This window comes from Sphingobium phenoxybenzoativorans (genome assembly GCF_001757355.1).
Taxonomy (GTDB): Bacteria; Pseudomonadota; Alphaproteobacteria; order Sphingomonadales; family Sphingomonadaceae; genus Sphingobium; species Sphingobium phenoxybenzoativorans.
On record NZ_MINO01000019.1, the window covers coordinates 1 to 53,882 of the forward strand.

Consider the following 53,882-nt stretch of genomic DNA (forward strand, 5'->3'; position numbering starts at 1 on the left):
GGCGACAAATGGAAGCAAGGCTCCAGCGTCACATAGGCGGTCGCGCCCCGCGCCCGGTCCAGCGCCTGTTCCAGCGCCTGCGCCTCCGCATGGGGCCGCCCGCCCGCCTGCGTCCAGCCCCGCCCGACCACGATCGAGTCGCGGACGATGAGGCAGCCGACGCTGGGATTGGGCGTGCTGACGCCCCGGCCGCGCAGCGACAGCGCGATCGCGGCCGCCATGAAACGCTGATCATCGGCGGCGTTTGCAATGGGGAAGGCGAGGGTGTCCGCTATTGTTTGGCGTCCCCGCCATCAGGCCCGCCCTGGGGGGTCGCGGACGCGGGAGCGGCCTTGCCTTCCGCCGCTTCCGCCTTGGCCAGCCGGTCGTCGAGCTGGGCGTTGATATATTTCAGCGCTTCCTTGCGCCTGGCGGTGTTGCGCGCTTCATCCGCGCGCCAGTCGATGCCGAAAGCGTCGGCCAGACCCTGCATTTCCTTCTGCTTCTTGCGCAGCGCGACTTCGCTGCGCGCTAGATCCATCTTCTGCTGCAGGATGATCGCCGCATCGGTGCGGTTCGCGTCCCAGCTTTCGACATAGATGATCTTGTTCTGGCGCGGCATGATGTTGGTCTGCCCGTCGATCACGAACGCCCAGATGATGATCCAGGTGACGGCCGCGGACAGGCCGAGCAGCGGCCATTTATGCGCGCGGCGCTCAGTGAAGTAGCTCCAGAAGTCGCTGAAGGCCGACTTCGGGGAAACAGGACGGGGGAAAATGGCCATGGCGCGGAATATAGAGGCAATCCAACGGGAATCAAAGCGCGGGCGTGAAAGGCGCGCGGTTGTCATGCCCTCTGTCACGCGCCTGTAGGAATGACGCGGCATGATAGCCCTGCGACCCAATGGAAGCCTGCCCCCCTTGGCTTCCATAATTTCGGCCCGGCGGACGCCCCCACCGCCGGGCCGTTTTTTCGCGTCGCCGCTATCGAACGATCAGGTCATGCGGAAATGCACGGTCATCACCCGTTCCGATTCGACGGGCGTCCCGTCGCGGGTGCCGGGACGGAAGCGCCATTTGCGCAGCGCCTGCTCCCGTGTCGCATCCCAGAATGCGTCGCTGGCCGCCGACAGCTTCTCCACCGACAGCACGCGCCCGTCCGCGCCGATCCTTACGCGGACCGTGACGGACCCCTCCATATCCATACGCTGCATGGAGGGCGGATAGGCCGGCTGGAAATCGCGGGCGAAGCGCGGATCGGGCGACGCCTGCGCGAATACTGGCGCCCTGGGCGGATCGGAGGGCGTTTCAATCTTTGGCTGGATGGGCGGCAGGGGATCGATCGTTCCAGTGATGTCCACGGGGTCGACCGGCAACGCCACCTTGGGGATGATGACCGGGATCACTGACCGGTCGGGTTGCTGTATCGGATGCTCGGTCTTTTCGGGCGGAGGCTGAACCGGATCGGGCGGCGGCGGGTCGGCGGGTACCGGGTATGTAATTATGGACGGCGGGACGAACTGCTCGATCATCTCCCGCGGCATCAGCAGGAAGATTCCCACCGCCACGGCATGAACGGCGATCGTCCCGCCCAGACCGATGGGGGACCTGCGGGACCCGGCATAACCGCCCTGCGGCGCAACCACTGACTGCATTGCATCCTCTCCTCTGACCGCGCCGGTAACCGGCGCCTGATTGGGATGATACAACATAACAATAGATGGGCAAGAGGATTTTCGAGCGCAGGGGTAGAGATAGTTTTGCGGGGTCGTGATTGGACGGGATTAGCCAAAAACGCAGCGTGCTCCTGTGAAAGCAGGAGTCCAGTTCAAACGGCAGGTCTGGACTCCTGCTTTCGCAGGAGCACGCTTAACCATAGGGATTTAAGTATCTGATTTTATTACTATACTGCCCGCATGTCCCAAAATGGGACAGCCCTATGCCGCGGCGGCGCGCAACCGGCTGAGGGCCGCATCCCGCCCGATCAGCGGCAGCAGGGCGGCCATTTCCGGGCCATGGTCGCGGCTGGTGAGGGCGAGGCGTAGGGGATGGAACAGCGCTTTGCCCTTGCGGCCGGTCGCCTCCTTCAGCGCGCCGGTGAGCGCCCGCCAGACGCCTTCATCGAACGGCAGCGCGTCGAGCGCATCGGCGGCCTGGGTCAGAAAGGCGCGGTCGTCGCTGTCGAATTGCGGCGTGTCGATCGCACCCTTCACGATCCCCCACCAGTCCGCCGCCTGGGCGATGATGTCCAGATTGGGCCGGATCGCGTTCCAGCCCGCCTCATCCATGCCCTCCGGCAAGCGGCCGGTCACGGCTGCGTAGGGAAGGGCATGAATGATCTTCTGGTTGAGCGCCGCCAGCTCCGCCTCGTCGAAACGGGCGGGCGCACGGCCGAAGCGGGCGAAATCGAAAGTCGCCACCAGCGGCGCGGCATCGGCGAACGGCTCGACCGGATCGCTGGTGCCAAGACGCGCCAGCAGGGCAATGATCGCGGCAGGCTCTATCCCCTGTTCGCGGAAGGCGGAAACGCCGAGCGAACCGAGCCGCTTGGACAGCTTGCCTTCCGTACCGGTCAGCAGCGCCTCATGCGCAAAGGCGGGCGGCGGCGCGCCCATCGCCGCGAACATCTGCAACTGGACAGCGGTGTTGGAGACATGATCCTCACCGCGCACGACATGGGTTATGCCCATGTCGATGTCGTCGATGGCGGACGGGAGCATATAGAGCCAGGAGCCGTCCTCACGCCGGATCACTGGGTCAGAGAGCAGCTTCGGGTCGAAATGCTGATCGCCCCGGATCAGGTCGGTCCAGGCGATCGGCGCGTCATGATCCAGCTTGAAACGCCAGTGCGGGCGTCGGCCCTCCTCCTCCAGCCGTGCGACATCCTCGGCGGTCAGCGACAGGGCGGCGCGGTCATAGACGGGCGGCAGGCCCCGGCCGAGCAGCACCTTGCGCCGCAGATCCAGTTCCTGCGCGGTTTCATAGGCGGGATAGATGCGCCCGGCGTCGCGCAGGGCGGCAAAGCGCGCCTCGTACAGCGCAAAGCGATCCGACTGGCGGGTTTCCGACGCCGGGTGCAGGCCGAGCCAGGCGAGGTCCGCCCGGATCGAATCGGCATATTCCTCCCGCGAGCGCTCCGCGTCGGTATCGTCGAGGCGCAGCAGGAATTGGCCGCCATTTTTCTGCGCCCACATCCAGTTGTGAAGCGCGGCGCGGATATTGCCGACATGCAGATGCCCGGTGGGCGATGGCGCGAAGCGAGTGATGATGGTCATAAGTTCGCTACTCAAACCGTTCGGGCCGAACCTGTCTAAGCCCTGCCCTTACTCAAAGAAAGGTGCAGCCCTTCGACTGGCTCAGGGCGAACGGATTATATCGGGTCAGGTGGTTCTAAACGCGTTGGTGATCGGATAGCGGCGATCGCGGCCGAAATTGCGGGTGCCGAGCTTCACGCCGGGGGGCGACTGGCGGCGCTTGTATTCGGCAACGTAGAGCAGCCGCTCGATGCGGGCCACGGTGTCGCGGTCGAAGCCGCGCGCGACGAGCTGGTCCACCGACAGCTCCTCCTCGACAAGGCCGTGCAGCATCGGGTCCAGCACCTCATAGGGCGGCAAGCTGTCCTCATCCTTCTGGTCCTCGCGCAGTTCGGCGCTGGGCGGCTTGGTGATGACGCTATCGGGCATCACCGGGCCGGACGGCCCCATGCCAAGGCTCGGTACATTCTCGTTCCGCCAGCGCGACAGGTCGAACACCGTCATTTTGTACGCGTCTTTCAGCACCGAATAGCCGCCCGCCATGTCGCCATAGATGGTGGCGTAGCCGACCGACATCTCGCTCTTGTTGCCGGTGGTCAGGAGCATGTGGCCGAACTTGTTGCTGAGCGCCATCAGCGTGACGCCGCGGATGCGCGACTGGATATTCTCCTCGGTGAGATCGCGGTTGCGGCCGGAAAAGACATCGGCAAGCATCGTGTCGAACGCGCCGACAGCCGGTTCGATCGGCACAGTGTCGAGCCGCACGCCCAGCAGGCGCGCGCATTCCGCCGCATCGTCCAGACTGTCCTGGCTGGTGAAGCGCGAGGGCATCATCACGCACCACACCCGGTCGGCGCCCAGCGCATCGACGGCGACGGCGGCGGACAAGGCGCTGTCAATGCCGCCCGACAGGCCCAGCACCACGCCGGGGAAGCGGTTGCGGTTCACATAGTCGCGCAGGCCAAGCACCATCGCATTATAGATGTCGGCGGGATTGGGGTCGAGTTCATGGATGTCGCCGGGCGCGCAAATCCATGCCCCGCCTTGCTTCTCCCACTGCGTAATGACCAGTGCCTCGTCCCAGTCGGGCAGTTGGTGCAGCACCGTGAGGTCTGCGCCCAGCACGAAGGACGCGCCATCGAACACCAGCTCATCCTGACCGCCGACGCGGTTCAGATAGATGACCGGCAGACCGGTTTCCTGCACCCGCGCGGAACAGACGCCGCGCAGGCGGTGCTCGTCCTTGTTGATCTCATAGGGGCTGCCATTGGGGCTGATCAGGATTTCCGCCCCTTCCGCCTTCAGATGGGCGGTGACGAAGGGGAACCAGATATCCTCGCAGATCGGAATGCCGAGCTTCACGCCGCGAAAATCGATGGGCGCGGGCAAGGGACCGGGCGCGAACAGCCGCTTTTCGTCAAAGGTGCCGTAATTGGGCAGCTCGCGCTTCTGCCGCACCGCCTTCACCTCGCCGCCGTCGAGCAGGGCGACGACGTTGAACAGCACGCCCTGCGACGCGACCACCGTGCCGACCAGCATTGCCGGGCCGCCATCCTCCGTCGCCTTCGCCAGCCGCAGCAGCTCCTCCCCGGCGCGATCGACAAAGGCGGGTTTCAGCACCAGATCCTCTGGCGGATAGCCGATAAGCTGCAGTTCGGGATAGACGATGAGGTCCGCATCCCCCGCTTTCGCGCGCCACTCCAGCATTGCATCGGCATTGCCGGACAGGTCGCCGACGGACTGGCTGATCTGGGCAAGGGCGATGGTGAGCTTTGCGGTCATGGCCGGACCCCGTAGAGCATTTTCCGCAGTACCGCAAAAGCCGCTTTCCACATTCCCAAGCGCCGGTTAAAGGGGCGCCGACCAGCGCGTCACGGAAACGTAACGGGGATATTTTTCCATGAAATTGATGACCGGCAATTCGAACCTGCCGCTGGCCCGCGCCATCGCGGATTATGTCGAGCTTCCGCTTACCAACGCCAGCGTCCGCCGCTTCGCCGACGAGGAGGTGTTCGTCGAGGTGCATGAGAATGTGCGCGGCGAGGACGTGTTCCTGATCCAGTCGACCAGCTACCCGTGCAACGACAATCTCATGGAGCTGCTGATCATGATCGATGCGCTGAAGCGCGCGTCGGCCAAACGGATCACGGCGGTCATCCCCTATTTCGGCTATGCCCGGCAGGACCGGAAGCCCGGCCCGCGCACGCCGATCAGCGCGAAGCTGGTGGCGAACCTGATCACCGTCGCCGGCGCGAACCGCGTGCTGTCCGTCGATCTGCACGCCGGGCAGATTCAGGGCTTCTTCGATATCCCGACCGACAACCTGTTCGGCGCGCCGGTGATGTCTGCGGATATCCAGGCCCGGTTCGGCGACAAGAACATCATGGTCGTGTCACCCGACGTCGGCGGCGTGGTCCGCGCCCGCGCGCTCGCCAAGCGGCTGGATAACGCGCCGCTCGCCATCGTCGACAAGCGCCGCGAGCGCGCCGGCGAATCGGAAGTCATGAACATCATCGGCGATGTGAGCGGCCGCTTCTGCATCCTGATCGACGATATCGTCGATTCGGCGGGCACGCTGTGCAACGCCGCCGCCGCGCTGAAGGAAGCGGGCGCGGAGGGCGTCGCCGCCTATGTGACGCATGGCGTGCTGTCCGGCGGCGCAGTGGCGCGGGTCGATAATTCGCAGCTTACCGAGCTGGTCATCACCGATTCGATCCTGGCGACCGAAGGCGTGCAGGGCAGCAGCCGCATCCGCCAGCTTCCCATCGCGCCGCTGCTGGGCGAGGCGATCAAGCGCATCGCGGACGAAAGCTCGGTCTCCAGCCTGTTCGACTAGAACGCAGTCGCGCCGCGCGACTTGTCAGCCCTGAAAATAGAGCATCGGCAGCGCCAGCAGCATCGCGACGCAGGCCATGATGCGCGGTGTGGCGGTTATCCCCAACGGCTTTTCCGCCCATAGCGGCGGGAAGGCGAGGAAAGCGGCGAACAGCAGGCCGTTGGAGATGCGGTCGTCATACAGGAACGGCAGGTCCTGCCGCAAGGCAAGCCCGGCCAGAAACGCGACGACACTGATGATCCAGCCCAGAATGGCCATGCGAAATCCCCTTCCCCATTAGAACGGAAAAGGTGGGCGGGTATTAAGTGCGATTCAGCTTTGCTAGCTTTTCCAGCCGCCGTTCGTGTCGAGCGAAGTCGAGACACCGCGCGCCTGTGTCTCGACTTCGCTCGACACGAACGGATGGAATTTCAACGGATGGAGTTTCACTGGCAGGCGAGAAATCTCATTCCTCCCAGGCGTCGTAGCTGCCGAAATTCCAGACATTGCCTTCCGTATCGAGTGCATCATAGCCACGCCCCGGATAACCGTCATTGTCATAGGGACCGCGTATGATGCGCGCGCCGGCAGCCTTTGCGGTAGCGGCATGCGCGTCGACATCCGCCACATAGCAGCACACGCATTGGGTGATGCCGCCCGCCTCCGCCGGAGTTTTCCAGCCATAGAGGTCCTTGACCCCGCCGGGCCGGTCGCTGCCCAGCATGATCATGCCGTCGCCCAGCGTCAGTTGGGCATGGTGCACGACCGATGGATCGGCCTCATCAGTATAGATGGCGTGCCGCTCAAAACCGAAGGCGGCGCAGAGAAAGTCGATGGCGGCCGGCGCATCGGCATAACGCAGGCAGGGGATGACGGGGGATTTGCCTTTCATGGCTTCAAGCTCCTGTAATGGTCCGATGCGCCCGGTGTAGCCATCGCAAGCGCCGCCCACTTGTACGGAAATGACCTAGGAATCGACGAACCCGCCGCCGCCGGGAATGATCCGGGCGCGCAGTTCGCCGGGCGTCACCCCGGCAAAGGCGCGCACCTCCCGAGCCAGATGCGGCTCGTCATAGAAGCCCGAATCCTGCGCAATATCGGCAAGCCGCGCATCGGGATCGGCGGCAATCGCGGCGGTGAAATGCTCAAACCGGGCCAGCCGGGCAAAGCGCGCGGGCGCAAGCCCGGTCTCGTCGCGAAAACGCTGCAGAAAATGGCGCGGCGACCATCCGGCCCAGTCCGCCAGCGCCCGGATCGACGTGTCCGGCCGGGCGCGCAGCCGTGCGACGGCGGCGGCGATCCGGCCATCCATGGCCTCGCTCTCGCCAAGCCGGTCCATGACGAAGGCGTCGAGAAGGGCAAAGCGTTGCGCGTCATTCCCCGCCTCCACCAATCGTCCGCCAAGATCGCTGGCCCGCCCGCCGATCAAATCGTCCAGCCGCACGACGCGGTTCGCGACTTCCGATACCGGACAGCCGCACAGGCGGCCAAGCGTCGCCCAGGGCATGAAGATGTGAATGCCCGACTGACTGCCGCCGGACCGCGAGATCGACGTTCCGTCCGCAAAGCCCGCGGCAAACGCCTCCCCCGCGTCAAGGGCGATCGCTGCGCCGTCCGCACCGGTCAATTCCACCGGCGCGCCAAGGTTGAAGATCACCACGACGCCGGTCGAGGCCAGTTCGCGCCGCGCGGTGAAGCCGGTCGTGGTTTCGTCATAGGCGCTGTAGCTGCGCACATGCCGCGCAAGGGCGCTGGCCGCGCGCGCCTCCGCCATCCGCCAGCGGTTCACGCCATCGTCATGCGCGCGGATGGTTATGGGGCGCGGGCTGTCCATGCCTGCGCAGTCTAGCCTCCCCGCGCTTTCCGCGCTAGGCGCAGGACATGACCAGCCGCGACGACCTGACCCTCGCCAACCGCCTTGCCGATGCGGCGGGCGAGGCGATCCGCCCCTTTTTCCGTGCGCGCTACGATCTGGAGTTCAAGGCGGACAAATCGCCGGTGACGGAGGCCGACAAGGCGGCCGAGGCGGCGATCCGCGCGATCCTGGAAAAAGAGCGCCCGGACGACGGCATTATCGGCGAGGAATATGGCGCGACGCGCGAGGATGCGGAGCGGGTGTGGATTCTGGACCCGATCGACGGCACCAAGAGCTTCGTCGCCGGGCGGCCGATCTTCGGCACGCTGATCGCGCTGACGCAGGCGGGTTGGCCGACCATCGGCATCATTGACCAGCCGATCGCGCGGGAACGCTGGGCCGGGATGGCGGGGCGGCCGACGACCTTCAACGGCGCGCCGGTCCGCACCCGCGCCTGCCGCGATCTGGACGAGGCGATCCTGGCCTCCACCGCACCGCAGCTTTTCCCCGGCTGCACCGGCGAGCATTTCTCCCTGCTGGCGGGGCAGTGTCGCGATACGCTTTGGGGCGGGGATTGCTATAATTATGGCCTCGTCGCGTCGGGCCATGTCGATATCGTCGTAGAGGCGGGGCTGAAACTCCACGATCTCGCCGCGCTGGTGCCGGTGGTCGAGGGCGCGGGCGGGCGCATGTGCGACTGGGCCGGCGAACCACTGACGGCGGACAGCGACGGACAGGTGATCGCGGTCGGCGACCCCGCGCGGCTGGACGACATATTGGAAGCGTTGGCGCAGGGGCATGACGGGCATCATCGTTGATGCGGCTAGACTCCGTTACGAGCGCAACCTGCAATCATCTGACATGTGAATGGAGATTTAGTGCTCCTGCGAAAGCAGGAGTCCAGGGTTGCTTGGCGCTTGGAGGCCCTGGGCTCCTGCTTTCGCAGGAGTACGGCACTCCCTAAAGACCACCTGCCTCTCTCAAAATATCCCCAGAAACTTCTTGTCTTGGCTCTTTTGCTCGCCCTTCTCCGCCTTGCCGCTTTCTGACTTGGCGGTGGTGCCTCTGCCCACATCGTCGCGCGGCTTGCCCTTGGTCGTGCGCTGGGCAACGGCGTTCGCGCCTGACAGGACCGGGCCGCAGGCAGTCGCCTTCGCGTCGCCAATGTCGACAAAGGCGAGGATGCCCGCGATCGGCGTGCCGACCAGGCTGAGGCCAGCGCCCGCGCCGCCCCGCGCCAGCAGTTGCGGGCTGACGGGATTGATGCCGGGCTTGGCGAAATAGCCGCCAATGCCGATGGGCGACTGGCCGGAAAACAGGCTGATCGTCTTGCCGTCCGCCCGCACCGCCATATCCAGCGATTCATTCCTGAAGCTGAACCCGCCGCGGCCGACGATGACATTCTTCTTCGTGTCGATCAGGATCGGGTCGGCCGCAGCCACGCCGTCCCGCACGGTGAAGGCGATGAGGCCGCAATTAATCTCCACCGGTTTCTTCAGCTTGTCAGCGAACATCTTGGTGATGAAGGTGCCGATATCGAGTTCGGAAAGCTGGATATTGCGCGCCCACATCGTGCCGGCTGGCAGGACGACAGCGATGCGGCCATCAGCGGTGCCCAGCGATTCGCGGACGGAATCGCCCTCGCCGGTCATCTGGACGCGCGCTTTCATGACGCCAGTTGTGCCCGATTCCTCGACGCCCCAGCGGCCAAGCAGCTTGCCCATCGGCGTGGGGGACAGGCGGATGTCATATTTGGTCCGCACCGGCGCGCCGCGTGCGTTGATCTCGATATCAGACGAGACGAAGCCGCCCGCCATGTCGAAAGTCAGCGGCGACAAGGTGAGCAGACTGTGGTCGAGCGTCAGGCCGAGTCCGATGTTGGAGATGGGAAAATTCTTCGCCCGCACCTGCTTCACGCGATATTTGACGTTGGCGTCGAAGGCGCGGATCGCCTCTATCCGCAGCGGCGCGTCGGGCAGGACGCGCGGGCGGCCCTGCACCGTTTCGATCGCGCCCGCGCCACCCTGCGCCTCCAGCTTTTCCGGGTTGTAGCCGATGAAGGGGCCGACATCGATGATGTCGAGGGTGGTGGTGGCCAGGTCCGCCTTCAGCAGCAGGCGGTTGTCCGGCAGCGAGATCGTCATGCCGCCAGCCAGATCGCTGTCGCCGAACCGCCCCTTGAGATGCGTGAAGCGCCACTCGCCGCCCACTTTCGTCAGGTGGGAAGTGAAGCGGTAGTGGCGCGTGTCAGGGATTGCGACGCCCAGAAAATCGAACAGCAGGCGGATATTGGGGCCGTAAGTGACCAGCGACAGATCCGCCCCCTCAATCTCCGTCGCGCCGGGCAGGGTGCCGTTGACCTGCAGCACCGTCGCACCCGCCTTCGCCTCCACGACCAACTGGTTCTTCCCGCCGGTCACCGTGTCATTGGGCGAGAGCAGCCCGCCGCGCAGGGTGAAGGGCCTGTCGCGCATCGTGCCCGATCCAGTGAAACGGATGTCATGGGCGAACCGCGTGTCCTGCGCTCGCACGGTGTCTAAGGCGATATCCGCGTTCACGGCCAGGCGCGGGTCGCGATAGCGCAGCTTCGTGCCCGCGATGATCGCCCGGCGCACGGTGGGCAAGTCGAGCGGTTCGCCCTTTTTATTGGGGTCGCCCAGCGTCCATGTGTTGGTCTTGCCGTCCCGGCTCCATTCCAGGTCGGCCGCGCCGTTACGTAGCTCCAGCCATTTGATCCGCTTGGTGTCGCCAAAGACGAGGGAGAAGGGCGAGATGCGGGTATCGATCCGGTCGGCGCGGAACAGATAGGGCTGGCTCGCCCATTTCGGATTGGAGATGGTGAAGCGCTCGGCGAGGAATTTGACGGTCACGGGATCGAAATAGAGCTGGAAGTCGCCGCCGACCTTCACGTCCCGTTGCAGGCTGGACGAGACGATCCGTTCGAACGGACCTCTAAGGAAGCGGCCCTTGGTGACGAACAGGATCAGCCAGATCAGGAAAAGGATGCCGGCGATCCACAGGATGATTCGCGCAGGCAGAGGCAGTTTCCGCCACCGCTCCCGCGCCTGCCCCATGCGCGCGTGGAATCCGCCCTGCCCGCCTTCTGGAGCAAGGGGCTTATCCGGCCCCGCAGCAATGGGATCCGCTTCGGACATGGGGTTTCAAACGTCCGGGCGGCCGAATCGCTCCGCCCCTTGCTTTTGGGCAACTTGCCCCGTATAGGCGCGCGTTCCCGTGGGCTTGTGCCCGGCGGGGTTGATGGGACATTCCGGCCAGTAGGGCTGCCGCGCTTGTCCGTAAATCGTCAGCACAAGGAGACGAAAATGCCCAAGCTCAAGACCAAGAGCGGTGTGAAGAAACGCTTCAAGTTCACCGCCACCGGCAAGGTCAAGCATGGTGTCGCCGGCAAGCGCCACCGCCTGATCAGCCACAACGCCAAATATATTCGCCAGAACCGTGGCACCGATGTGCTGTCCGAAGCCGACGTCGCGCACGTCCGCCTCTGGGCGCCCTACGGCCTGAAGTAAGGAGTAGAGGACTATGGCACGCGTAAAACGTGGCACGACCACCAAGGCGAAGCATAAGAGGATTCTGGATCAGGCGAAGGGCTATTATGGCCGTCGCAAGAATACGATCCGCATCGCCCGCCAGGCCGTCGAAAAGGCCGGCCAGTACGCCTATCGCGACCGCAAGGTTAAGAAGCGCAGCTTCCGCGGCCTGTGGATCCAGCGCATCAACGCCGGCGTCCGCGCCGAGGGCCTGACCTATTCGCAGTTCATGCACGGGCTGAAGCTCGCCGGTATCGATCTGGACCGGAAGGTCCTGGCCGACATCGCCATGCACGAAGGCGAAGCGTTTAGCGCCATCATCGCCCAGGCGAAGGCGGCTCTGCCCGCGGCTGCATAAGCAACCAGCGACACGAGACAGCAAGGGCGCCGGGGCAGATGCTTCCGGCGCCCTTTTTGGTTTGTCTGGGGCGAGCGTCAGAAGCCACCTGCTACTCTCGTCATTCCCGCGCAGGTCGAAGGGAGTCACGTGCCTCCCTTCGAAACCCATCTCCGGAGCGGTGATGAAAGAGCGAGCACCAACCGTCTATATTCTTGCGAGCCGCAAAAACGGCACATTGTATACCGGTGTAAGTTCCGACCTGATCAAACGCCTCTACGAGCACCGAAACGGCTTGATCGAAGGCTTCACCACCGACTACGGCGTCAATCGGCTGGTCTGGTTCGAGCCGCATGACACGATGGAGACTGCAATCCAGCGTGAAAAACGGATCAAGAAATGGAACAGGCAATGGAAAATTGATCTGATCGAAGCGGCCAATCCTGACTGGGACGATCTGGCGCTCACTTTCGGGTTTGATCCGTTGCCGAGCCTGAGAACTGATGACGCCGACCCGGCGGATAGACCGGGAGATGGGTTCCCGCCTTCGCGGGAATGACGATGTGTGGGAATTACGGACGAGATGACCGACATAGCTTCACTGAAATCCGGCCTGCTGGCCGACATCGCCGCCGCCGCGACGCTGGATGCGGTGGAAGGGTTGCGCGTGGGCGCGCTCGGCAAGCAGGGGGTGGTGACGGCGCTGCTCAAGACGCTGGGCGGCATGTCGCCCGACGAGCGGCAGACGCAGGGGCCGGCGATCCAGGATCTGCGCGAGGCCGTGACCGCCGCCATCGCCGAGCGGAAGGGCGCGCTGGAGCAGGCGGCGCTGGACGCGCGGCTGGCGGACGAGCGGCTGGACATGACGCTGCCCGCCGACATCGGCCCGCAAGGATCGGTGCATCCGGTGAGCCAGGTGATGGACGAACTGGCGGAAATCTTCGCGGACCTTGGCTTCTCCGTCGCCACCGGGCCGGAGATTGAGGACGACTGGCATAATTTCACCGCGCTCAACATTCCTGAGACGCACCCGGCGCGGGCGATGCACGACACTTTCTATTTCCCGGACGAGACCGCGCGGGACGGGAAGAAGATGCTGCTGCGCACTCACACCTCGCCCGTCCAGATCCGCACGATGTTGGAGCAGAAGCCGCCGATCCGCATCATCGCGCCCGGCCGCGTCTATCGCTCCGACAGCGACGCCACGCACACGCCGATGTTCCACCAGATTGAGGGGCTGGTGATCGATCGCGGCATCACGCTCGGCCACCTCAAATGGACGCTGGAGACGTTCCTGAAGGCGTTTTTCGAGCGCGACGACATCGTCCTGCGCCTGCGCCCCAGCTATTTCCCCTTCACCGAGCCGTCGGTGGAGGTCGATGTCGGCTATACGCTGGTCAATGGGCAGCGGGTGATCGGCGGGTCCGGTAATGACAAGGATGGCGGCTGGCTGGAGGTGCTGGGCAGCGGCATGGTCCACCGCAAGGTGATCGAGGCGTGCGGGCTTGACCCGGACGAATGGCAGGGCTTCGCCTTCGGCACCGGCGTCGACCGGCTCGCCATGCTGAAATATGGGATGAACGACCTGCGCGCCTTCTTCGACGGCGATCTGCGCTGGCTGCGGCATTATGGATTCTCGGCGCTGGATGTGCCCACGCTGAGCGGGGGAGTGGGCGCATGAAATTCACGCTGAGCTGGCTGAAGGAGCATCTGGAGACGGATGCGAGCCTCGATACCGTGCTGGACACGCTGACCCGCATCGGGCTGGAGGTCGAGGGCGTCGACAATCCGGCCGAGAAGCTGGGCGCATTCCGTATCGCCAAGGTGCTGACCGCAGCGCCGCACCCGCAGGCCGACAAGCTGCAGGTGTTGAGCGTCGATGCCGGTGCCAATTTTAACAATGGGGGCCCGCTACAGGTCGTGTGCGGCGCACCCAATGCCCGCGCTGGTCTGGTCGGCGTGTTCGGCATGCCGGGCGCGACCGTGCCATCGAACGGCATGGTGCTGCGCGTCGCAGCGATCCGCGGCGTCGAATCCAACGGCATGATGTGCAGCTTCCGCGAGCTGGAACTGGGCGAGGATCATGACGGGATCATCGAACTGGCGGCCGACGCGCCTGTGGGGCAGATCTATGCCGACTGGGCGGGACTGGACGATCCGGTGATCGACGTCAGCATCACGCCCAACCGGCAGGATTGCATGGGCGTGCGCGGCATCGCCCGCGATCTGGCGGCGGCGGGCCTCGGCACGCTGAAGCCGCTGGCGCAGGTCTATCGCATGGAAAGCCTTACGCCGATTGCGGGCGACGGCCCCGCGCCGGATGTGCGCACCGACGATCCGGAAGGCTGCCCTGCTTTCTATGCGCAGAATGTGTCCGGCGTGACCAATGGCGCTGCGCCGAAATGGATGGCGGACAAGCTGAAGGCGATCGGCCAGAAGCCGATTTCCGTGCTGGTCGACATCACCAATTTCGTGTCGATCGACCTTGGCCGCCCGCTCCATGTTTATGACCGCGCGACGCTAACCGGCCCGCTCGTCGCCCGCCTTGCGAAGGATGGCGAGCAGGTGCTGGCCCTCAACGGCAAGACCTATACGCTCGACGACAGCATGACCGTGATCGCCGACGATGCTGCGGTCCACGACATTGGCGGCATCATGGGCGGCGAGCATTCGGGCGTGTCGGAAACGACGACCGATGTGCTGATCGAATGCGCCTATTTCACGCCGGAGGCGATTGCCCGTACCGGGCAGAAGTTGGCGCTGACCAGCGATGCGCGCCAGCGGTTCGAGCGCGGCGTCGACCCCGCCTTCCTTGACGATGCGCTGGCGATCGCGACGAAGCTGGTGATCGACCATTGCGGCGGCAGCCCAAGCGCCATCACCCGCGCAGGGCAGCCCCCGGTCGCGCCGCGCAGCGTCTCCTACGATCCCGCCTATGCGCTGGCGCTGGCGGGCGTGGATGTTCCGAAGACGACGCAGAAAGCGATACTGGAGAGCCTTGGCTTCCCGGTGACGATCACCGGTGGCGGCACCGAAATGCGCGACGGCATGCCGTTCGACACGCCCGAGGGCTGGAGCGTCGGCGTGCCAAGCTGGCGGCGCGATATCGATGGCCCGGCGGATATCGTCGAGGAGGTGGTGCGCATCCACGGCCTGGACAATGTGCCCTCCACGCCCCTGCCGCGCGCGCCCGGCGTTGCGAAGCCGACGGCGACGCAGGCGCAGCTGGTGGAGCGCAAGGTGCGGCGCACCGCCGCGGCGCGCGGGCTTTCGGAAGCGATCAACTGGTCCTTCATATCCGAGAAGGAGGCGGCGGCCGTGGGCGGGGGCGACTGGACACTCGCTAATCCGATTTCGGAGGATATGAAGGTCATGCGGCCCTCGCTGCTGCCCGGCCTGCTCTCCGCCACCCGGCGCAATGCCGATCGCGGCGCGGCGTCGGTGCGGCTGTTCGAAGTCGGCCGCCGCTATTTCGCGGATGGCGAGCGCGCGACCACGGGCATCGTCATGGCCGGGGAAAAGACCGCACGCGACTGGCGCAGCGGCAAGGCGCAGGCTTTTGCCGCGCATGATGTGAAGGCCGAGGTGCTGACGTTGCTGGCGGCGGCGGGCGCGCCGGTCGGCAACCTCCAGGCCTTTGGCGAGGCGAGCGGGGCCTATCATCCCGGCCAGTCGGGCACGCTGCGGCTCGGCCCCAAGACCATCCTGGCCGAATATGGCGTGCTGCATCCGGCGACGGCGAAGCAGTTCGGCCTGTCCGGTACGGTGGTCGCGGCGGAACTTTTCCTCGACGCCATACCGGGCAAGCGCAAGTCCGGCTTCATGCGCGCGCCCTATGCGCCGCCCGCGTTACAGGCGGTGAAGCGCGACTTCGCTTTCCTGGTGCCGGAGACGCTGGAGGCCGACGCCCTCGTCCGCGCCATTCGCGGGGCTGACAAGAAGGCGATCGTCGACGCGCGTCTGTTCGATGTCTTCTCCGGCCCCGGCGTGGATGCGGGCATGACGTCGCTGGCGGTGGAAGTGACGCTGCAGCCCGGCGAGAAAAGCTTCACCGACGAGGAACTGGGCGCGATCAGCGCGGCGGTGGTGAAGGCGGCGGAGAAGCTGGGCGGGACGTTGCGGGGGTGACACTAACGTGGTGGCCCCACGGTGTGTAAAGCTTGAGTTCGGGGGAACGCATCCATGACCATTGAAAGTGGTAACATCTCGACAAGCTACATGGAGAAGCTTTTTGCTGTCGGGCGCGGAAAGCCAAACATGTCAATCGCTGAACTTCTTTCAATTGTGCCACGTGACGAGACCGTAGAGCCCGGCTATTCACTGTTTATGTTGCGGCCGGATGAGACGTCTGACCAAGCGCCTGTATTTAACGGTAAGCGGCTACCACGCTGGCACAACGACACCGATCATGGGATAAATTTTCACATCCCTACTTCACCAGATGCGAGCGCATCCATACTGCTCCAACTGGCGCTAACGATTAATACCACCCTCAATCGACGGCTTGAGACGTATGCTGGCGTTCCAATCCAAACGAACGCGCTAAATGGCATTACGGACGTCGTGGCCGGGACGGTTACCTTACGAGCGGTCGTCTCAAGTGCTCTTGCACTTTATTTAGCGCCAGTGGCGGTTGACCTGACAGCCGATTACTTAAAAGGCGAGATGCATTCACAAGGTAGAGAAGAAGTTATTGAGATCATGCGGCACTGTGATGAGCTTGCTGCTGGCGAGGGTAGTGGCGCTTTAGTGATTTATGATGATCACAAATTTCGCGAATGCTTGGCCAATAATATTCCAGGCCGTGATTTCGGACTTGGCGACCAAAATACCCGTTGGATGGGCTGGTCGGCTCCACCCGTGAGCGAGGACATGGGCTTTGTCTACGAAGTCGGCGACCAATGGCTTATCCGCTTTGACACCCCAACCAATCCTACAGCCTACGTAGATAAGCATTCCGGGCCGAGCCATAGCCCAGAAATCGACAATACAGCTTCAACAAATTTTCCTCACCGCCCCGCGGAGCCTGTTAATCTCACAGGACACTGGGAACCGGAAAAGCGATTCCTCGTGAGCGGCATTTACGCTCCTCGTCAAATTGACGGACAGATGTTTTATTTTTTTCATCCTACCCTACGAGTGCCTGTCACCGACTAAAGCCTCGCGCTGGTTAAGGATCACCAATTTGATCCCATCAAAAGCCAAGCTGTTTATATCATGCGTTATCCTTACGTCGCCGCCGGTTTGCAGCCTTTCGCCTTCGCCAGCCCGCGCAGGAAGCCGCGCCGGGCGAGGCCGGTGCTGATCGCCGCTTCCATGCGCCGCTGGGCGGGGGCCGCGCCGCTGACTTCGCGCACCAGCCCGCGGAAGGGGATCAGCGAGTTGACGATGGTCTGGCCGGTCGCCTCCAATATCTTGCCGGTGCGGTTCTCGTTATTCTCCGTGCCGGTGCCGAAATCCGGGCCGAGCACGCCGTTCAGTTCCACGATCGCCGCATTGATTCCGGCGCAGCGCGCATTGGCCGGCATCGCATAAGGCGCCTCGACCGCCTTTTGCAGGACTTCGGGCACTTCCTTCTTGTCGACGCCCACATCGCGCGCGGGCTGGCTGGCGATGTCGCCCGCCTTGCGCCAGTTGCTGTCTTTCTTCTGCTCCTGCTTGGGTTCTTCCTTCGCTTCCTGTTTTGCCTCCTGGGCTAGTGCCGCGCCGGACAGCATGACCGACAGGATGATGGCGGACCTGATACGCACGAAACCGTCTCCATTCGTCTCGTCTATTGCGAAGGCGTAACCATCGGATGGGGCGCGAGTTCCTGAAGAAACAGAATGTATTAGACCGTCCATGCTTGCGGCATGGCCATACCTGCCGGTAACAAGGCAGGGCTTTTCCGGCATATGAAGGCGCGGGCATTGACTGAAGGTCTGATCACGATCGCATCCGGCGCGCTGACGGCGGCCATCAACCCGCTGGGCGCGGAACTCTGGTCGCTGCGCGATGCGGACGGCCGGGAGTTGATGACGGATGCCGACGAACGCTGGTGGACCGGCCATGCGCCCTTGCTCTTTCCCTTTGTAGGGCGCTTGCGCGGCGATGTGTTTCGTGTCGATGGCGCGGAATATGGCCAGCCGCAGCATGGCTTTGCGCGGCGGCGGGACTTCGCGCTTGCCGAACAGGCGGCGGACCGGGCGGTCTTTCGCCTCGAATCCGATGCGGAGAGCCTGGCCATCTACCCCTTCGCCTTCCGCCTCGACATGCGCTTTGCGCTTCATGGCGCGAAGCTGGAGATGATGGCGACGGTCGCCAACAGCGGCGGCGCGGATATGCCGTTCAGCTTCGGATATCATCCGGGCTTCGCCTGGCCCCTGCCCTATGGCGCAACCGGAGAGGATCATCGTATCATCTTCGAGAAGGACGAACCCGCGCCGATCCGCAAGGTGGGCAGCGAACCGGGGCTGATCGCGCTGGAAAGCGTGCCTTCCCCCGTTGTCGGCAACGTCCTTGCCCCGACCCACGAGATGTTTGCGGGCGACGCGCTGATCTGGGACGACCTCGCCAGCCGCAGCCTGACATGGGGGGCGCCCGGCACGCCGCATCTGAAGATCGATTTCCCCGACACCCCCTGGCTCGGCATCTGGCAGAAGCCGGGCGCGCATTATCTGTGCGTGGAGCCTTGGGCGGGCATGGCCGATCCCGTGGGCTTCGACGGCGATGTGTGGGAGAAGCCGGGCATCATCCGCCTGCCGCCGGGCGAGAGACGGGATTTCCGCATGGACGTGGAATTGATGCCCTAGCCAGCCCTGTCATTTGCCGCATGCGCGCCTATATTCGGGGCGACCATCGGAGGACAGCATGACCACCCCCGTCAAGATCGACTTTGTTTCCGATATATCCTGCCCCTGGTGCATCATCGGCCTGCGGGGGCTTGAGGAGGCGCTTGCGCGCGTCGGCGGAGAGATGGAGGCGGACATTCGCTTCCGCCCGTTCGAACTTAACCCGGACATGGCGCAGGGCGGCGAAAATCTGGGCGAGCATGTCACGCGGAAGATGGGTTCGACCCGCGAACAGTCGGCGCAGATGCGGCAGACCATCACGGATCGCGCCGCCGCGACCGGCTTTGCGATCAATTTTTCCGACGATTCGCGCGTCTACAACACGTTCGACGCCCACCGGCTGCTCCACTGGGCCGGTGAGGAGGGCGGACAGCATGCGCTCAAACAAGCGCTATTCGCTGCGCATTTCACGCGGGGCGAGGCGATGGACGATCATGACGCGCTGGTCGCTATCGTGGAGCAGGCCGGGCTGGACGGCGCAAAGGCGCGGGAGGTTCTGGAATCCGGCCGCTATGCCGCCGAAGTCCGGCAGGAAGAAGCGCTCTGGCGGTCGCGCGGGATCAATTCCGTCCCCGCCATCGTCCTGAACGAGAAATATCTGGTGTCCGGCGGGCAGCCCGCGGAGATGTTCGAACAGGCATTGCGCGCGGTTGTGGCGGAGCAAGAAACAGTCTGACTCCAGGGTAAACCGACCCCCTACCCTTTTTCGTCATTCCCGCGTAGGCGGGAACCCATCTCCAGTCCCATCCTGCTGTGCGATTTCGGGAGATGGGTCCCCGCCTACGCGGGGATGACGAATCTTTGATATAGAAACGACCATGACCATCCCATCCCGCCGCACATTCGCGATCATTTCCCACCCGGACGCCGGCAAGACGACGCTGACCGAGAAGCTGCTGCTGGAAGGCGGCGCGATCCATCTGGCCGGCGAGGTCAAGGCGCGCGGCGCGAACCGGCGCGCCCGGTCGGACTGGATGAAGATCGAGCAGCAGCGCGGCATCTCCGTCACCTCCTCGGTCATGACGTTCGAGCGGAACGGGATCACCTTCAACCTGCTCGACACGCCGGGGCATGAGGATTTCAGCGAGGACACCTACCGCACCCTGACCGCCGTCGACAGCGCCGTGATGGTCATCGACGCGGCCAAGGGCATCGAACCGCAGACCCGCAAGCTGTTCGAGGTGTGCCGCCTGCGCAACGTGCCCATCATCACCTTCGTCAACAAGGTGGACCGGGAGGGGCGCGACCCCTTCGCCCTGCTGGACGAGGTGGCCGACGCGCTGGCGCTCGACGTGTGCCCGATGAGCTGGCCGGTCGGCATGGGCGGCACGTTCGAGGGCATTTACGACTTCACCACCGACCGGCTGCGCCAGCCGAGCGGCGGGAGCAAGGAGTTTGAGGGGCAGGAACATCATTTCTCCGGCCTCGACGATCCGAAGCTGGCGGATTTCCTGTCCGCCGAGGGTCTGGAGAAATTGCGCGAGGAAGCGGAGCTGGCGCGCGGCGGCTATGCGGATTTCGACCTTGCCGCCTATCGCCATGGCGACCTGACCCCGGTCTATTTCGGATCAGCGCTCAAGCTGTTCGGCGTCACCGAACTGATCGACGCGCTCGCCGCCCACGCCCCGCCGCCGCGCACCCAGCCTGCCGAACCCGCGCCGGTCGCGCCGGACCGCAGCGACGTCACCGGCTTCATCTTCAAGGTGCAAGCGAATATGGACCCGCAGCATCGCGACCGCATCGCCTTCATGCGGCTGTGCTCCGGCAAGTTCCGGCGCGGCATGAAGCTGACGCCTTCGGGCAGCGGCAAGCCGATCGCGGTGCATTCGCCGATCCTTTTCTTCGCGCAGGACCGCGAGATCGCCGATGAAGCCTTTCCCGGCGACATTATCGGCATTCCCAATCACGGCACGCTGCGGGTCGGCGATACGTTGTCGGAGAAGGCGGATGTGCGCTTTACCGGCCTGCCCAATTTCGCGCCGGAAATCCTGCGCCGCGTGGCGCTGAAGGACCCGACCAAGACCAAGCAGCTCCGCAAGGCGCTGGACGACCTGTCGGAAGAAGGCGTCATCCAGGTATTCTACCCCGATATCGGCAGCCAGTGGATCGTCGGCGTGGTCGGCCAGCTCCAGCTTGACGTGCTGATCAGCCGTCTGGAGGCGGAATATAAGGTTGAGGCGGTGCTGGAACCCTCGCCCTTCGACACGGCGCGCTGGATTTCCGGCAGCGACGCGGCGGTGAAGGGCTTTGTCGAGTTCAACCGCGCCAATCTGGCCAAGGACCGGGACGGCAATGACGTGTTCATGGCCAAAAGCGCCTGGGACGTCGGTTATCAGCAGGAACGCCACCCGGACGTGAAGTTCAGCGCCACGCGCGAGCGATAGACGGCTGGACAAATGACGGGAGATGGCGTCGAATGCGAAGCATGAGGAAATTTCTGCTTCTGGCCGGGGCGCTGACGCTCACCGCATGCGGACAAGGCGAGGACAGCGCCGCGCCCGCAGCGAATCAGGCTGCGCCGGAAACCGGGGCAACGGCGCAGGTCGCAAAGCTTGACGAAGGGCAGCGCAACGGCGTGCTGGAAAAGGCCATCCGCGCGGCCGGCGAACCCTGCCCGGCCGTAACGGCGTCCGAACGCGCCGAAATCAGCACGGGCGTCATGGGCTGGAGAGCGCATTGCGATGACGGGACAGCCCATCTCATCCAGATCCTGAGCGATGGCACGGCCAAGGTGACCAGCCGGACGCACTGATCCGCCTGCGCCCCTGGGCCGCGCGCCAGTGCTTCATTGGCCTCTCGCGCACTGGCGGACTTCCGGCGCAGCCTCTATTCTCGCGCCCCTGTCCACCCGGCGGGATGGCTATGGAGACATTAAAGACATGGGCGAAGGCCCTCCGGCGCGATATCGTCGCCCTCTGGATCGCCGCCCGCGATCTCCGCACGCCCTGGACCGCAAAGGCGCTGGCGGGCGCAGTGGCCGCCTATGCGCTCAGCCCGATTGACCTGATCCCCGATTTCATCCCGGCTCTGGGCTATATCGACGACCTGCTTATCGTTCCGGCCGGGATATGGCTGGCGATCCGCCTGATCCCCGCGCCGCTGATGATCGAATTCCGGGACAGCGCGGCGGCGCGCGCCGCCAGACCCGTCAGCAGGCTGGCGGCGGCGGCGATCATCCTCCTGTGGGTGCTGGCCGGGGCGGCGCTTGTCTGGTTTCTGTCCGGACGCCGCTAAAGGCTTATCGGCGCAGCAGGAACACCGCATGTTCCGCGAACAGATTGGCGTTCGCGTGGGTGGTTTCCTTGTCGCCCTTCAGGAACCATTGCCCGTCGATCGACCAGCCGCGATCCTTCACCAGCGCACGGAAATCATCGACCGTCACATGGTGGATGTTGAGTGTATCATACCAGGTGTCCGGCAGCAGGCGCGTGACCGGCATCCGCCCGCCCCACAGCAGCGACATGCGCCCGCGCCAGTGCGCGAAATTGGGGAAGCTGACGAAGGCTTGGCTCCCGATTCGCAGCAGCTCCTCCACCACCAGGTCGGGGCGGCGCGTGGTCTGCAACGTCTGGCTGAGGATCGCATAGTCGAAGCTGCCGTCGGGATAATAGGCAAGGTCGGTGTCGGCGTCGCCCTGCACCACGGACAGGCCGCGCCCTACGGCGGAGGCGACATTGGCCGGGTCGATCTCCAGCCCGCGCGCATCCACCTGCCGCGCATCGCGCAGCGCCGCCATCAGCGCGCCGTCGCCACAGCCGACATCGAGCACGCGGCTCCCCTGCCGCACCATACGCGCGATTAGGGCAAGGTCGGGGCGCATCGCTTCGTCCGTCATGCGACCTCCCGCGAGGCGTCGGGATCGTGGCGCTGCATGATCGTCTCATTGACGCGCATCCACCCGTGCCGCTCATACAGGGTGTGGGCGTCCAGCGTGTTGAGGTTCCAGCGGCGCAGGCGCTGCAAATCGGGATGCCCGTCAAAATAGCGCAGCATCGCGGAGGCAAGGCCCTTCCCCTGATGCGCCTCCAGCACATAGACGTCGGCCAGATGCGCGAAGGTCGCGTGATCGGTGATCACCCGCGCGAAGGCGACCTGCGCGCGCCCTGATTTGCCGTCCAGATAGACGCCCACGCAATGGGACCCGGCCATCGCCTTTTCGACCAGCGCGATGCCGATGCCGGGGGACCAGTAGCTGCGCGTCAGATAGGCGTGGATCGCCTCCGGCTGAAGCGCGGCGGGATCGTCGGACAGAATATAGCCGCCGGGCAGCGCGGTCCCCGTCATGGCGGCCAGCATCATCGCTCACCCGCCCGCAGGAAGCCATCGACCACGCGGTTCAGCTCCGGCGCTTCCAGCAGGAAAGCGTCATGGCCGAAGGGACTGGACAGTTCGACGAAGCTCGCCTCCGCGCCGCCCGCATTGAGGGCATGGACGATCACGCGGGACTCAGTGGTGGGATAGAGCCAGTCGGTATCGAAGCTGACCACGCAGAAGCGCGCGCGGGTCCTGGCGAATGCGCCCGCAAGGCTCCCGCCATGATCCTCCGCCAGATCATAATAATCCATCGCGCGGGTGATATAGAGATAGGAGTTGGCGTCGAACCGCTCGACAAAGCTCAATCCCTGATGCCGCAAATAGCTTTCGACCTGGAAATCCGCGTCGAAGCCGAACGTCTTGGCGTCACGCCCCTGCAGGCGGCGGCCGAACTTCTCGGTCAGACCGGCTTCGGACAGATAGGTGATGTGCGCGGCCATGCGCGCGACCGCGAGGCCGGAGGAGGGCACGTCGCCATCGGCATAATAGTCGCCGCCGCGCCAGCGCGGATCGGCCATGATCGCCTGCCGCCCAACCTCATGGAAGGCGATATTCTGGGCGCTGTGCCGCGCCGTCGAGGCAATGACGATCGCCGATTCAACCCGGTCGGGGAAAAGCGTCGGCCAGGTCAGCGCCTGCATGCCGCCCATCGACCCGCCGATGACGGCGCGGATGCGGTCCACGCCCAGATGGTCGAGCAGCAATGCCTGCGCCCGCACCATGTCCGCGATGGTGATGACCGGAAAGCGCATCCCCCAGGGCGCACCCATCGCCGGATCGATGCTGGCCGGGCCGCTGGACCCCATGCAGCCGCCAAGAATGTTGGCGCAGACGATGAAATGCCGGTCGGGATCGACGGGCTTTCCCTGCCCGACCATCCGCCACCACCAGCCGGGCTTTTTCGTCATCGGATTTTCCGACGCCAGATACTGGTCGCCGGTCAGCGCGTGGCAGATCAGGATGACGTTGGACCGGTCCGCATTCAGCGCGCCATAGGTCTCATAGGCGATATCGACAGGGCCGAAGGCGACGCCGCAATCCAGCCGCAAGGGTCCGGTCAGGCGGACCTGACGGCCAAGGCCGAAACGGCTGTCATCCGGGGCCGGATTGCTCGCCATAGGCTGGCCGCGCTAGGGCCGCCGCGATGCCCTGTCAATTGCTGCATCGATACCGGGTCATTGCCGCCGCAAAAGCCCCGACCGTCCTTTGCGTTTGCCGCCCGATGGCGCTAAAGCGCCGCCATGCCAGACACCACCTTTGACACAGCCACGCTTTCCGCTTCCCGCCCGCTTCCAAAAGACTGGATCATGGGGATTTCGCCCTATGTTCCGGGCAAGGCGGCAGCGGATGACGGCCGCCCGCTCATCAAGCTTTCGGCCAATGAAAATCCACTCGGCACGGGCGACGCCGCCCGCGCCGCCATGGCCGCCGGCATCGCCGATCTCGCCACCTATCCCGATCCCGGCGCGGCGAAGCTGCGCGAGGCGATTGCGGGCAAATATGGCCTGGACCCTGCGCGCATCATCTATGGCACGGGGTCGGACGAGCTGCTGCATCTCGCCGCCAGCGCCTATGCCGGGCCGGGGGACGAGGTGCTGTATGTCCGCTACGGCTTTTCCGTGTACGACATCGCCGCCCGGCGCGTCGGCGCGGTCCCCGTCGTTGCGCCTGACAAGGATTATGGCACGGATGTCGACGCGCTGCTGGCGCTGGTGACGGACAGGACGCGCGTCGTCTATCTCGCCAATCCGAACAACCCCACCGGCACCATGACCCCGGCGTCGGAAATCGCGCGGCTCCACGCTGGCCTGCCGAAGGATGTGCTGTTCGTGCTCGATCAGGCTTATGCCGAATATCTGGACGATAGCGAGGATGATGGCGGCCTTGCTCTGGCGGAAAAGGCCAGCAATGTCTTTGTCACCCGCACCTTTTCCAAGATCCACGGCCTTGCCGCCGAACGGATCGGCTGGGGCTATGCCAGCGCCGAGATCATCGACGCGCTGCACCGTATCCGCGCGCCGTTTAATGTGACGACCGCCGGTCAACAGGCGGCCATCGCCGCCATCAACGACAATGCATGGATGGAGCGTAGCCGCAGCCACAACGCCCGATGGCGCGCGTGGCTGGCGGAGCAAGTCGCGGCCTTGAGCAATCACGGCCTGCGCGTGGTGCCAAGCAAGGCGAACTTCCTGCTGATCCTGTTCGAAGGCAAGCTGACCGCCGAGGCTGCTCTGAAGGGCCTGATGGCGGAGGGTTACGCCACCCGCTGGCTGCCCGGGCAGGGCCTGCCCAACGCGCTGCGCATCACCATCGGCACGGAGGCGCAGACGCGCGCCGTCGCCGCCATCCTGCGCACCTTGGCGGAAGGGGCCTGATGCTGCCCTTCGCGCGCGTCGCGATCATCGGCCTTGGCCTTATCGGATCGTCGCTGGCCCGCGCGATCCGGGCCGAGATGCCGACGGTTGCGCTCACCGGCCATGACGCCAGCCCGGAAGTCCGCGAGATCGCCCGGCGCATCGGCCTGTGCGACGACATCGCCGACAATGCGGGCGCGGCCGTCACTGACGCCGATCTGGTGATCCTGTGCGTGCCGGTGCGGGCAATGGAGGCGGTCGCGGCGGAGATCGCCGCCGACCTGCCGCCCGAATGCATCGTCAGCGACGTGGGGTCGTGCAAGGGCGAGATTCTCGCGGGCCTGACCCGCGCCCTGCCCGGACGGGTGGTGATTCCCGCGCATCCGGTCGCGGGCACGGAGAATAGCGGGCCTGAATCCGGCTTCGCGACGCTGTTCAAGGGCCGCTGGTGCATCGTGACGCCGCCGGACGGGGCCGATCCCGCCGCCGTCGAGCGGGTCAGCGAACTGTGGCGGCGCGTCGGCGCGAATGTCGAGATCATGAACGCCCAGCATCATGATCTGGTGCTGGCCGTAACGAGCCACCTGCCCCACCTGATCGCCTATACCATCGTCGGCACCGCCAGCGACCTGGAGGATGTCACCCGGTCGGAAGTGATCAAATATTCCGCCGGCGGCTTCCGCGACTTCACCCGCATCGCCGCATCGGACCCGACCATGTGGCGCGACGTGTTCCTGGCGAACAAGGATGCGGTGCTGGAAATGCTGCAGCGCTTTTCCGAGGACCTCTCGGCCCTGCAGCGGGCGATCCGCTGGGGCGACGGGGACGCCTTATTCTCCCTGTTCACCCGCACCCGCGCCGTCCGCCGTTCGATCATCGAGGAAGGGCAGGACGACGCCGCGCCGGACTTCGGCCGGAGCCACTGACGGCCTACCGGTCGATCTTCAGCGCCTCCAGTATCTTCGCCCAGGATACCAGCTTGAAATTCTGAACCTTGTCGCCGCTCTCGCCATCCTGGGTGACGAACAGCCCGGCGGGAAAGTCGGGGCCGAAATCGCCGAGCGCCAGATCGATGCCGTCCGTATGCTGGACGCCCTCTATCGCGCCGGACCCGCCGACCTGGAATCGCCCGGCATAGGCAAGATCGGGCAGGCGATAGACGACAAAGGCGTCGGACCCCTGGCTGGCAACGACCAGATGGCCCGCATCCTTGCCCTGCGGCGCGATGGCCATGCCCTCCAGATGCTTGACGAGCCGGGTCTTGTCCGTGCTGGCGATCAGCGTGGGCGATAGCGGCTTGTCCGCATCGGCCTCGAAGCGCCACAGCCCGACATGCTCCTGCGCCATATAGACGGTGCCCGTCCGCTCGTCCGCAATACAGCCTTCGGAGCGCGACCCCTTGGCGAAGCTGCGCACTATGGCGCCGCTTACCGTAGCACCGCCCACATCCAGACGGATATGGCGGATCATGCCCTCCCGCGAGATCATGAAGGCATCCGCCGCATCGCCGCGGCGGTAGAGGCACAGGCCATAGCCCTGCCCCTCGCCCGCATCGACAGAACCCACCGGGATGAGCGTGGATGTGGCGGTATCCAGCCGGAAAAGCTGAAGCCGCGCATGCTTCTTATCCTGCCGGTCGCTGGCGACCACCAATATCCCCGGCTTGCCGTCGATCATGATGCCGTCGCGCAAGTCCACATTATTGAGCTTTCCGGCCACGAAATGGCGGACCTTGCCGTCCATGCCATAGACATAGAGACCGACTTCCTTGTCAGTGCCCAGCACCAGGCTGGCCTCCGGGTCTGCGGGGTTGCGCCAGATGGCGGGATCGTCGGCGGTGTCCACCCCGGCCTGCCCGACCTTCTGCGTTTCGCGCTGGGCCGCCACGGTCGCGGTGGGTTCCATAACCGGCGCTGCGGAAAAGGACGGGGCCGCGCAAAGACAGGCAAGCAGCGCGCCGGCATATCTCGCTGCAACTTCCAGACGTCCGATGCCAGCCATGCCCATATCCCCCTTTTGCGAACGCTATTCGTTCAATGCATTGATCGCCGCATGCGCCAGCGCCTCGGCCTCCTCGCGGGGCAGACCCGGCGGTATAATCTCCCCGACCTTGTAGGTGACGGTGCCCGGCCGCTTCAGGAAGCTGTTGCGCGGCGCAACTCGGCCGCTGTTGACGGCGATGGGCAGCACCGGCACGCGCAGCAGCGTATACAGGCCCGCAAACCCGGCGCGAATCTCCGGCGCTTCCCCATGCGGCACGCGCGTTCCTTCGGGGAAAAGGCAGACCGGGCGGCCTTCCGCCATCGCCTTGGCGGCCGTCCTGCGCATCGACCGCATGGCGCTTGCCCCCGCCTCCCGCTCGACGATGATCATGCCATAGGTGCGCGCAACCCGGCCCCAGAGCGGAATGTCGATCAGCTCGCGCTTCGCCGCGATCATCGGATTGTGGAACAGGCACAGCAGGTCGATCGTCTCGAACATCGATTCATGCTTGAAGATGAACAGCATCGGCGTGTCGGGGATCACCCCGTCTATCTTCACCTTCTGCGCCAGCACGATCCGGGCGGCGATCCTGTGGAACCATCCCCAGGACCCGACCACGGCCCGCAACGGCCGCGGCCCGAACGGCGTCACGATCAACGCCGCCATCACCCAGAGGAACGTCCCTGGATAGAATATAAGGGCGAAAAGCAGGGACCGGAGCAGGATCATGCGGCTGGCGTCTACAGCCCGATCAGCGCGGCCATGCGCCGCAGGAGATATTTATTATATTCCTTGATCAGCATGGTGAGGCTCGGCCGGCTGGGGACGGCATCGTACAGCAGCACCACCTTGTCCGGCAATTGCTGGCGCAGCTCCAGCGCCGCCCGGCGCATATGCCAGTCCGTGGTGATCAGGCGCACGGTGCGATAGTCGCGCTTTTCCAGCCAGCGCGCCGCCTCCAGGCCGTTCGACCGCGTGTCTATCGCCTCCCGGCCAAGCGTGATGCAGCATTCGAACAGGCGTACGGGCACCTTGTAGCGCGAGGCAAGCTCCACCGGCCGCACCGACCGGTCGACGCCGGAGATGAACATCCGCTTTGCCGCGCCTTGCTGCAGCAGCGTCAGGCCCCGGTCTATCCGGCCCGCCCCGCCGGTCAGCACGACAATCGCGTCGGACGTGCGCCCGTCGAGCGGCTGGGGCAGCAGGATCGCGAACCAGGCGAAACCCAGCATCCAGCACAGCATCAGGAAGGCGAGGATGCGCGAGATCATAGCGCCCTTCCCAATGCCCGCAGCACGGTCATCCGCGCGGTCAATGTCGCCAGCGCTATCCCCGCCACCGGCAGGGCCGCCAGCACGCCCCATCCCCAGCCGGGCAGATAGGCGGCGCGCAACAGGTCCGACCCGGTGGCGCCGAGCCGCTGCCCGACCAGCAGGATGACCAGCACGGCCATCACGAAACCAAGGCCACCGCCCAGCAGCGCGTCGAGCGCGATGCGCCGCTGGAACAGGCGGGCGATCTGCACGTCCGTCGCGCCCATCAGGTGCAGGATGTCGATGGTGCCGCGATGGCTTTCATGCGCCCCCCGCGCCGCCAGCACGACCACAGCGCCCGTTGCGATCGCCATCAGCAGCACCAGCAGCGCCGCCACGCCCGCCAGCGTCGCCACCAGCCCCGACAAGGGACCCAGAAACGCCGCATGCGGTTCAACCCGCGCCTGCGGCGCAATGCTCTTGGCGAGTTTGGCCAGCGTTTCCACCGGGCGCGGGCCCTCCCCGGCGAACTCGACGTCGATCAGCGCCGGGATCGGCAGGTCCGCCGTATCCATCTCCGCGCCCAGCCAGGGGCGCAACTGATCGGCCAGCCTGTCCGGATCGACCGGCCGGGCCGCATGGATGCCGGGCGTCGCCCGCAACCGCGCCACCATCTTCTTCACCACCTGCGCGCGCGTTTCCGCGTCGGCCTCGACAATCTGCACCGTGGCGCGGCCCGACAGTTCCGTCCGCAGCGACCGCATCCCCTGATTGAGCGCCAGCCCGCCGGCCGCCGCCAGGACGGTCAGGAACATCATGATCGCGATGACCCACGGCATCGGACCCGCCACCCGCCCTTCGGGCAGCAGGCGATTGCGCGCGGCGGTGGCGGATTCCTGTTTGCGGAATGTGGCCATCTTCATGAGGCTTCGGGCCTTTTGGGCGGGTAGCGCAACGATCCGGTGGGATCGGCCAGCCGCCCCTTGTCCAGCCGCATCATTTGCGCGCCCGGCACCCGGCCGATCAGCGGCAGGTCGTGGGTGGCGACAACCAGGGTCGTGCCCAGCTTGTTCAGCGCCTCGAACAAGGTCAGCAACCGGTGCGCCATGTCCGCATCGACGTTACCCGTCGGCTCGTCGGCGATCAGGATTTCCGGGCGGCCGATGACCGCGCGGGCGATGGCGACGCGCTGCTGCTCTCCGCCGGAAAGGGTCGCGGGCCGGGCGTTGGCGCGATCGGCCAGGCCGACCCAGGCCAGCATCTCGCTGACCGGCGCATCGACCTCGCTCTCCTCCATGCCCGCAACGCGCAGGGGCAGGGCGATATTGTCATAGGCGGACAGATGCGGGACAAGGCGGAAATCCTGAAACACCACGCCGATCCTGCGCCGGAATCCCGGCAGGCGCTTGCGCGGCAGCGTCACCACATCCTCGCCGAACAGGCGGATGACGCCCCGGCTGGGCCGCTGCGCCAGATAGAGCAGCTTCAACAGCGACGTCTTGCCTGCGCCCGACGCGCCGGTCAGGAAATAAAATCCGCCGCCGTCGAGCGAAAAACTGACATCCGCCAATGTCTCCGCGCTCATGCCGTAGCGCAGGCCGACATTTTCGAACTGGACGATGGTTCCCATCGAATTAAGCGCCCCGATCCTCCGCCAGACGGCCCCCCGGACGGCATCGCCGCACGCCGTCTTTCCCGCCATCGCATAGCCTGTGGGGGGCCGTAAAGCGATGAAAGAAGCCCATCAGATTCGTGGGTTGCGTCTCGCCGCTTGCTCTGGAGTCACTTGGATGTTTATGAAGCGGAATGATCCTCGTCTGTCCCGACTGCGCAACGCGCTATATCGTGCCCGACAGCGCCATTGGGCCGTCCGGCCGGCAGGTGCGCTGCGCGTCCTGCAAACATAGCTGGTTCCAGGACGGACCCGAACTTCCCATGCGGCCCGAACCGGCCGAACAGCCGGTGGCGGCGGCGGCCGAAACCGGCGTCGATACGCTGGAATCCCCGCCCGAAACCGTCACTGCGACGCCGCCCGCCGCCACGGTTGCGGCGGCAACGGCTGACGACGACGAGACTCCTCTTTCGGCGCTGGACGAGTCCTGGCCGCCGCCGACGGTCACCTCCTACGCGACGCAGCCCGCCTATGAGGATGATGTCGCCCCGGAACGGCCGTTCAAGGCGCGGCGCAACCCCGCCAAGATGTGGATGGCGGCGGCGGTCGCCTTCTTCCTGGTCGTCAGCGCGGCGGGCGGCGCGATCATGCTGTTCGGCATGCCCAGTTGGGCGGTCAATATGGGCCTGGTCGCCGACAATGGCGAACCCGACCTGCTTTTCTACCTCGCCAAGCCTGCCGAGCGGCGCAAGCTGCCGAGCGGCGAGGAATATTTCGCGTTCAGCGCCCGCATCGTGAACAGCGGCGAACATAAGCTGTCCGTGCCGCCGGTGATCGTGGAATTGCGCGATTCCCAGGACCGGCTTGTGTTTAGCTGGACGACCAAGGCGGACAAGGCCAGCCTGAAACCGGGCGAGGAAGCGGCGATCAACGAAAGCCGGCTCGATATTCCGAAGAATGCGGCCAATCTTTCCCTGGCCTTTTCCGACAAGGGCGCCTGACCGGCGCTGACGGAATCTCCCGGCGGGCCGCGCCTTCCGCACTGCCGATCCTCGTCTCAAATCCTGGTCTCCTATCCCCGCGCGAAAAGCCTTTTCCGGCGCTTGCGCAGGGGATCAGCCTTTGCTAATGGCCAGCGCCTACCAGATGCCGGCCCCGCCGGTACTCCTATATGTGTGCGGTCGTGGCGGAACTGGTAGACGCGCAACGTTGAGGTCGTTGTGGCCGAAAGGCCGTGGAAGTTCGAGTCTTCTCGACCGCACCATCACCCCTTGAAATAAAGCATGGGAAGCGGGAGTTTGCTCCCGGCTTTTCAGCGGCCGGGCTTTATGCTTGGCTGTCGCTCTGCGGTTCCCAGGCGGTATCGTAGAAAATACGGAAATGGTTTCCGTCGGGATCTCGCGCGAAAAACTCATACAGCTTGTAGGGCTGGAGTTCGGGAGGCGCTTCGATCGTTGCGCCGTTGGCGTGCCATTGCCTGTAAAGGGCATCCACCTCCCCGCGATTATCGAGGTTCAGCCAGAGAAGAATCGGCCCTCTGACGCCCGAATCCGAACGATATTCCGCCGTCGTCAGGAAAATGCGCGTGTCACCCCGGGAGGCGCATGCCAGTCCGATATCCTCCGCCGACCAGTTGATGCTGAAACCGAGTTGATCGCGATAATAGGCCAGGGCCGCAGCCATATCGGTGACGGGAACCTCCGGACAGACGGATGGAAAATGCATCGGTCCGAACGAACCCTCCTGACTTGCAGCGCCGGCCAAATCACAAATCGAACCTGAGGCTCCGCCGATAAGGCATGCGCCTTAAAGACTGCTCTGATCGGTGGAGCCAGCCCGTGCTCCCGCGCAAGCGGAAATACACTACGCCTCCGCGCCTAGATGCGTTCGCCCGACAAGCGCTGGCACAGCATGTCGAGCTGGTCGAGGGTCGAGTAGCGCAGCGTCAGCGACCCGCCCTTCCCGTCCTCATGGGCGATTTCCACCTTCAGCCCCAGCATGTCGGCCAGATGCTGCTCCAGCGCCACTATGTCGGCATCCTTGCCCCGCCCGGCGCTCAGCACACGCGCGGCGACATCCGGTTCACCCTTCTTCGCCTTGCGGACCAGCTTCTCCGTATCGCGGACGGACAGGCCCTTCTGTTCGATGGTCCGGGCAAGCCCTTCGCAATCCTCTACGCCGATCAGCGCGCGGGCATGGCCCATGGACAGGCGCTGTTCCACAACCGCCAGTTGCACCGGCTGCGGCAGATCGAGCAGGCGCATCAGATTCGCGATATGGCTGCGCGATTTGCCGACCAGCCGCCCCAGCGCTTCCTGGCTATGGCCGAACTCGGCAATCAGCTTGCGATAGGCTTCCGCCTCTTCGATCGCGTTCAGATCCTCGCGCTGGATATTTTCGATCAGCGCGATTTCGAGCGTTTCGGCCTCGTCGAACGTCCGCACGATGGCGGGGATGCGATGAAGCTGCGCCCGCTGCGCCGCCCGCCAGCGCCGTTCGCCGGCAACGATCTGATAGCCGCCGCCATGGGGACGGACGATGATCGGCTGGATCACCCCGCGCTTGCTGATGCTGTCGGCCAGCTCCTGCAGCGCGCCCTCATCGAAATGCCGGCGCGGCTGTTCCGGGTGCGGCTGGATGAGGGAGATTTCGATGCTCTGCACCGATTTGCCCGAAGGCGCGCCGCCATTGCCCGATCCCGATACCGGTTCTTCCTGTGAAGCGTCGCCGAGGAGAGCGGATAGGCCCCGGCCAAGACCATGGGGGCGGCGAAGGGATTTTGGCTTCTCGGATGCGTCTGCGCTCACGCGGCAAGCTCCCGCTGCGGCAGGCGCGCGATCAGTTCACGGGCCAGGCCCATGTAGGCTTCCGACCCGCTGCATTTATAATCATAGATCAGGGCGGGCAGGCCATGGCTAGGCGCTTCCGACAGACGCACATTGCGCGGAATGACCGTGTTGAACACGACATCGCCCAGGCATGCGCGCACATCGTCCGCGACCTGATCAGTCAGCCGGTTGCGCCGGTCATACATGGTCAGCGCAACGCCCATGATGGTGAGCGCCGGATTGAACCGCGCGCGAATACGGTCGACGGTCTGCAGCAACTGGCTGAGACCCTCCAGCGCAAAAAATTCACACTGCAGCGGCACCAGCAGCGCCTGCGCCGCGACCATCGCATTGACGGTCAGCAAGCCGAGCGATGGCGGGCAATCGATCAGGCAGATGTCCCAGCGCCCCTCCTGCGCCTGCGCAAGCGCATTGTCGAGCCGGTGGGTGCGCTCCTCAAAATCGATCAGCTCGATCTCCGCGCCGGACAGATCCTGCGTCGCGGTGATGATGTCCAGCTTCGGGACCTTGGTGGAGATGACGGCATCCTCCACGCTGCATTCGCCCAGCAACAGATGATAGCTCGACCATTCGCGGCTGAGGTTTGGAATGCCCAGCCCCGTCGATGCATTGCCCTGCGGATCGAGGTCGATCAGCAAGGTGCGATGGCCGGTCGCGGCCAGAGCGGTGGCGAGATTGATGGCCGTGGTGGTCTTGCCCACCCCACCCTTCTGATTGGCAATGGCGATGCGGATCATGAGCGGCCCCTTTTTTTCACCGACCGGGCGACAATGATGGCGCTGTCCGGGTCAGTGATACTGCGTTCCACGTGAAACGCACCTTGCCATGTCTGCTGCGCCGTTTCCAATTCATTCTGCCAATTTTTCCCTTTTGGCAGCAACCACAGGGTTTCTCCGGTGGATAAATGCGCCGAAGTGGAAAAAAGCCGGGGCAGCGGCGCGAAGGCGCGCGCGCTGATGACTGCGCCGGGCGTCACATCCCGCAGCATCTCCACGCGGCCGCCAAAGACGGAGGCATGAAGATCGAGCGCATCGATGATATGGTTGAGAAAGTCGATCCGCTTGCGCCGGGACTCCGCCATCAACACCCGCCAGCCCGAAAGGATGGCGACGACGACGCCGGGCAAGCCAGCGCCTGACCCCAGATCGATCCAGTCGCCCTTGCCGGATGCCTCCCCGGCGTGGACCAGTAGCTGGGCGGAGTCGACAATATGCCGCGACCAGACATGATCACGGGTCGATTCCGCGATCAGATTCTGCCGGGCCATCTCGTCGAACAGCAGGGCGATATACGTCTCAAGCGCCGCCCATGTTTCACGTGGAACATCAAATTCGGCAGCAATCCACGCCCGCGCCTCGTCCTCGGTCACGCAGCCTTCTTCCTGATATGGACAAGGATCGCCGCCACTGCCGCGGGCGTAATGCCGCGAATACGGCTTGCTGCGGCAAGCGTCGATGGCCGGGATTTATCCAACCGCTCCCGCATCTCAATGGACAGGCCGCCGATCATGCCATAATCCAGCGTCGCGGGGATGGTCACAGCCTCGCCGTCCTGCAACGCCCGGACCTCGGCATCCTGCCGGGCGAGATAGGGCGCATAATGGGCGTCCTCCCAAAGCTCTGCCTGCGCATCCGCCTGCATGGCGGCAAAGGCGGGAGCCTGCGCCGCTATCAGGGAACGCGGCACTTCGGCGAAGCGCGCCCATTCGAACAGGGACCGGCGGGTGCCATCCTGCCGCACCGGCGCGCCCAGCCGCATCATCTCGGTCGCTGTCCGCTGGACGCTGAGATCGTCCTCGGCCCGCGCCCGCGCCGCCATTCGCGCCTCAAACCAGCGCCGCCGCTCCGCACCGACCAGCCCCTCGGCAATGCCCAATGGGGTCAGCCGGGACGCCGCATTGTCGGCCCGCAGGCGCAGCCGATATTCGGCCCGCGCCGTCAGCATGCGATAAGGTTCCGTCACTCCCTGCAGCACCAGATCATCTATCATGACGCCAATATAGCTGCTCGCCCGGTCCAGCACGACCGGGGCCTGCGCCAGAGCATGCGCGGCGGCATTGGCCCCGGCGACAAGACCCTGGGCGGCCGCCTCCTCATATCCCGTCGTGCCATTGATCTGCCCGGCAAGGAACAGGCCCGGCAAGTCCCGCATCCCCAATGTCGGCTCCAGCGCGCGCGGGTCGATATAATCATATTCGACCGCATAGCCCGGCACCACAATCTCTGCGTTCGTCAGACCGGCCATCGACCGCACCATGGCGATCTGGATGTCCGTCGGCAGCGATGTGCTGATCCCGTTGGGATAGACCAGATGGGTATCCAGCCCCTCCGGCTCCAGAAAAATCTGGTGCCCGTCCCGGTCGCCGAAGCGGAAAATCTTGTCCTCTATCGACGGGCAATAGCGCGGACCCTGCCCCTGAATCGCGCCACTGAATAGCGGCGACCGGTCCAGCCCGGACCGGATGATGTCATGGGTCCGGTCATTGGTCCGCGTGATTGCACAGAATATCTGGGGCAGAATCCTTGCCGTGGACATGGCCGACATGGTCCAGCCGCCGCCGTCCGACGCCTGCTCCTCCAGCGCCGCCCAGTCGATCGTCCGGCCGTCAATCCGGGGCGGCGTCCCGGTCTTGAGCCGCGCCACCGGTAGGGTAAGGTCACGCAACTGCTGACCCAATACGACCGCCGACTGCTCACCAATGCGGCCCCCGGTCAATATCTCCTCGCCCCGGAACAGCCGCCCGCCAAGGAAGGTGCCAGTCGCCAGAACCACGGCGTGCGCGCGCAATGCGTTTCCGTCCGCCAGCGTCAGTCCGGCTATCCTTCCGCCTTCGATGCGAAGCGCGGCCGCCTCCCCCTCAACCAGCGTCAATCCCGGCTGCGCATCGATCATCGCGCGGATCGCCGCGCCGAACCGTTTCCGGTCCGCCTGGACGCGTGGTCCTTGCACGGCTGCGCCCTTGCTGGCGTTGAGCATACGATAATGGATCGCGCCAGCATCCGCGCCACGGGCGATCAGGCCGTCGAGTGCATCGACCTCCCGCACGAGATGGCCCTTGCCCAAACCGCCGATCGCGGGGTTGCAGGACATCGCGCCGACCGTCTCGCGGGCGAAAGTGACGAGCGCCGTCCGCGCGCCTTTTCGCGCCGCAGCGGCTGCCGCTTCGCAGCCCGCATGGCCGCCGCCGACCACGATCACGTCAAATTGTCCCTGCATGGGCGCGCCTTACAGGAAAGCGCGGGTACCGTCAAAACGCTGTTCCACGTGGAACATCACTTGCCGATACAGAATTTCCCGAACAGCGCGTCGAGCATATCTTCCGTCCCGGCGCGCCCGGTAAGGGCATCCATCGCCCCCCGCGCCAACCGCAAATGCTCAGCGACGATCAACAAATCATCCGTCTCCAACGCGTCAGACAAAGCCGCCAGCGCAGCCTCCACTTCACGCCGCTGGCGGGCATGCAGCGCATAGTCGCCCTCCCCGGGCACAAGCCCTTGCGCGCGTTGAAGGAGCAGCGCAACCAACTCCGCCATCCCGTCCCCCGATATGGCGGACAGGTCGAGATCCGCCCCGGCGGCCGCCTGCCATCCCGCCACATCCTTCTTCGCGCTGATCTTCACCGCATCGTCGCGCGGCGCATCGGCGGGATCACCCATCCACAGGAGAATGTCCGCCGCCGCGATCGCCTGTTCCGCCCGCGCCATGCCAATGGCCTCGATCGCATCCTGCTTGTCTGCCCGCAGCCCCGCCGTATCGGTAAAGAGGAAGGGGATGCCCCCAATCGCCGCGGGCGCCTCTATCCGGTCCCGCGTTGTCCCGGCGATGTCGGACACGATGGCGGCGTCACGCCCCACCAGCGCATTCAGCAATGTCGACTTGCCCGCATTGGGCGGCCCGGCCAGAACCACGCGAACGCCATCCCGCAACCGTTCCGCATCCGGCCGGGCAAGCTCCCGTTGGAGCGTATCGGCCAGACCGGCGATGCCGCTCCTGATCCGCGCCTCGATCCCCGCGTCCGGCACATCATCCTCGTCGGAGAAATCCAGCGCCGCCTCGACCGATGCGGACAGCGCCAGCAACCGGCCCTGCCAGTCCGTCACCTTTCTGGAAAAATGCCCCTCCGCCATCATCATGGCGGCGCGGCGCTGGCTCTCCGTCTCCGCAAACAGCAGGTCGGACAATCCCTCCGCTTCGCTCAGGTCGATCCGGCCATTTTCGAACGCGCGGCGGGTAAACTCCCCCGGCATCGCGCCGCGCAGCCCCGCGATCCGCGCAAGCGCCGCCAGCAGCGCCGCCGTCACTGCCCGGCCGCCATGGCAATGAAGTTCCGCCAGATCCTCGCCGGTCGCGGTTGCCGGGCCGGGGAACCAGAGTGCCAGTCCACGATCCAGCGCTTCGCCGGATTGCGGATCGGAAAAGAGCGAGACGGACGCCAGGCGCGGGTTCGGCATGCGCCCGCATATCGCGCGCAGCGCCTCTCCGGCGCGGGGACCGCTTATCCTGATGATGCCGATCGCGGCCGGGGGCTGGCCGCTGGAAAGCGCGAAGATGGTGTCCAAGGAGAAAGCCGCGCGCCTATCCGTCGGTTTTCGACGACGACCCCATCATGCCCATGTCCATGATCTGCTTGAACAGGCGGACGCCGGCGTCGCCCATGGGCGAGAAGCTGCGGAAAAGCTTCTCCATCTGTTCCACGCTGTTGGACCCGTCCATGGTGTCCAGCATCGTCTGCACATATTTGTCGTGGATCGGCGAGACATCGGGCAGGCCCAGAAACGTGCGCGCCTCCTCCGGCGTGCAATCGCAATCGACGGTAATTTTCACGACCGGCCTCCCTTTTGGTTTGTCATGCCCCTTCATGCCGCATCGCATCGGCGAAAGCCAGTTCTCCTCTGGAGATTCCCCGCCTTGCAAGCCCTACCCTGCAAGCCCCGTCTTGCAAGCGCGCCTTGCAAGCAACGCCACATGGCTTATCTCGGTCGGGCGACGCTGGACATTATTGGAAGGATGATTCCCATGGGCGAATTGCTGCCGGTTACCACTTTGGATGGGGGCGCCAGTTTCGATGCCTATGTCGCCCGCCCGACGGGGAAGCCGCGCGCGGCCATCATCGTCATTCAGGAGATTTTCGGCGTCAACGAAGGGATCAGGCGGAAATGCGATTCCCTCGCGGCCAGCGGATATCTCGCCTTCGCGCCCGACCTGTTCTGGCGGATAGAGCCGCATATCGAACTCGACCCCGATGTCCCCGACCAGCTCCAGAAGGGTTTCGATCTGTTCGGCAAGTTTGATCAGGACGCCGGCATCCGCGATATAGAGGCCGCGATCAAGACGGCGCGGGCCGCGCTTGGCCCGGATGGCAAGGTCGGCTGTGTCGGCTATTGCCTGGGCGGCCGCCTCGCCTTCATGGCGGCGTGCCGGACCGATGGGGACGCCTTTGTCGGCTATTATGGCGTCGGCATTGACGGCCTGCTCGGCGAACAGCACGCCATCGGCAAGCCGGTCCTGCTGCATGTGCCGACCGCCGATCATTTCGTTAGCCCCGAAGCGCAGAAGGCCATGCATCAGGGGCTGAACGGCAATCGGCATGTCACCATCCATGACTATGAGGGGCTGGACCACGGCTTCGCCACCGAAATGGGCGACCGCCGCGATGATGCGGGCGCGGCTCTGGCCGACAGCCGCTCCGCCACCTTCTTCGCAGAGCATCTGTAAGTGGCGGACGCATGGCGGCTGATCATCCGCGCGCATGGCGGGCCGGAGGTCATTGAGCGGGAGGATTTTCAGACCAGCGATCCCGGTCCGGGCGAGATATTGATCGCGCATGAGGCGATCGGGCTGAACTTCATCGACACCTATGTCCGGTCGGGCCTTTATCCCTCCCCCCTGCCTGCGGCCCTGGGCGCCGAAGCAGCCGGGACAGTCATCGCGGTCGGCCCCGGCGTGACCGGCATCGCGCCGGGCGATCGCGTCGCCCATGCGCTGGGCGCTCATGGCAGCTACGCCACCCACCGGCTGATGCCCGCCAATCGCGTGCTGAAACTGCCCGACGCCATCTCCTGTGAAACGGCGGCCGCAACCTTGCTGAAGGGCATGACGGCGGCATTTCTGGCCGAGGATTGCGGCCGGATGGAAAGCGGCCAGGCGGCGCTGGTGCATGCGGCGGCCGGCGGCGTCGGATCGATCCTGGTGCCCTGGCTCGCCAGTCTGGGCGTGACGGTGATCGCCCATAGCGGATCGGAGGAGAAGGCCGCTCTCGCGAAGGCGGCGGGCGCGGCGCACAGCCTGACCGGACCCTATGAGGCTCTGGCGGAACAGGTTCGCGGCCTGACGGACGGCGAGGGCGTGCATGTCGTGTTCGATGGCGTTGGCAAGGCGAGCTGGGATGCGTCGCTCGCGTCGCTGCGGATACGGGGCCTGCTCGCCACCTATGGCAATGCCTCCGGCCCGGTGCCGCCCATCGATGTGCTCTCGCTCAGCCGCGGCGGATCGCTGTTCGTCACCCGCCCCACCCTCTACGATTATGCGCGCGAGGACGCCGATCTCCAGAGGCTTGGCGCGCGCCTGTTCGACCAGATCGCCAAGGGCGTGGTGAAGGCGGACATCAACCAGCGCTTCGCCCTCGCCGACGCCGCCGACGCCCACCGGGCGCTGGAGGCGCGGCAGACGACCGGATCGACCGTGCTTATTCCGTGAGATTTGCTCTGTTTTGAGCAGGGCGTATTCCTGCGACCCATAGGGCGGCGAAGCCAAAGCAGGAGGACGGATCGGGCGTTGGAGCTGGACTCCTGCTTTCGCAGGAGCACATGGAACGGGCATATCCTCAAAACAGGCTCCAGATTTGCCGAGCCTGAATGAGCGCTGCCCCGTCCCCTTCTCAACGCCGCCGCATCAGGCGAACAGCGTCAAAATCCCCACCTGATGATCGACGAACCCGTCATAGATCATCTTGAACGCCACATAGACTATGACGATCAGGCCGAAATAGGCGATCCAGCGGTAACGCTCGATATATTTGGCGATGATGTTCGCCGCCACGCCCATCAGCGCGACCGACAGGATCAGGCCGATGATCAGGATGCCGGGATGGTCCCGCGCCGCGCCTGCGACGGCCAGCACATTGTCCAGGCTCATCGATACGTCCGCGACGGCCACGGCCCAGGCCGCCGCGGCGAAGCTCTTGGCCGGGCGTACGCCGCTGGCCTCGTCGCCCTCAATCTCCGCCGATCCGCCGCCCGCGCCCGGATGAAGCTCGCGCCACATCTTCCAGGATACCCACAGCAGCAGCAGGCCACCGGCGAGGATCAGCCCGACGATCTGCATCAACTGGCTCACCACCAGCGCGAAGCCGATGCGCAGCACCAGCGCCGCGATGATGCCGATCATGATGACGCGCTTGCGCTGTTCCGCCGGCAGTCCCGCCGCCAGTGCGCCGACGACGATGGCGTTGTCGCCCGCCAGCAATATGTCGATCATCAGCACCTGGCCGAATGCGGCCAGCGCGCTGGGCGAGGTGATGTTGGAGAAATCCGCGACGATATGGCCCCAGATGTCCGCCGGTGAGCCAAAGCCGGGCGTTACCGCGACCGTGGAAGACACAGCGGCCAGAAGATCAATCACAACGGCTCTCCAAAATAGGCGATATCGGGCATCGGATCATAGAAGTCATGAAGCAGAATACGCCATTGCCTATATCGATCCGACCGCCGAAAACCATCCCTGTGATCGGCTATCGAATCCCAGCGCACAAGCAGAAGATAGAGACCCGCTTTTTCGCTCGCAGGCCGCACCTCTATCCCCAAAAATCCCGGAGAGGCTGAAATCAGCGGCCTCGCCTGCTGCATCGCGGCTTCGAAGGCGGCCTCCCGCCCCGGCCGAACATGCAGCAGCGCATGCTCCAGGATCATGGGCAATGCCTACTGATTCATGGAGTCGAAGAAATCCTCGTTGGTCTTGGAATCCTTCATCTTGTCGAGCAGGAATTCCATCGCGTCGACGGTGCCCATCTGCATGAGGATGCGGCGCAGGACCCACATCTTGCTGAGCTTGCCCTTGTCGACCAGCAGTTCCTCCTTGCGGGTGCCGGACTTGCCCACGTCCAGCGCCGGGAAGATGCGCTTGTCCGCAACCTTGCGGTCGAGCACGATTTCGGAGTTGCCGGTGCCCTTGAACTCCTCGAAGATCACTTCGTCCATGCGGCTGCCAGTGTCGATCAGTGCGGTGGCGATGATGGAGAGCGAACCGCCCTCCTCGATATTGCGCGCCGCGCCGAAGAAGCGCTTGGGGCGCTGGAGCGCATTGGCGTCGACACCGCCGGTCAGCACCTTGCCCGACGACGGCACCACGGTGTTGTAGGCGCGGCCGAGGCGGGTGATGGAGTCCAGAAGAATCACGACATCCTTCTTATGCTCAACCAGGCGCTTCGCCTTTTCGATCACCATTTCGGCGACCTGCACATGGCGCTGCGCCGGTTCGTCGAAGGTCGAGCTGATCACCTCGCCCTTCACGCTGCGCTGCATGTCGGTGACTTCCTCCGGCCGCTCGTCGATCAGCAGCACGATCAGGAAGACTTCCGGGTGGTTGTCGGTGATCGCCTTGGCGATGTTCTGCAACAGAACCGTCTTACCCACGCGCGGCGGCGCGACGATCAGGGCGCGCTGGCCTTTGCCCTGCGGCGACACGATGTCGATGACGCGCGCCGACTTGTCCTTGACGGTCGGGTCGAGCGTGTCGAGCCGCAGTTTCTCGTCCGGATAGAGCGGCGTCAGATTGTCGAAATTGACGCGATGGCGGACGGCATCGGGATCGTCGAAATTGACCGAAACCAGCTTGGTCAGCGCGAAATAGCGTTCGCCATCCTTGGGCGCGCGGATCTCGCCCTCCACCGTGTCGCCGGTGCGCAGGCCGAATTTGCGGACCTGATTGGGGGAGACATAGATGTCGTCGGGACCGGCCAGATAATTGGCCTCCGGGCTGCGCAGGAAGCCGAAACCGTCCTGCAGCACCTCGACCGTGCCAAGGCCCATGATCTGCTCGCCATTCTCGGCCTCGGCCTTCAGGATCGCGAACATCAGGTCCTGCTTGCGCAGCGTGGACGCGCCTTCGACCCCCAGTTCCTCGGCCATGGAGACGAGTTCGGCGGGCGTATTTTTCTTGAGGTCCTTGAGATGCATCCGAGAGTGATCCGGCAGAATATGAGGTGGGAGGATTAGGCCGGTCCGCGTCGGTTAAGGAAGGGAGACATCCCCATGCGCGGACGGCAGCGTGGATACGCGCTGAATCGTTAGGCTCCGGGCGGGGTCAAGTCAAGACGAAGCAACCGACTTGGCGACTATCCCGCCGAATGGAGAAGTATGTGCGATCAGAAGGGTTTGACGATCGCCAATATGACAACGAAGGCCACCAATATCCCCGGCACCTCGTTCAGCATGCGCAGCTTCCTGTCGCTGAACGGCCGCTCCCCCCGCGCCAACTTCTTCGCATAGCCGCTGATCCAGCCATGATAGCCCGACAGGATCAGCACGAAGAGGAATTTCAGGTGGAACCAGCCCATGCTCCACGCGCCGATGTCGAACGCCAGCAGCAGGCCGAATATCCACACCATGGTCAGCGCGGGATTGAGGATGATTTTCAACAGCTTGCGCTCGCGCACGATCCATTTGCCATCCTCGTCGGACCCGGGCGCGCATTCCTGATGATAGACGAAGAAGCGCGGCATCATGAACAGACCCGCCATCAGGAAGATGACGAAGATGATGTGCGCCGCCTTCACCCACAAATATGCGTTACCGAGGAAACCCATCGCGATACCCTGTTCAACCCTGGTTTCGTATCACGGCAATCAGCCGCTCGACATGCTCGATCGGCGTGTCCTGCAAAATGCCGTGGCCCAGATTGAAGATATGGGGACGGTCGCGAAAGGCCGCCATGATGTTGGCGACGGATTTTTCCACCGCCTCGCCGCCCGCGATCAACGCCAGCGGGTCGAGATTGCCCTGCACCGGCAGCCCCTTGGGCAGGACCGCATTCGCCCAGTGCGGATCGACCGTCTCGTCCAGCCCCACGGCGTCAACGCCGGTCCCCGCCGCATAATCGGGCAGCTTGGCCGCCGCGCCCTTGGGAAAGCCGATGATCGGCACTTGCGGGTGCAGCGCCTTCACCCGGCGCACAATCTCCGCATTGGGCTGGATCACCCAGCGCTCGAACTCCAGCGGGGCCAGGCTTCCCGCCCAACTGTCGAACAACTGCACCGCCTCGACCCCCGCCTCGATCTGGCCGGACAGGTAGGTGACGGTCGCATCGACGATCGCATCGATGATCGCCCCGAACTTTTCCGGGTCGCCATAGGCCAGCCGCCGCGCCGGTCCCTGATCCTTGCTGCCCTGTCCCGCCACCATATAGGTCGCGACCGTCCAGGGACTGCCCGCAAAGCCCAGAAAGGTGACTTCGGGGGCGAGGCTTGCCTTGACCTGCCTTACGGTCTCGTAGACCGCCTCGAACCGGCTGAAATCAGGTATCAGGCTCGCAAGGTCCGCCTCGATCAGCGGCGGCGCCATACGCGGGCCTTCGCCGGCCTCGAACCACAGCTTCTGCCCCAGCGCATAGGGGACGATCAAAATGTCGGAAAACAGGATCGCGCCGTCAAAGGCGAACCGGCGCAGCGGCTGGATCGTGATCTCGGCCGCACAGGCGCTGTCATAGACCAGCTCCAGAAATCCGCCCTTTTCGGCGCGGAGGGCGCGATATTCCGGGAGATACCGGCCCGCCTGCCGCATAAGCCACATGGGCGGAATATCGGGCTTGGCGCCATACAGTACGGAAAGCAGAGGCTTGGGAGTCGCCTGCCCGTCGGGAGTGCTCATAAAAAATATCTTAAATTAGAGTTAAGGATGATGAAGATAGTTGGCCGCTTGGCAGCGGGGTTTATGCGTTGCGCCCGCATATGCCAACAGCTTGACTCATTCGAGTCCCTATCGCGCGCTCGGAGTCCCGCAATCTGTCCCTGCTATCCACAGCATGTGGATGGAATCGCCCCGCTGTTGGGATGCTGTGGATGGAATCCGGTCTAGCGTGGACAGGATTCCACCCCCAAAACTGTCCCTTGCCTTATCCACAAATGGCAAACACAACGGTCGACATGACGCGGCTCCACCTCCACCTGCTCTCTGACTCCACGGGCGAGACGCTGGAGAATATCGCCAAGGCCGGCATCGCCCAGTTTGAGAATGTGGAGGCGATCCGCCATTTCTGGCCGATGGTGCGGTCCGATGTCCATCTCGACCGGATCATGGAGGAAATTTCCCTCAATCCCGGCATCGTCCTGTTCACCCTTGCCAATTCGCAGCTCCGCCGCAGGCTGGAAAATCGCTGCCGGGCGCTGGGGCTTCCCCATGTCGCGCCGCTGGACGCGGTGACGGACGCGCTGTCGAACATATTGGGGCAGGAGGCGCGCAACCGTCCCGGCCGCAAACATATATTGGACGAAGCCTATTTCGCGCGGATCGAGGCGATTCAGTTCACCATCGCCCATGATGACGGCGTGGGGCATGAAAATTGGGAGGAGGCCGATATCGTGCTCGCCGGCGTGTCGCGCGCGTCGAAAACGCCAACGTCCATCTATCTCGCCAATCGCGGGTACAAGACGGCGAATATCCCGCTGGTTCCGGAATCGCCGCCGCCGCGCAATCTCTACGGATTGAAGCATCCCATGGTCGTCGGCCTGACGATCAGCCCGGAACGGCTGGTGCAGGTCCGCCGCAACAGGCTGCTCTCGCTCAATCAGGCGCCGGAAACCGCCTATGTGGATATTGAGCGGGTGCAGGAGGAGGTCGCCTTCGCCCGCCGCATGTTCGCCGACAATGGCTGGCCGGTGATCGACATGACCCGCCGCTCGATCGAGGAAGCCGCCGCCGCCATCATCAACCTGTTCAACGAGCGTGTCCTGGCCGAATGAGCGAAGCTGCCCCCGAACCCATTATCGTCCTCGCCTCCCAGAGCGCGGGCCGCGCCGCGCTGTTGAAGGCGGCCGGTGTTCCGTTCGAAGCGCTGCATCCCGGCGTCGATGAGGAAGCGGCGAAGGAGGCTCTGCGCGCTGATGGCCTGGACGCGCGGGCGCTGGCCGATGCGCTGGCGGAGCTGAAAGGCCTTCGCGTTTCCCGTCGCATTCCCGGAACGCTTGTCCTCGGCTGCGATCAAACCCTTTCGCTGGATGATGGCCAGATGATCGACAAGGCTGTCGATCGTGAGGATGCGGTGCGTATTCTCACGCTCCTGTCGGGCAGGACGCACCATCTGCACAGCGCCGCCGTCATCGTGCATGGCGGCGTCCCGGTCTGGCGGCATGTGGAGCGGGTGCGGATGACGATGCGCCCGCTCAGCCCGGCCTTTATCGAACGCTATCTGGACGGCGACTGGGATCTGCTGCGCTGGTGCGTCGGCTGCTACCGGATCGAAGGGCCGGGGGCGCAGCTTTTCACGAAGGTCGAGGGCAGCCAGTTCGCGATTCAGGGCCTTCCCCTGCTGCCGCTGCTTGACTTCCTGCGCGTCCGCGGCCTTCTGCCTTCATGAGCCTTCCCTATGCAGAAGTGATCGGCGACCCCATCGCCCATTCCAAATCGCCGCTGATCCACAATTTCTGGCTGCAGAAGCTGGGCATAGAGGCGGAATATCGCAAGACGCATGTTACGCCGGAGGGCCTCGCCGCCTATTTCCTGCAGCGCCGCGGCGACAATGACTGGCTGGGGTGCAACGTCACCATTCCGCACAAGGTCGCGGTGATGGACTATACCGACGATCCGGGCGGCGTCCGCGCGCGCATCGGCGCGATGAACACCATCGCCTGTGAGACCGGCGGGCCGCTGATCGGCACCAATACCGATGCGGGCGGCTTCCTTCAGCCGCTGATCCACCGGAAGTGGAAGGGCGATCATGCGGTGCTGGTCGGCGCGGGCGGCGCGGCGCGCGCCATCCTGTTCGCGCTGGCAACGCTGGGCGTGCCGAAGATCACCATCATGGTCCGCGATCCCGCCAAGGGCCGCGCGCTGCTCGACCGGGCGGACATGCAGGGAGAGGTGATCACTCTTGCCGATCCGCTGCCCGCCGCGGACCTGCTCGTCAATTCGACCTCGCTCGGCATGATGGGCCAGCCGCCGCTGGACCTCGACCTTTCGCCTCTGCCCGCCACCGCCACTGTCTATGACATCGTTTATGCACCGCTCGAAACCGGCTTGCTCGCTGCCGCCCGCGCGCGGGGCCTTGCCGCGATTGACGGGCTGGAAATGCTCATCGGCCAGGCGGCGCTCGCTTTCGACATCTTCTTCGATGCAGAGGCGCCGCGCGAATATGACGATGAATTGCGCGCGCTCCTGACCGCATGAAACGGATCGGCCTCACCGGGTCCATCGGCATGGGGAAATCGGCGGTCGCCGCCATGCTCCGCCAGGAAGGCGTGCCGGTGTTCGATGCCGATGCGGAGGTGCACCGGCTGCAGGGGCCGGGCGGATCGCTGCTCCCGGCGATCGAGGCGCGCTTTCCCGGCACGACCGGCCCGGATGGCGTCGACCGGGCCAGGCTTGGCGCCGCCGTGTTCGGCCATCCGGAAGAATTGCGGGCGCTGGAATCGATCGTCCACCCCGCCGTTCGCGCCTCCCAGAAGCGATTCCTTCGCCGCAACCGGTCCCGGCCCGTCGTGGTGCTGGACATACCCCTGCTTTACGAGAGTCATGGCGAACGGAAGCTGGACGGCGTGATCGTCGTCAGCGCGTCGGCGTGGAAACAGCGCGCCCGCGTTCTCGCCCGTCCCGGTATGACCGTCGCAAAATTCAACCGGATCAAGCGTTTGCAGGTTCCAGACGCTGTTAAACGCCGCCGAGCCGACTATATTGTCGATACCGGCACGACCTTCGATCGCACCCGCGAACAGGTCCGCCGTCTCGTTACTTGCCTTCGCCGCAAAGCAGGCAGATAAATACAGGTCCACGGATGTCAGCAGAGTCGATGCGGGAAATCATTTTCGACACGGAAACAACCGGATTCGATCCCGCGAGCGGGGACAGGCTCGTGGAAATCGGCTGCATAGAACTGATCAACCGGGTGCCCACGGGCAACACCTTCCACGCTTATTATAATCCCCAGCGGTCGATGCCCGCGGCGGCGGAGGCCGTGCACGGCCTGTCGGACGCCTTCCTGTCGGACAAGCCCCTGTTCGCGGAGGGCATTGACGAACTGCTCGCATTCCTGGGCGACTGCCCGCTGGTGGCGCATAATGCGCGGTTCGACTTCGGCTTCCTCAACCACGAACTGACATTGTGCGGCCGGGTCGAGGTATCGATGGACCGCATGATCGATACGGTCGCCATCGCCCGCACCATGCATCCGGGCGCGAAGCACAGTCTGGATGCGCTCTGCACCCGGTACGGCATCGACCGCAGCCATCGCATCAAGCATGGCGCGCTGCTCGACGCGGAACTGCTTGCGCAACTTTATATAGAATTGACCGGCGGACGGCAGATCGGCCTCACGCTCGGATCGGAAAGGGAGGATCAGGATCGGCGGGAGGAAACGGCCTATTTGGCCGCTGTCCGTCCCGTCCGCCCCGCGCGGCCGCATGCGGCCACCGCGGAGGAACTGGAGCGGCACGCCGCGTTCCTCGCGACGCTGGATAAGCCGCTCTGGCTCGACGGGCTTGCTCCGGGATAGCCGGAGGGAGCCTTGAGGAGGCCGCCGCGTTCAAGAATTTGGGCGCGGGGTCAAGGGTTTAGCGGACCGCCACATCGGCATGACGCGACACCCACGGACCACCCCCGGTGGTCTGCAAGAACAAGGAGAAGGCAAGATGGATATTCGTGTTTCCGGTCATCAGGTGGAAACGGGCAACGCGCTCAAGGAGCATGTCTGGACCCGGCTCGAAGCGGTGGCCGAGAAATATTTCGCCCGGGCCATCTCCGCCCAGGTGACATTCCGCAAGGCGCCGCATGGCGCGTTCCACTGCGATATCGTCTGCCATGTCATGACCGGCCTTATTCTCAAGGGGGCGGGGGAAGCGCAGGAGGCGCATCCGGCGTTCGATATCGCCGCTGACCGTATCGAAAAACAGCTCCGCCGCTACATGCGCCGCCTGAAGGACCGGCATGTCCAGGCCGCCGCCGCAGAGGCCGTCAGGAGCGATCCCGTCAACGGGGGCCTTAACGGGCATGCGCTCAACGGTTTCGACAATGCGGGATACACCGTGTTCGCCGGCTATGACGATGAGGAGGAGCCGTCCGACGCGCCGCTGATCGTTGCGGAAACGCGGGTGGATATCCCCCAGGCGTCGGTATCGGACGCCGTGATGATGCTCGACCTGCGCAACACCAACGCGCTGCTGTTCGTGAATGCGGGCACGTCTGCCTATAATATGGTCTATCGCCGTCATGACGGGACGATCGGCTGGGTTGAACCCACGGTGGCCGTGGCCAACTGAGCATCCGCGGCCCGTCCCCTTTGTGGACGGGCCGTCCGGCCCTGCGGCTCGGCGGTTGACCTTCCGTACCGGTGGGACTAATGCGCCGGGCTTTGGTTCATGCCTGTGCCCGGCCCTTTTGCCGTGGCTGAATTGGGCGAAGCTGCCATTCCGAGTGTATCCATGATTCATTTCGACGATCTCCTCACCCCGAAGGCGCTGTCCAGCAATCTCTCGGTCACCGGCAAGAAACAGCTTTTCCTCAAGCTTGGGGAAATGGCGGCACTTGCCTATGGCCTTAATGCCGGGGCGGTGTCCGAACGGCTGACGGAACGGGAACGGCTGGGGTCGACCGGTTTCGGCGGCGGCATCGCGATCCCGCATGCGAAGATGGAGGGGATCGACAAGGTGCGCGGCCTGGTCGTCCTGCTTGACCAGCCGATCGGTTTCGACGCGGTGGACAATTCCCCCGTCGATGTGATCTTCGCCTTGCTCTCCCCGCTCGACAGCGGCGCGGAGCATCTCAAGACGCTAGCCCGCGTGTCGCGCTACCTGCGCAACGATAGCCAGATCACCCGCCTGCGCGGCGTCGGTTCGGATGAGGCGCTGTTTGCGCTCCTGTCCGGCAATGAGGCCCGTGACGCCGCCTGATATGGACGATGCGGTCCCGCCCAGCGGAGAGGCCGCGCATTTCCGCGCGCTTGAGCAGCTCTACCGCTCCGCCCCGATCAACCGGATGTTCCGGTCGGAACTCACCATTACCGGCGCTGGTCTTTCGCGCATCGATTTCGATGTCGACGAAAGCGTCTATCATGCGGCGGGCGCCGTACACGGCACCGTCTATTTCAAGATGCTGGACGATGCGGCCTTCTACGCCGCCAACAGCCTGGTCAGCGACCGCTTCCTGCTGACGACCAGTTTCAACCTGCTGTTCACCCGGCCGATCAAGCAGGGCCGCATCCGCGCCGAGGGCCGCTGGATCAGCGGCCGCCGCCGCGTTTACGTCGCGGAGGCCAGCCTGATCGATTCGGATGGCGAGGAGGTCGGACGCGGCACCGGCACCTTCATGCGCTCCGCATTTCCGCTCGCATCGCTGCCCGGCTACGCCCGGACAGATCCGCCGGCCGCCCGTGGCTGACCGGCTCGCCAGCCATATGCTGGCGGGCGCTCTCATCAGGCGGGCCGGACAGGAAGGCGGCTTTGCGGCCGTGCTGCGCAAGGGCGACGCGATCAGCGGCGTCATCCTGGTCCAATGTCTTGAAAGAGGCCGGAAAACCGGGTTGTTTGAGCGCGTGCCGGACTTTTCCGGCGGCTATCATATGGCGCCGTGCGGGCCTGCGGACGACTCCGATTCCGACGCCCTAACCCAATATATAGCGCGCCGGATGCGCGCCGACCCCGACCTGTGGTTAATAGAGCTGGACATCTCGGAAGCGGAACGGTTCGCCGCTGAAACGATCTGCTGAATATTGACTTAACCTGTATTGGTCCTCATAGGCCCCGCACGCTTCATCGCGCAGGTTACCTTTAGATGTCCGGGGGGGACGTCGAATGGCAAACACGCAGACGGGGGGCGGCCGGACGTCCAAATATATGTTCAGGGACGCGACGTCCAAGGGCCGACCAACCGCACAGTCTTGGAATTACATGAGTTTCCCGTTGCGCGTCGCCACGTTGGCGGCCTTTGCCATGACCGCTATCGCTGCAGCGATGGCCAGCGATGCATCCTTTGCCGGAGCGGCCGGTGCATCTTCAGACAGCATCCCCGCCGCGATTCGTGCGCCGCAGGACGCTCCGCTCTCCAATTCTTCAGGCGACAATATGGGCAAGCCAGGCGTTACCTTCGCCGCGCCCAGTGAAATCGTTCAGCCGCTGGCGTCCGATGCGACGCCCGCCCCGGCAACCGCCGCCGACGCCGCTTCGGCCGTATCCGCGCCGTCCAGCCTCGCCGCCCTCGTCACCGAACAGGGCGCGCCGGAGGAATTGACCGAACAGATGCAGTGCCTTGCCGGCGCCGTCTATTTCGAATCGAAGGGCGAAAGCCTCGCCGGTCAGCTCGCCGTCGCCCGCGTCATCATCAACCGCGTGAAGTCCGGCCGCTTCGCCGACAGCCTGTGCGGCGTCGTCTATCAGCCCGGCCAGTTCAGCTTCGTCCGCGGCCGCGCGATGCCCGCCATCGCCACCGCCGGCCGCGCCTGGCGCGAAGCCGTCGCCATTTCGCAGATCGCGATCGAGGATAGCTGGAACAGCCTTGCCGAAGGCGCGCTGTTCTTCCACGCCCGCCGCGTTTCGCCCGGCTGGGGCAAGGCCAAGGTGGCGCTGATCGACAATCACGTTTTCTATCGCTGATCCTTTCAGCGGTTCGAAAGAGGATGCGGCCGGTTCCGGGAACGGAATCGGCCTTTTCTTTGTTCCCTTCCTGTTCTAATGCTGAGGCATGGCCGAAGCGGATTGTTCACCCCTGACCGATGGCACGGCGCTGGCCGTTTCGCGCGGGATATTGCGGCTGTTTCAGCGGCACGACATTTTCGGCCAGTTGGAGGTTGCGCTGCCCAATGGCCGCCGCGCGGACATTATGGCGATCGATGGCGCGGGGCGTCTGGTGATCGTGGAGATCAAATGCAGCCGCGCGGACCTGCTCGGCGACATGAAATGGCCGGACTATTTCGACTATTGCGACCGTTTCTACTGGGCCGTGCCGGGGGGCTTTGATCTGTCCCCCTTTGACAGCGACGCCCTCTGGCCCGCCCGCACTGGCCTGATCGTTGCGGATCAATATGATGCGGAAATCCTGCGCCCCGCGCCGATGGAGCCGCTGGCCGCCGCCCGGCGCAAGGCGGAAACCCTCCGCTTTGCCCGCCGCGCCGCCCGGCGGCTGACGGCCCTGTCCGATCCCGACTATGCGGCGGAAATCGGGTTCGGGATGTAAAGCTCTAACCTATCAGTCAAAACGTGCTCCTGCGAAGGCAGGAGCCCAGTCCCAAGGTCTGAACTGGGCTCCTGCCTTCGCAGGAGCACCCTGATTGCCAGAAGCTTCCGAATTACATCCGTTCGCCATGAGCGATTGCTGCAAGCAGGCAGTCGAAGGGGGTATCACCGAACGTAGTGAGGCACTTCGCTCCGCTCAGCAGAAGGCTTCGACTTCGCTCAGCCCGAACGGATTTGGGATCGAAAGCCTACAAACTCGGCCCCTGCACCGGCCCACTGGTCGCTTTCGCGGGCTTGGCGTCGTCCAGCGCCTGGATCAGCCCCGGCGTGCGCCCATCCCGCGTCGCATAGTCGCGGGCGGACATGCCCGCGATGCTGTCGCGCTTCTCCGGGTTCGCGCCCAGGCTGACGAGCAGGCGGGTCATGGCCACATCGCGCAACTGCACCGCGCGGATCAGCGCCGTCTCGCCATTGTCGTTCGGCTTGTCGACCTGCGCGCCATTGCCCAGCAGGTAACGCACCCCGTCGATGAAGCGGAGCTGCACCGCGCTCAGCAGCGGCGTTTCCCCCCGGTTATCGGCCAGATTGGGATTCGCGCCCTTGCCCAGCAGGAAGCCGAGCCATGTCACGTCCCGCCGCGCGATCACGATATGCAGGGCGGTTTCCCCGGTGGTGACATCGCGCGTGTTGACGATGGTGCTGCCGGGCTTGTTGAGCGCGGTTGTCGCCTTGTCGCCGTCCCGGTCCTTTACGGCCTTCAGGAAATTATAGCTGTCGGAAAACTGCGCCGGCGCGATCGAGGGAACCGTCAGCATCAGCGCCGCCAGCGCCGCGCCCGCCGCCCGGATCGCACTGGATCGACGGCCCTTAAACTGCTGCATTCTGCTACCACCTGTTCGCAATTGCCAAAGCCAGTCTAGCAGGGCATGGCTGGCTTTGCCATGAACAAAGCGCTGATATCCCTCGTGTCGCCGCTCCTGCTGGCGCTCTCCGCCTGCGGCGGCGGCGATCAGTCGTCCTTCGAACAGGGCGCTCTCGCCGGGGCCAGCATCGGTGCGCCCTTCACCCTGACCGATCAGGACGGCAAGCGCGTCGCCTGGGACAGTTTCAAGGGCAAGTATCGCCTCGTCTATTTCGGCTACACCTATTGCCCGGACGTCTGCCCGGTCGACCTGCAGCGGATCACGCAGGCATACGGCAAGTTCGAAAAGGATTCGCCGGACCGCGCGGCGAAGCTGCAGCCGATCTTCATAACCGTCGATCCGCAGCGCGACACGCCGCCGGTGCTCAAAAACTATGTCGCCGCCTTCTCGCCCCGCCTGATAGGCCTCACCGGCACGCCGGACGAAATCGCCAAGGTCGCGAAGGATTTCGTGGTGATCTACGGCAAGGCGGATGAAAAGGACGCGAACGACTATCTCGTAAGTCACAGCCGCACGCCCTATCTCTTTGGTCCGGACGGCCAGCCGATCGCGCTGGTCCCGGTCGACGATCCCGGCACGAAGGAGGATGAAGGCTCCCCCGATGCCGTGCTCGCCGCGCTGGACCATTGGGTGAAGTAAGACTTGAACTTCTGGGAAAAACCGCTGGAGGATCTCAACCGGACGGAGTGGGAGGCTCTGTGCGACGGCTGCGGCAAATGCTGTCTGCACAAGGTGGAGGATGAGGATACGGGCAATATCTACCCGACCAACGTCGCCTGCCGCCTGCTCGACCGCGATACCGGGCGATGCTCCAATTACCGCAGCCGCCGGTCCTTCGTGCCGGATTGCGTGCGCCTGACGCCGGAGGCGGTGGCGCAGATCGTCTGGCTGCCCCGCACCTGCGCCTATCGTCTGCGCGCGGATGGCGATCCGCTGCCGGACTGGCATTATCTGATCAGCGGCGACCGGGAGGCCGTGCACCGCGCGGGCGAATCCGTGCGCGGCTGGACCGTGGCGGAGGTTGAGGCCGGCGATCTGGAAAATCACCTTGTCGACCGCGAACTTTGACAGCGAAATCCTGGTCGGCGGCATCGCCATGCCGGTGCGCGTCCGCCGCATGGCCCGCGCGCGCAACTACCGCCTGACCATCGATCCGGCGCATGGCGGCCTGCGCCTGTCCATCCCCGCGCGCGCCAACCTGCGCAAGGCGCTTGGCTGGGCGCAGGAGCATGAGGCGTGGGTCCAGACGCAACTTGCCGGCGCGCCGCTTCCCGTGCGCCTGTGCGACGGCGCGACCTTTCTGCTGGAGGGGCAGCCGGTGACGATCGTGTGGGACGCCAAGGCCCCCCGCCGCATCACGCTGGATGGTGACACTCTACGCGTCGGTGGCGCGGCGGAATCGGTCGGCGCGCGCCTGCTCCGTTGGCTGAAAGCCCGTGCGCGCGACGTGCTGGAGGCGGAAACCCGCGCGCTGGCGACCAATGCGAAACTCCCCCTTACCACCGTCAGCATCGGCGACCCGAAGGCGCGTTGGGGCAGTTGCTCGTCCTCGGGCGCGATCCGCTACAGTTGGCGCCTGATCCTCGCCCCGCCGGAAGTCCGCCAGTCCA

The 53,882-nt window shown here is 64.8% G+C and carries 63 protein-coding genes and 1 tRNA gene (1 of these 64 running past the window's edge); 33 read left to right on the plus strand and 31 right to left on the minus strand.

Features of this window, described 5'->3' with window-relative positions:
• The 5 genes from BHQ40_RS11335 to BHQ40_RS11355 form a co-directional block, all read right to left on the minus strand.
• The coding region (locus BHQ40_RS11335) for a deaminase (RefSeq protein WP_253183334.1) at nt 1–221 on the minus strand (221 nt) is incomplete at its 3' end.
• Nucleotides 222–271: 50 nt separating this feature from the next.
• Nucleotides 272–763, minus strand: coding sequence for a hypothetical protein (locus BHQ40_RS11340; RefSeq protein ID WP_070156076.1), 492 nt, complete (start codon nt 761–763; stop codon nt 272–274).
• Nucleotides 764–973: 210 nt separating this feature from the next.
• A complete protein-coding gene (locus BHQ40_RS11345) occupies nt 974–1,633 on the minus strand; it encodes an energy transducer TonB (RefSeq protein ID WP_070155981.1) in 660 nt (219 codons plus the stop codon).
• 282 nt (nt 1,634–1,915) lie between these two features.
• A complete protein-coding gene (gene gltX, locus BHQ40_RS11350; RefSeq protein ID WP_070155983.1) occupies nt 1,916–3,253 on the minus strand; it encodes a glutamate--tRNA ligase in 1,338 nt (445 codons plus the stop codon).
• 105 nt (nt 3,254–3,358) lie between these two features.
• Nucleotides 3,359–5,014, minus strand: coding sequence for an NAD+ synthase (locus tag BHQ40_RS11355; RefSeq protein ID WP_070155985.1), 1,656 nt, complete (start codon nt 5,012–5,014; stop codon nt 3,359–3,361).
• Between the two features lie 118 nt (nt 5,015–5,132).
• On the opposite strand from BHQ40_RS11355, the gene BHQ40_RS11360 reads away from it, so the two are divergent.
• A complete protein-coding gene (locus BHQ40_RS11360) occupies nt 5,133–6,068 on the plus strand; it encodes a ribose-phosphate pyrophosphokinase (protein WP_070155988.1) in 936 nt (311 codons plus the stop codon).
• Between the two features lie 24 nt (nt 6,069–6,092).
• Here the strand turns inward: BHQ40_RS11360 and BHQ40_RS11365 are convergent, their stop codons facing one another.
• The 3 genes from BHQ40_RS11365 to BHQ40_RS11375 all read right to left on the minus strand — a co-directional run bounded on the left by BHQ40_RS11365 (nt 6,093) and on the right by BHQ40_RS11375 (nt 7,881).
• On the minus strand, nt 6,093–6,326 hold the full coding sequence (locus tag BHQ40_RS11365) for a hypothetical protein (protein WP_070155990.1): 234 nt from the start codon (nt 6,324–6,326) through the stop codon (nt 6,093–6,095).
• Between the two features lie 187 nt (nt 6,327–6,513).
• On the minus strand, nt 6,514–6,939 hold the full coding sequence (locus tag BHQ40_RS11370) for a VOC family protein (protein ID WP_070155992.1): 426 nt from the start codon (nt 6,937–6,939) through the stop codon (nt 6,514–6,516).
• Between the two features lie 75 nt (nt 6,940–7,014).
• Nucleotides 7,015–7,881: an AraC family transcriptional regulator gene (locus BHQ40_RS11375; RefSeq protein ID WP_070155994.1), complete on the minus strand. Its 867-nt coding sequence runs from the start codon at nt 7,879–7,881 to the stop codon at nt 7,015–7,017.
• Between the two features lie 47 nt (nt 7,882–7,928).
• On the opposite strand from BHQ40_RS11375, the gene hisN reads away from it, so the two are divergent.
• On the plus strand, nt 7,929–8,720 hold the full coding sequence (gene hisN / locus BHQ40_RS11380; protein WP_070155996.1) for a histidinol-phosphatase: 792 nt from the start codon (nt 7,929–7,931) through the stop codon (nt 8,718–8,720).
• A 162-nt stretch (nt 8,721–8,882) separates the two neighbouring features.
• On the opposite strand, the gene BHQ40_RS11385 is transcribed toward hisN, so the two are convergent.
• Nucleotides 8,883–10,976 carry an AsmA family protein gene (locus BHQ40_RS11385; RefSeq protein ID WP_435593914.1) on the minus strand — a complete coding sequence of 698 codons (2,094 nt, stop codon included), beginning with the start codon at nt 10,974–10,976 and terminating at the stop codon, nt 8,883–8,885.
• Between the two features lie 249 nt (nt 10,977–11,225).
• Between BHQ40_RS11385 and rpmI the strand changes: the two genes are divergently transcribed.
• The 6 genes from rpmI (at nt 11,226) to BHQ40_RS25705 (ending at nt 16,944) form a co-directional block, all read left to right on the plus strand.
• Nucleotides 11,226–11,429, plus strand: a complete 204-nt coding sequence (rpmI, locus tag BHQ40_RS11390) for a 50S ribosomal protein L35 (RefSeq protein WP_070156000.1) — start codon at nt 11,226–11,228, stop codon at nt 11,427–11,429.
• 13 nt (nt 11,430–11,442) lie between these two features.
• Nucleotides 11,443–11,808: a 50S ribosomal protein L20 gene (gene rplT / locus BHQ40_RS11395; RefSeq protein WP_070156002.1), complete on the plus strand. Its 366-nt coding sequence runs from the start codon at nt 11,443–11,445 to the stop codon at nt 11,806–11,808.
• 163 nt (nt 11,809–11,971) lie between these two features.
• Nucleotides 11,972–12,346 carry a GIY-YIG nuclease family protein gene (locus tag BHQ40_RS11400; protein ID WP_435593913.1) on the plus strand — a complete coding sequence of 125 codons (375 nt, stop codon included), beginning with the start codon at nt 11,972–11,974 and terminating at the stop codon, nt 12,344–12,346.
• Nucleotides 12,347–12,370: 24 nt separating this feature from the next.
• Entirely contained in the window at nt 12,371–13,468 is a 1,098-nt protein-coding gene (gene pheS, locus BHQ40_RS11405; RefSeq protein ID WP_070156006.1) for a phenylalanine--tRNA ligase subunit alpha, read from the plus strand.
• Nucleotides 13,465–15,915, plus strand: coding sequence for a phenylalanine--tRNA ligase subunit beta (gene pheT, locus BHQ40_RS11410; protein WP_070156008.1), 2,451 nt, complete (start codon nt 13,465–13,467; stop codon nt 15,913–15,915). Before pheS ends, pheT begins: the two co-directional genes overlap by 4 nt.
• A 54-nt stretch (nt 15,916–15,969) precedes the next feature.
• Entirely contained in the window at nt 15,970–16,944 is a 975-nt protein-coding gene (locus BHQ40_RS25705) for a hypothetical protein (RefSeq protein WP_139139283.1), read from the plus strand.
• Between the two features lie 71 nt (nt 16,945–17,015).
• Here the strand turns inward: BHQ40_RS25705 and BHQ40_RS11420 are convergent, their stop codons facing one another.
• Nucleotides 17,016–17,504 carry a hypothetical protein gene (locus tag BHQ40_RS11420; protein WP_070156077.1) on the minus strand — a complete coding sequence of 163 codons (489 nt, stop codon included), beginning with the start codon at nt 17,502–17,504 and terminating at the stop codon, nt 17,016–17,018.
• Nucleotides 17,505–17,696: 192 nt separating this feature from the next.
• Here BHQ40_RS11420 and BHQ40_RS11425 point away from each other — a divergent pair, with 192 nt between their 5' ends.
• The 5 genes from BHQ40_RS11425 (at nt 17,697) to BHQ40_RS11445 (ending at nt 21,851) form a co-directional block, all read left to right on the plus strand.
• The gene (locus BHQ40_RS11425; RefSeq protein WP_070156078.1) at nt 17,697–18,578 is read left to right on the plus strand and encodes an aldose 1-epimerase family protein; all 882 of its coding nucleotides are present in this window, start codon (nt 17,697–17,699) and stop codon (nt 18,576–18,578) included.
• A 58-nt stretch (nt 18,579–18,636) separates the two neighbouring features.
• On the plus strand, nt 18,637–19,293 hold the full coding sequence (locus BHQ40_RS11430) for a DsbA family oxidoreductase (protein WP_070156012.1): 657 nt from the start codon (nt 18,637–18,639) through the stop codon (nt 19,291–19,293).
• 142 nt (nt 19,294–19,435) lie between these two features.
• A complete protein-coding gene (locus BHQ40_RS11435) occupies nt 19,436–21,001 on the plus strand; it encodes a peptide chain release factor 3 (protein ID WP_070156014.1) in 1,566 nt (521 codons plus the stop codon).
• A 41-nt stretch (nt 21,002–21,042) separates the two neighbouring features.
• Nucleotides 21,043–21,369 (plus strand): hypothetical protein, encoded by a 327-nt coding sequence (locus BHQ40_RS11440; RefSeq protein ID WP_070156079.1) that lies wholly within the window; start codon nt 21,043–21,045, stop codon nt 21,367–21,369.
• A gap of 104 nt (nt 21,370–21,473) precedes the next feature.
• Entirely contained in the window at nt 21,474–21,851 is a 378-nt protein-coding gene (locus BHQ40_RS11445; RefSeq protein ID WP_070156016.1) for a YkvA family protein, read from the plus strand.
• Nucleotides 21,852–21,855: 4 nt separating this feature from the next.
• On the opposite strand, the gene metW is transcribed toward BHQ40_RS11445, so the two are convergent.
• Genes metW through metX form a run of 3 tightly spaced genes read right to left on the minus strand, consistent with a single transcriptional unit; the run spans nt 21,856 to nt 24,049 of the window.
• Complete coding sequence (metW, locus tag BHQ40_RS11450; RefSeq protein WP_070156018.1) at nt 21,856–22,452, minus strand: methionine biosynthesis protein MetW; 597 nt, start codon at nt 22,450–22,452, stop codon at nt 21,856–21,858.
• The gene (locus BHQ40_RS11455; protein WP_070156020.1) at nt 22,449–22,916 is read right to left on the minus strand and encodes a GNAT family N-acetyltransferase; all 468 of its coding nucleotides are present in this window, start codon (nt 22,914–22,916) and stop codon (nt 22,449–22,451) included. The genes metW and BHQ40_RS11455 overlap by 4 nt, the downstream gene beginning before the upstream one ends.
• Nucleotides 22,913–24,049, minus strand: a complete 1,137-nt coding sequence (metX, locus tag BHQ40_RS11460; protein WP_070156022.1) for a homoserine O-acetyltransferase MetX — start codon at nt 24,047–24,049, stop codon at nt 22,913–22,915. The genes BHQ40_RS11455 and metX overlap by 4 nt, the downstream gene beginning before the upstream one ends.
• 123 nt (nt 24,050–24,172) lie before the next feature.
• Between metX and hisC the strand changes: the two genes are divergently transcribed.
• Together hisC and BHQ40_RS11470 are read left to right on the plus strand one after the other, a co-directional pair.
• The gene (gene hisC, locus BHQ40_RS11465) at nt 24,173–25,306 is read left to right on the plus strand and encodes a histidinol-phosphate transaminase (protein WP_070156023.1); all 1,134 of its coding nucleotides are present in this window, start codon (nt 24,173–24,175) and stop codon (nt 25,304–25,306) included.
• Nucleotides 25,306–26,211 carry a prephenate/arogenate dehydrogenase family protein gene (locus tag BHQ40_RS11470; RefSeq protein WP_070156026.1) on the plus strand — a complete coding sequence of 302 codons (906 nt, stop codon included), beginning with the start codon at nt 25,306–25,308 and terminating at the stop codon, nt 26,209–26,211. The genes hisC and BHQ40_RS11470 overlap by 1 nt, the downstream gene beginning before the upstream one ends.
• A gap of 4 nt (nt 26,212–26,215) precedes the next feature.
• On the opposite strand, the gene BHQ40_RS11475 is transcribed toward BHQ40_RS11470, so the two are convergent.
• From BHQ40_RS11475 to ftsE, 5 genes are read right to left on the minus strand one after another with little or no spacing between them, the layout of a single operon-like run.
• Nucleotides 26,216–27,286 carry a phytase gene (locus tag BHQ40_RS11475; RefSeq protein WP_070156028.1) on the minus strand — a complete coding sequence of 357 codons (1,071 nt, stop codon included), beginning with the start codon at nt 27,284–27,286 and terminating at the stop codon, nt 26,216–26,218.
• 24 nt (nt 27,287–27,310) lie between these two features.
• Nucleotides 27,311–27,997 (minus strand): lysophospholipid acyltransferase family protein, encoded by a 687-nt coding sequence (locus BHQ40_RS11480; RefSeq protein WP_070156030.1) that lies wholly within the window; start codon nt 27,995–27,997, stop codon nt 27,311–27,313.
• 11 nt (nt 27,998–28,008) lie between these two features.
• Nucleotides 28,009–28,539 (minus strand): YdcF family protein, encoded by a 531-nt coding sequence (locus BHQ40_RS11485; protein ID WP_070156032.1) that lies wholly within the window; start codon nt 28,537–28,539, stop codon nt 28,009–28,011.
• On the minus strand, nt 28,536–29,438 hold the full coding sequence (locus BHQ40_RS11490; protein ID WP_070156080.1) for a cell division protein FtsX: 903 nt from the start codon (nt 29,436–29,438) through the stop codon (nt 28,536–28,538). Before BHQ40_RS11490 ends, BHQ40_RS11485 begins: the two co-directional genes overlap by 4 nt.
• 2 nt (nt 29,439–29,440) lie before the next feature.
• Nucleotides 29,441–30,151: a cell division ATP-binding protein FtsE gene (gene ftsE / locus BHQ40_RS11495; protein ID WP_070156081.1), complete on the minus strand. Its 711-nt coding sequence runs from the start codon at nt 30,149–30,151 to the stop codon at nt 29,441–29,443.
• Between the two features lie 176 nt (nt 30,152–30,327).
• Here ftsE and BHQ40_RS11500 point away from each other — a divergent pair, with 176 nt between their 5' ends.
• Both BHQ40_RS11500 and BHQ40_RS11505 read left to right on the plus strand, forming a co-directional pair.
• Complete coding sequence (locus BHQ40_RS11500) at nt 30,328–31,134, plus strand: MJ0042-type zinc finger domain-containing protein (RefSeq protein ID WP_070156034.1); 807 nt, start codon at nt 30,328–30,330, stop codon at nt 31,132–31,134.
• Nucleotides 31,135–31,310: 176 nt separating this feature from the next.
• Nucleotides 31,311–31,397, plus strand: a tRNA-Leu gene (locus BHQ40_RS11505).
• A 62-nt stretch (nt 31,398–31,459) separates the two neighbouring features.
• Here BHQ40_RS11505 and BHQ40_RS11510 read toward each other — a convergent pair.
• From BHQ40_RS11510 to BHQ40_RS11540, 7 genes are all read right to left on the minus strand, one after another.
• On the minus strand, nt 31,460–31,858 hold the full coding sequence (locus tag BHQ40_RS11510; RefSeq protein ID WP_070156036.1) for a VOC family protein: 399 nt from the start codon (nt 31,856–31,858) through the stop codon (nt 31,460–31,462).
• A gap of 152 nt (nt 31,859–32,010) precedes the next feature.
• Nucleotides 32,011–32,940: a ParB/RepB/Spo0J family partition protein gene (locus BHQ40_RS11515; protein ID WP_070156038.1), complete on the minus strand. Its 930-nt coding sequence runs from the start codon at nt 32,938–32,940 to the stop codon at nt 32,011–32,013.
• Nucleotides 32,937–33,719 (minus strand): ParA family protein, encoded by a 783-nt coding sequence (locus BHQ40_RS11520; protein WP_070156040.1) that lies wholly within the window; start codon nt 33,717–33,719, stop codon nt 32,937–32,939. Before BHQ40_RS11520 ends, BHQ40_RS11515 begins: the two co-directional genes overlap by 4 nt.
• Entirely contained in the window at nt 33,716–34,351 is a 636-nt protein-coding gene (gene rsmG, locus BHQ40_RS11525; protein ID WP_070156042.1) for a 16S rRNA (guanine(527)-N(7))-methyltransferase RsmG, read from the minus strand. The genes BHQ40_RS11520 and rsmG overlap by 4 nt, the downstream gene beginning before the upstream one ends.
• On the minus strand, nt 34,348–36,198 hold the full coding sequence (gene mnmG, locus BHQ40_RS11530; protein ID WP_070156044.1) for a tRNA uridine-5-carboxymethylaminomethyl(34) synthesis enzyme MnmG: 1,851 nt from the start codon (nt 36,196–36,198) through the stop codon (nt 34,348–34,350). The genes rsmG and mnmG overlap by 4 nt, the downstream gene beginning before the upstream one ends.
• A 56-nt stretch (nt 36,199–36,254) precedes the next feature.
• The gene (mnmE, locus tag BHQ40_RS11535; RefSeq protein WP_070156046.1) at nt 36,255–37,541 is read right to left on the minus strand and encodes a tRNA uridine-5-carboxymethylaminomethyl(34) synthesis GTPase MnmE; all 1,287 of its coding nucleotides are present in this window, start codon (nt 37,539–37,541) and stop codon (nt 36,255–36,257) included.
• Between the two features lie 16 nt (nt 37,542–37,557).
• Entirely contained in the window at nt 37,558–37,806 is a 249-nt protein-coding gene (locus tag BHQ40_RS11540; protein WP_070156082.1) for a DUF6489 family protein, read from the minus strand.
• Nucleotides 37,807–37,998: 192 nt separating this feature from the next.
• Between BHQ40_RS11540 and BHQ40_RS11545 the strand changes: the two genes are divergently transcribed.
• Both BHQ40_RS11545 and BHQ40_RS11550 read left to right on the plus strand, forming a co-directional pair.
• Entirely contained in the window at nt 37,999–38,697 is a 699-nt protein-coding gene (locus BHQ40_RS11545; protein ID WP_070156083.1) for a dienelactone hydrolase family protein, read from the plus strand.
• A complete protein-coding gene (locus BHQ40_RS11550) occupies nt 38,698–39,678 on the plus strand; it encodes a quinone oxidoreductase family protein (RefSeq protein WP_253183335.1) in 981 nt (326 codons plus the stop codon).
• Nucleotides 39,679–39,873: 195 nt separating this feature from the next.
• Here BHQ40_RS11550 and BHQ40_RS11555 read toward each other — a convergent pair whose 3' ends face one another.
• The 5 genes from BHQ40_RS11555 to hemE form a co-directional block, all read right to left on the minus strand.
• The gene (locus BHQ40_RS11555) at nt 39,874–40,602 is read right to left on the minus strand and encodes a YjbE family putative metal transport protein (protein WP_070156048.1); all 729 of its coding nucleotides are present in this window, start codon (nt 40,600–40,602) and stop codon (nt 39,874–39,876) included.
• Nucleotides 40,599–40,889, minus strand: a complete 291-nt coding sequence (locus BHQ40_RS11560; RefSeq protein ID WP_070156050.1) for an antibiotic biosynthesis monooxygenase family protein — start codon at nt 40,887–40,889, stop codon at nt 40,599–40,601. Before BHQ40_RS11560 ends, BHQ40_RS11555 begins: the two co-directional genes overlap by 4 nt.
• Nucleotides 40,890–40,898: 9 nt before the next feature.
• Entirely contained in the window at nt 40,899–42,155 is a 1,257-nt protein-coding gene (gene rho / locus BHQ40_RS11565; RefSeq protein WP_070156052.1) for a transcription termination factor Rho, read from the minus strand.
• 188 nt (nt 42,156–42,343) lie between these two features.
• Nucleotides 42,344–42,784: a CopD family protein gene (locus BHQ40_RS11570; protein ID WP_070156054.1), complete on the minus strand. Its 441-nt coding sequence runs from the start codon at nt 42,782–42,784 to the stop codon at nt 42,344–42,346.
• 13 nt (nt 42,785–42,797) lie between these two features.
• The gene (gene hemE / locus BHQ40_RS11575) at nt 42,798–43,844 is read right to left on the minus strand and encodes a uroporphyrinogen decarboxylase (protein WP_070156056.1); all 1,047 of its coding nucleotides are present in this window, start codon (nt 43,842–43,844) and stop codon (nt 42,798–42,800) included.
• Nucleotides 43,845–44,119: 275 nt separating this feature from the next.
• Between hemE and BHQ40_RS11580 the strand changes: the two genes are divergently transcribed.
• The 11 genes from BHQ40_RS11580 to BHQ40_RS11630 all read left to right on the plus strand — a co-directional run bounded on the left by BHQ40_RS11580 (nt 44,120) and on the right by BHQ40_RS11630 (nt 51,350).
• Nucleotides 44,120–44,935, plus strand: a complete 816-nt coding sequence (locus BHQ40_RS11580; RefSeq protein WP_070156059.1) for a pyruvate, water dikinase regulatory protein — start codon at nt 44,120–44,122, stop codon at nt 44,933–44,935.
• A gap of 20 nt (nt 44,936–44,955) precedes the next feature.
• The gene (locus BHQ40_RS11585) at nt 44,956–45,549 is read left to right on the plus strand and encodes a Maf family protein (protein ID WP_070156085.1); all 594 of its coding nucleotides are present in this window, start codon (nt 44,956–44,958) and stop codon (nt 45,547–45,549) included.
• Nucleotides 45,546–46,358, plus strand: a complete 813-nt coding sequence (gene aroE / locus BHQ40_RS11590; protein WP_070156060.1) for a shikimate dehydrogenase — start codon at nt 45,546–45,548, stop codon at nt 46,356–46,358. The genes BHQ40_RS11585 and aroE overlap by 4 nt, the downstream gene beginning before the upstream one ends.
• The gene (coaE, locus tag BHQ40_RS11595) at nt 46,355–46,948 is read left to right on the plus strand and encodes a dephospho-CoA kinase (protein WP_070156061.1); all 594 of its coding nucleotides are present in this window, start codon (nt 46,355–46,357) and stop codon (nt 46,946–46,948) included. The genes aroE and coaE overlap by 4 nt, the downstream gene beginning before the upstream one ends.
• Before the next feature lie 29 nt (nt 46,949–46,977).
• Nucleotides 46,978–47,679 carry a DNA polymerase III subunit epsilon gene (dnaQ, locus tag BHQ40_RS11600; protein WP_070156062.1) on the plus strand — a complete coding sequence of 234 codons (702 nt, stop codon included), beginning with the start codon at nt 46,978–46,980 and terminating at the stop codon, nt 47,677–47,679.
• 136 nt (nt 47,680–47,815) lie between these two features.
• Nucleotides 47,816–48,442 (plus strand): ribosome hibernation-promoting factor, HPF/YfiA family, encoded by a 627-nt coding sequence (hpf, locus tag BHQ40_RS11605; protein WP_070156063.1) that lies wholly within the window; start codon nt 47,816–47,818, stop codon nt 48,440–48,442.
• A gap of 162 nt (nt 48,443–48,604) precedes the next feature.
• The gene (locus BHQ40_RS11610; protein WP_070156064.1) at nt 48,605–49,072 is read left to right on the plus strand and encodes a PTS sugar transporter subunit IIA; all 468 of its coding nucleotides are present in this window, start codon (nt 48,605–48,607) and stop codon (nt 49,070–49,072) included.
• Complete coding sequence (locus tag BHQ40_RS11615) at nt 49,050–49,559, plus strand: PaaI family thioesterase (protein WP_070156065.1); 510 nt, start codon at nt 49,050–49,052, stop codon at nt 49,557–49,559. The genes BHQ40_RS11610 and BHQ40_RS11615 overlap by 23 nt, the downstream gene beginning before the upstream one ends.
• Before the next feature lie 16 nt (nt 49,560–49,575).
• Entirely contained in the window at nt 49,576–49,887 is a 312-nt protein-coding gene (locus tag BHQ40_RS11620; protein WP_070156086.1) for a DUF1491 family protein, read from the plus strand.
• Between the two features lie 181 nt (nt 49,888–50,068).
• Complete coding sequence (locus tag BHQ40_RS11625; protein WP_070156066.1) at nt 50,069–50,770, plus strand: cell wall hydrolase; 702 nt, start codon at nt 50,069–50,071, stop codon at nt 50,768–50,770.
• Between the two features lie 88 nt (nt 50,771–50,858).
• Nucleotides 50,859–51,350 carry an MmcB family DNA repair protein gene (locus BHQ40_RS11630; RefSeq protein ID WP_070156067.1) on the plus strand — a complete coding sequence of 164 codons (492 nt, stop codon included), beginning with the start codon at nt 50,859–50,861 and terminating at the stop codon, nt 51,348–51,350.
• Between the two features lie 247 nt (nt 51,351–51,597).
• Here BHQ40_RS11630 and BHQ40_RS11635 read toward each other — a convergent pair whose 3' ends face one another.
• Nucleotides 51,598–52,164, minus strand: a complete 567-nt coding sequence (locus tag BHQ40_RS11635; protein ID WP_253183339.1) for an ankyrin repeat domain-containing protein — start codon at nt 52,162–52,164, stop codon at nt 51,598–51,600.
• A gap of 111 nt (nt 52,165–52,275) precedes the next feature.
• Here BHQ40_RS11635 and BHQ40_RS11640 point away from each other — a divergent pair, with 111 nt between their 5' ends.
• The 3 genes in view from BHQ40_RS11640 to BHQ40_RS11650 are tightly spaced (at most 3 nt apart) and all read left to right on the plus strand, a layout consistent with a single transcriptional unit that may run on beyond the window.
• Nucleotides 52,276–52,911 carry an SCO family protein gene (locus tag BHQ40_RS11640; RefSeq protein ID WP_171905837.1) on the plus strand — a complete coding sequence of 212 codons (636 nt, stop codon included), beginning with the start codon at nt 52,276–52,278 and terminating at the stop codon, nt 52,909–52,911.
• Nucleotides 52,912–52,914: 3 nt separating this feature from the next.
• Complete coding sequence (locus BHQ40_RS11645) at nt 52,915–53,340, plus strand: YcgN family cysteine cluster protein (RefSeq protein ID WP_070156068.1); 426 nt, start codon at nt 52,915–52,917, stop codon at nt 53,338–53,340.
• Nucleotides 53,321–53,882, plus strand: the 5' portion of a protein-coding gene (locus BHQ40_RS11650; protein WP_253183336.1) for a M48 family metallopeptidase. 149 nt of this gene lie beyond the right edge of the window; only the first 562 of its 711 coding nucleotides appear in the window; it begins with the start codon at nt 53,321–53,323; its stop codon lies beyond the right edge, outside the window. Before BHQ40_RS11645 ends, BHQ40_RS11650 begins: the two co-directional genes overlap by 20 nt.

What these genes read in the sequence shown, in the direction of transcription:
- pheS (WP_070156006.1), top strand. Translation starts at nt 12,371, where the DNA reads ATGACCGACATAGCTTCACTGAAATCCGGCCTGCTGGCCGACATCGCC.
- BHQ40_RS11625 (WP_070156066.1), top strand. Translation starts at nt 50,069, where the DNA reads ATGAGTTTCCCGTTGCGCGTCGCCACGTTGGCGGCCTTTGCCATGACC.
- BHQ40_RS11470 (WP_070156026.1), top strand. Translation starts at nt 25,306, where the DNA reads ATGCTGCCCTTCGCGCGCGTCGCGATCATCGGCCTTGGCCTTATCGGA.
- BHQ40_RS11520 (WP_070156040.1), bottom strand. Translation starts at nt 33,719, where the DNA reads ATGATCCGCATCGCCATTGCCAATCAGAAGGGTGGGGTGGGCAAGACC.
- rpmI (WP_070156000.1), top strand. Translation starts at nt 11,226, where the DNA reads ATGCCCAAGCTCAAGACCAAGAGCGGTGTGAAGAAACGCTTCAAGTTC.
- BHQ40_RS11365 (WP_070155990.1), bottom strand. Translation starts at nt 6,326, where the DNA reads ATGGCCATTCTGGGCTGGATCATCAGTGTCGTCGCGTTTCTGGCCGGG.
- BHQ40_RS11370 (WP_070155992.1), bottom strand. Translation starts at nt 6,939, where the DNA reads ATGAAAGGCAAATCCCCCGTCATCCCCTGCCTGCGTTATGCCGATGCG.
- BHQ40_RS11455 (WP_070156020.1), bottom strand. Translation starts at nt 22,916, where the DNA reads ATGATGCTGGCCGCCATGACGGGGACCGCGCTGCCCGGCGGCTATATT.
- metW (WP_070156018.1), bottom strand. Translation starts at nt 22,452, where the DNA reads ATGACGGACGAAGCGATGCGCCCCGACCTTGCCCTAATCGCGCGTATG.
- hisN (WP_070155996.1), top strand. Translation starts at nt 7,929, where the DNA reads ATGACCAGCCGCGACGACCTGACCCTCGCCAACCGCCTTGCCGATGCG.
- BHQ40_RS11635 (WP_253183339.1), bottom strand. Translation starts at nt 52,164, where the DNA reads ATGCTGACGGTTCCCTCGATCGCGCCGGCGCAGTTTTCCGACAGCTAT.
- BHQ40_RS11610 (WP_070156064.1), top strand. Translation starts at nt 48,605, where the DNA reads ATGATTCATTTCGACGATCTCCTCACCCCGAAGGCGCTGTCCAGCAAT.
- BHQ40_RS11640 (WP_171905837.1), top strand. Translation starts at nt 52,276, where the DNA reads ATGGCTGGCTTTGCCATGAACAAAGCGCTGATATCCCTCGTGTCGCCG.
- BHQ40_RS11500 (WP_070156034.1), top strand. Translation starts at nt 30,328, where the DNA reads ATGATCCTCGTCTGTCCCGACTGCGCAACGCGCTATATCGTGCCCGAC.
- hisC (WP_070156023.1), top strand. Translation starts at nt 24,173, where the DNA reads ATGCCAGACACCACCTTTGACACAGCCACGCTTTCCGCTTCCCGCCCG.
- BHQ40_RS11420 (WP_070156077.1), bottom strand. Translation starts at nt 17,504, where the DNA reads ATGCTGTCCGGCGCGGCACTAGCCCAGGAGGCAAAACAGGAAGCGAAG.
- coaE (WP_070156061.1), top strand. Translation starts at nt 46,355, where the DNA reads ATGAAACGGATCGGCCTCACCGGGTCCATCGGCATGGGGAAATCGGCG.
- aroE (WP_070156060.1), top strand. Translation starts at nt 45,546, where the DNA reads ATGAGCCTTCCCTATGCAGAAGTGATCGGCGACCCCATCGCCCATTCC.
- hpf (WP_070156063.1), top strand. Translation starts at nt 47,816, where the DNA reads ATGGATATTCGTGTTTCCGGTCATCAGGTGGAAACGGGCAACGCGCTC.
- BHQ40_RS11340 (WP_070156076.1), bottom strand. Translation starts at nt 763, where the DNA reads ATGGCCATTTTCCCCCGTCCTGTTTCCCCGAAGTCGGCCTTCAGCGAC.
- BHQ40_RS11345 (WP_070155981.1), bottom strand. Translation starts at nt 1,633, where the DNA reads ATGCAGTCAGTGGTTGCGCCGCAGGGCGGTTATGCCGGGTCCCGCAGG.
- BHQ40_RS11375 (WP_070155994.1), bottom strand. Translation starts at nt 7,881, where the DNA reads ATGGACAGCCCGCGCCCCATAACCATCCGCGCGCATGACGATGGCGTG.
- BHQ40_RS11630 (WP_070156067.1), top strand. Translation starts at nt 50,859, where the DNA reads ATGGCCGAAGCGGATTGTTCACCCCTGACCGATGGCACGGCGCTGGCC.
- BHQ40_RS11545 (WP_070156083.1), top strand. Translation starts at nt 37,999, where the DNA reads ATGGGCGAATTGCTGCCGGTTACCACTTTGGATGGGGGCGCCAGTTTC.
- BHQ40_RS11355 (WP_070155985.1), bottom strand. Translation starts at nt 5,014, where the DNA reads ATGACCGCAAAGCTCACCATCGCCCTTGCCCAGATCAGCCAGTCCGTC.
- ftsE (WP_070156081.1), bottom strand. Translation starts at nt 30,151, where the DNA reads ATGGGAACCATCGTCCAGTTCGAAAATGTCGGCCTGCGCTACGGCATG.
- BHQ40_RS11510 (WP_070156036.1), bottom strand. Translation starts at nt 31,858, where the DNA reads ATGCATTTTCCATCCGTCTGTCCGGAGGTTCCCGTCACCGATATGGCT.
- BHQ40_RS11400 (WP_435593913.1), top strand. Translation starts at nt 11,972, where the DNA reads ATGAAAGAGCGAGCACCAACCGTCTATATTCTTGCGAGCCGCAAAAAC.
- BHQ40_RS11445 (WP_070156016.1), top strand. Translation starts at nt 21,474, where the DNA reads ATGGCTATGGAGACATTAAAGACATGGGCGAAGGCCCTCCGGCGCGAT.
- pheT (WP_070156008.1), top strand. Translation starts at nt 13,465, where the DNA reads ATGAAATTCACGCTGAGCTGGCTGAAGGAGCATCTGGAGACGGATGCG.
- mnmG (WP_070156044.1), bottom strand. Translation starts at nt 36,198, where the DNA reads ATGCAGGGACAATTTGACGTGATCGTGGTCGGCGGCGGCCATGCGGGC.
- BHQ40_RS11615 (WP_070156065.1), top strand. Translation starts at nt 49,050, where the DNA reads ATGAGGCCCGTGACGCCGCCTGATATGGACGATGCGGTCCCGCCCAGC.
- dnaQ (WP_070156062.1), top strand. Translation starts at nt 46,978, where the DNA reads ATGCGGGAAATCATTTTCGACACGGAAACAACCGGATTCGATCCCGCG.
- BHQ40_RS11580 (WP_070156059.1), top strand. Translation starts at nt 44,120, where the DNA reads ATGACGCGGCTCCACCTCCACCTGCTCTCTGACTCCACGGGCGAGACG.
- gltX (WP_070155983.1), bottom strand. Translation starts at nt 3,253, where the DNA reads ATGACCATCATCACTCGCTTCGCGCCATCGCCCACCGGGCATCTGCAT.
- BHQ40_RS11490 (WP_070156080.1), bottom strand. Translation starts at nt 29,438, where the DNA reads ATGGCCACATTCCGCAAACAGGAATCCGCCACCGCCGCGCGCAATCGC.
- BHQ40_RS11560 (WP_070156050.1), bottom strand. Translation starts at nt 40,889, where the DNA reads ATGATCCTGGAGCATGCGCTGCTGCATGTTCGGCCGGGGCGGGAGGCC.
- BHQ40_RS11480 (WP_070156030.1), bottom strand. Translation starts at nt 27,997, where the DNA reads ATGATCCTGCTCCGGTCCCTGCTTTTCGCCCTTATATTCTATCCAGGG.
- BHQ40_RS11440 (WP_070156079.1), top strand. Translation starts at nt 21,043, where the DNA reads ATGAGGAAATTTCTGCTTCTGGCCGGGGCGCTGACGCTCACCGCATGC.
- BHQ40_RS25705 (WP_139139283.1), top strand. Translation starts at nt 15,970, where the DNA reads ATGACCATTGAAAGTGGTAACATCTCGACAAGCTACATGGAGAAGCTT.
- BHQ40_RS11385 (WP_435593914.1), bottom strand. Translation starts at nt 10,976, where the DNA reads ATGGGGCAGGCGCGGGAGCGGTGGCGGAAACTGCCTCTGCCTGCGCGA.
- rho (WP_070156052.1), bottom strand. Translation starts at nt 42,155, where the DNA reads ATGCATCTCAAGGACCTCAAGAAAAATACGCCCGCCGAACTCGTCTCC.
- BHQ40_RS11620 (WP_070156086.1), top strand. Translation starts at nt 49,576, where the DNA reads ATGCTGGCGGGCGCTCTCATCAGGCGGGCCGGACAGGAAGGCGGCTTT.
- BHQ40_RS11475 (WP_070156028.1), bottom strand. Translation starts at nt 27,286, where the DNA reads ATGGCTGGCATCGGACGTCTGGAAGTTGCAGCGAGATATGCCGGCGCG.
- metX (WP_070156022.1), bottom strand. Translation starts at nt 24,049, where the DNA reads ATGGCGAGCAATCCGGCCCCGGATGACAGCCGTTTCGGCCTTGGCCGT.
- hemE (WP_070156056.1), bottom strand. Translation starts at nt 43,844, where the DNA reads ATGAGCACTCCCGACGGGCAGGCGACTCCCAAGCCTCTGCTTTCCGTA.
- BHQ40_RS11360 (WP_070155988.1), top strand. Translation starts at nt 5,133, where the DNA reads ATGAAATTGATGACCGGCAATTCGAACCTGCCGCTGGCCCGCGCCATC.
- BHQ40_RS11485 (WP_070156032.1), bottom strand. Translation starts at nt 28,539, where the DNA reads ATGATCTCGCGCATCCTCGCCTTCCTGATGCTGTGCTGGATGCTGGGT.
- BHQ40_RS11430 (WP_070156012.1), top strand. Translation starts at nt 18,637, where the DNA reads ATGACCACCCCCGTCAAGATCGACTTTGTTTCCGATATATCCTGCCCC.
- BHQ40_RS11570 (WP_070156054.1), bottom strand. Translation starts at nt 42,784, where the DNA reads ATGGGTTTCCTCGGTAACGCATATTTGTGGGTGAAGGCGGCGCACATC.
- BHQ40_RS11435 (WP_070156014.1), top strand. Translation starts at nt 19,436, where the DNA reads ATGACCATCCCATCCCGCCGCACATTCGCGATCATTTCCCACCCGGAC.
- rplT (WP_070156002.1), top strand. Translation starts at nt 11,443, where the DNA reads ATGGCACGCGTAAAACGTGGCACGACCACCAAGGCGAAGCATAAGAGG.